54 protein-coding genes and 1 pseudogene (2 of these 55 running past the window's edge) are annotated in these 57,173 nt (G+C 67.4%); 21 read left to right on the top strand and 34 right to left on the bottom strand.

Going from position 1 to position 57,173, the window contains the following annotated elements:
- From egtB to egtD, 3 genes are all read left to right on the top strand, one after another.
- Window positions 1–1,069: the 3' portion of an ergothioneine biosynthesis protein EgtB gene (gene egtB, locus AB0H61_RS27730; RefSeq protein ID WP_357310142.1), read on the top strand. It extends 239 nt beyond the left edge of the window; only the last 1,069 of its 1,308 coding nucleotides appear in the window; its start codon lies off the left edge, out of view; its stop codon occupies window positions 1,067–1,069.
- 108 nt (window positions 1,070–1,177) lie between these two features.
- Complete coding sequence (gene egtC / locus AB0H61_RS27725; RefSeq protein WP_357310082.1) at window positions 1,178–2,008, top strand: ergothioneine biosynthesis protein EgtC; 831 nt, start codon at window positions 1,178–1,180, stop codon at window positions 2,006–2,008.
- Window positions 2,005–2,976: an L-histidine N(alpha)-methyltransferase gene (egtD, locus tag AB0H61_RS27720; protein WP_357310080.1), complete on the top strand. Its 972-nt coding sequence runs from the start codon at window positions 2,005–2,007 to the stop codon at window positions 2,974–2,976. Before egtC ends, egtD begins: the two co-directional genes overlap by 4 nt.
- Before the next feature lie 51 nt (window positions 2,977–3,027).
- Here egtD and AB0H61_RS27715 read toward each other — a convergent pair whose 3' ends face one another.
- The 3 genes from AB0H61_RS27715 to AB0H61_RS27705 form a co-directional block, all read right to left on the bottom strand.
- A complete protein-coding gene (locus AB0H61_RS27715; RefSeq protein ID WP_357310078.1) occupies window positions 3,028–3,669 on the bottom strand; it encodes a DUF2461 domain-containing protein in 642 nt (213 codons plus the stop codon).
- 63 nt (window positions 3,670–3,732) lie between these two features.
- The gene (gene pth, locus AB0H61_RS27710) at window positions 3,733–4,311 is read right to left on the bottom strand and encodes an aminoacyl-tRNA hydrolase (protein ID WP_357310074.1); all 579 of its coding nucleotides are present in this window, start codon (window positions 4,309–4,311) and stop codon (window positions 3,733–3,735) included.
- 33 nt (window positions 4,312–4,344) lie between these two features.
- Complete coding sequence (locus AB0H61_RS27705) at window positions 4,345–4,956, bottom strand: 50S ribosomal protein L25/general stress protein Ctc (protein ID WP_357310072.1); 612 nt, start codon at window positions 4,954–4,956, stop codon at window positions 4,345–4,347.
- A gap of 305 nt (window positions 4,957–5,261) precedes the next feature.
- On the opposite strand from AB0H61_RS27705, the gene AB0H61_RS27700 reads away from it, so the two are divergent.
- Entirely contained in the window at window positions 5,262–6,902 is a 1,641-nt protein-coding gene (locus tag AB0H61_RS27700; RefSeq protein ID WP_357310070.1) for a peptide chain release factor 3, read from the top strand.
- 74 nt (window positions 6,903–6,976) lie between these two features.
- On the opposite strand, the gene AB0H61_RS27695 is transcribed toward AB0H61_RS27700, so the two are convergent.
- Together AB0H61_RS27695 and AB0H61_RS27690 are read right to left on the bottom strand one after the other, a co-directional pair.
- Window positions 6,977–7,504, bottom strand: coding sequence for a nuclear transport factor 2 family protein (locus AB0H61_RS27695; RefSeq protein ID WP_357310140.1), 528 nt, complete (start codon window positions 7,502–7,504; stop codon window positions 6,977–6,979).
- Between the two features lie 268 nt (window positions 7,505–7,772).
- On the bottom strand, window positions 7,773–8,654 hold the full coding sequence (locus tag AB0H61_RS27690) for an Abi-alpha family protein (RefSeq protein WP_357310068.1): 882 nt from the start codon (window positions 8,652–8,654) through the stop codon (window positions 7,773–7,775).
- Window positions 8,655–8,991: 337 nt separating this feature from the next.
- On the opposite strand from AB0H61_RS27690, the gene AB0H61_RS27685 reads away from it, so the two are divergent.
- The gene (locus AB0H61_RS27685) at window positions 8,992–10,314 is read left to right on the top strand and encodes a hypothetical protein (RefSeq protein ID WP_357310066.1); all 1,323 of its coding nucleotides are present in this window, start codon (window positions 8,992–8,994) and stop codon (window positions 10,312–10,314) included.
- Window positions 10,311–11,195 carry an Abi-alpha family protein gene (locus AB0H61_RS27680; protein WP_357310063.1) on the top strand — a complete coding sequence of 295 codons (885 nt, stop codon included), beginning with the start codon at window positions 10,311–10,313 and terminating at the stop codon, window positions 11,193–11,195. The genes AB0H61_RS27685 and AB0H61_RS27680 overlap by 4 nt, the downstream gene beginning before the upstream one ends.
- Before the next feature lie 60 nt (window positions 11,196–11,255).
- On the opposite strand, the gene AB0H61_RS27675 is transcribed toward AB0H61_RS27680, so the two are convergent.
- Window positions 11,256–13,097 carry an ABC-F family ATP-binding cassette domain-containing protein gene (locus AB0H61_RS27675; protein ID WP_357310061.1) on the bottom strand — a complete coding sequence of 614 codons (1,842 nt, stop codon included), beginning with the start codon at window positions 13,095–13,097 and terminating at the stop codon, window positions 11,256–11,258.
- 268 nt (window positions 13,098–13,365) lie between these two features.
- On the opposite strand from AB0H61_RS27675, the gene AB0H61_RS27670 reads away from it, so the two are divergent.
- Window positions 13,366–14,214, top strand: coding sequence for an LLM class flavin-dependent oxidoreductase (locus AB0H61_RS27670; protein WP_357310059.1), 849 nt, complete (start codon window positions 13,366–13,368; stop codon window positions 14,212–14,214).
- 2 nt (window positions 14,215–14,216) lie between these two features.
- Here AB0H61_RS27670 and AB0H61_RS27665 read toward each other — a convergent pair whose 3' ends face one another.
- Complete coding sequence (locus AB0H61_RS27665; protein ID WP_357310057.1) at window positions 14,217–15,152, bottom strand: 4-(cytidine 5'-diphospho)-2-C-methyl-D-erythritol kinase; 936 nt, start codon at window positions 15,150–15,152, stop codon at window positions 14,217–14,219.
- A gap of 76 nt (window positions 15,153–15,228) precedes the next feature.
- Window positions 15,229–15,981, bottom strand: a complete 753-nt coding sequence (locus tag AB0H61_RS27660; RefSeq protein WP_357310055.1) for an SDR family oxidoreductase — start codon at window positions 15,979–15,981, stop codon at window positions 15,229–15,231.
- Between the two features lie 77 nt (window positions 15,982–16,058).
- On the opposite strand from AB0H61_RS27660, the gene AB0H61_RS27655 reads away from it, so the two are divergent.
- The 5 genes from AB0H61_RS27655 to AB0H61_RS27635 all read left to right on the top strand — a co-directional run bounded on the left by AB0H61_RS27655 (window position 16,059) and on the right by AB0H61_RS27635 (window position 20,451).
- Complete coding sequence (locus AB0H61_RS27655; protein ID WP_357310054.1) at window positions 16,059–16,661, top strand: TetR/AcrR family transcriptional regulator; 603 nt, start codon at window positions 16,059–16,061, stop codon at window positions 16,659–16,661.
- 78 nt (window positions 16,662–16,739) lie between these two features.
- Window positions 16,740–16,946, top strand: a complete 207-nt coding sequence (locus tag AB0H61_RS27650; protein WP_357310052.1) for a copper ion binding protein — start codon at window positions 16,740–16,742, stop codon at window positions 16,944–16,946.
- The gene (locus AB0H61_RS27645; protein WP_357310049.1) at window positions 16,946–17,854 is read left to right on the top strand and encodes a hypothetical protein; all 909 of its coding nucleotides are present in this window, start codon (window positions 16,946–16,948) and stop codon (window positions 17,852–17,854) included. The genes AB0H61_RS27650 and AB0H61_RS27645 overlap by 1 nt, the downstream gene beginning before the upstream one ends.
- A complete protein-coding gene (locus tag AB0H61_RS27640) occupies window positions 17,851–20,202 on the top strand; it encodes a heavy metal translocating P-type ATPase (protein ID WP_357310047.1) in 2,352 nt (783 codons plus the stop codon). The genes AB0H61_RS27645 and AB0H61_RS27640 overlap by 4 nt, the downstream gene beginning before the upstream one ends.
- Window positions 20,203–20,220: 18 nt before the next feature.
- Window positions 20,221–20,451 carry a cytochrome P450 gene (locus tag AB0H61_RS27635; protein ID WP_357310138.1) on the top strand — a complete coding sequence of 77 codons (231 nt, stop codon included), beginning with the start codon at window positions 20,221–20,223 and terminating at the stop codon, window positions 20,449–20,451.
- Window positions 20,452–20,492: 41 nt separating this feature from the next.
- Here AB0H61_RS27635 and rsmA read toward each other — a convergent pair whose 3' ends face one another.
- The 4 genes from rsmA to AB0H61_RS27615 form a co-directional block, all read right to left on the bottom strand.
- Complete coding sequence (rsmA, locus tag AB0H61_RS27630; protein ID WP_357310045.1) at window positions 20,493–21,374, bottom strand: 16S rRNA (adenine(1518)-N(6)/adenine(1519)-N(6))-dimethyltransferase RsmA; 882 nt, start codon at window positions 21,372–21,374, stop codon at window positions 20,493–20,495.
- Between the two features lie 104 nt (window positions 21,375–21,478).
- Window positions 21,479–22,645, bottom strand: coding sequence for a lipase family protein (locus tag AB0H61_RS27625; protein WP_357310043.1), 1,167 nt, complete (start codon window positions 22,643–22,645; stop codon window positions 21,479–21,481).
- Between the two features lie 94 nt (window positions 22,646–22,739).
- Complete coding sequence (locus tag AB0H61_RS27620; protein ID WP_357310041.1) at window positions 22,740–23,867, bottom strand: transglycosylase family protein; 1,128 nt, start codon at window positions 23,865–23,867, stop codon at window positions 22,740–22,742.
- A 144-nt stretch (window positions 23,868–24,011) separates the two neighbouring features.
- Entirely contained in the window at window positions 24,012–24,869 is an 858-nt protein-coding gene (locus AB0H61_RS27615) for a TatD family hydrolase (RefSeq protein WP_357310038.1), read from the bottom strand.
- A gap of 68 nt (window positions 24,870–24,937) precedes the next feature.
- Between AB0H61_RS27615 and metG the strand changes: the two are divergent.
- Window positions 24,938–26,503, top strand: a pseudogene (gene metG / locus AB0H61_RS27610) (methionine--tRNA ligase); the annotation flags it as partial.
- A 55-nt stretch (window positions 26,504–26,558) separates the two neighbouring features.
- On the opposite strand, the gene AB0H61_RS27605 reads toward metG, so the two are convergent.
- Together AB0H61_RS27605 and rsmI are read right to left on the bottom strand one after the other, a co-directional pair.
- On the bottom strand, window positions 26,559–27,311 hold the full coding sequence (locus tag AB0H61_RS27605; RefSeq protein WP_357310036.1) for an isocitrate lyase/phosphoenolpyruvate mutase family protein: 753 nt from the start codon (window positions 27,309–27,311) through the stop codon (window positions 26,559–26,561).
- A gap of 71 nt (window positions 27,312–27,382) precedes the next feature.
- Entirely contained in the window at window positions 27,383–28,231 is an 849-nt protein-coding gene (gene rsmI / locus AB0H61_RS27600; RefSeq protein ID WP_357310136.1) for a 16S rRNA (cytidine(1402)-2'-O)-methyltransferase, read from the bottom strand.
- 220 nt (window positions 28,232–28,451) lie between these two features.
- Here rsmI and AB0H61_RS27595 point away from each other — a divergent pair, with 220 nt between their 5' ends.
- Window positions 28,452–30,053, top strand: a complete 1,602-nt coding sequence (locus tag AB0H61_RS27595; RefSeq protein WP_357310034.1) for a phospholipid carrier-dependent glycosyltransferase — start codon at window positions 28,452–28,454, stop codon at window positions 30,051–30,053.
- 7 nt (window positions 30,054–30,060) lie between these two features.
- Here the strand turns inward: AB0H61_RS27595 and AB0H61_RS27590 are convergent, their stop codons facing one another.
- Both AB0H61_RS27590 and arcA read right to left on the bottom strand, forming a co-directional pair.
- Window positions 30,061–30,423, bottom strand: coding sequence for a GntR family transcriptional regulator (locus tag AB0H61_RS27590; protein ID WP_357310134.1), 363 nt, complete (start codon window positions 30,421–30,423; stop codon window positions 30,061–30,063).
- A 7-nt stretch (window positions 30,424–30,430) separates the two neighbouring features.
- Window positions 30,431–31,693: an arginine deiminase gene (gene arcA / locus AB0H61_RS27585; protein WP_357310032.1), complete on the bottom strand. Its 1,263-nt coding sequence runs from the start codon at window positions 31,691–31,693 to the stop codon at window positions 30,431–30,433.
- Window positions 31,694–31,863: 170 nt separating this feature from the next.
- Here arcA and soxR point away from each other — a divergent pair, with 170 nt between their 5' ends.
- Window positions 31,864–32,349, top strand: a complete 486-nt coding sequence (soxR, locus tag AB0H61_RS27580; RefSeq protein WP_357310029.1) for a redox-sensitive transcriptional activator SoxR — start codon at window positions 31,864–31,866, stop codon at window positions 32,347–32,349.
- On the opposite strand, the gene AB0H61_RS27575 is transcribed toward soxR, so the two are convergent.
- From AB0H61_RS27575 to AB0H61_RS27535, 9 genes are all read right to left on the bottom strand, one after another.
- Window positions 32,318–33,172, bottom strand: coding sequence for an SDR family oxidoreductase (locus AB0H61_RS27575; protein ID WP_357310027.1), 855 nt, complete (start codon window positions 33,170–33,172; stop codon window positions 32,318–32,320). The genes soxR and AB0H61_RS27575 overlap by 32 nt on opposite strands.
- A 182-nt stretch (window positions 33,173–33,354) precedes the next feature.
- Window positions 33,355–34,482, bottom strand: a complete 1,128-nt coding sequence (locus AB0H61_RS27570; protein WP_357310026.1) for a glycosyltransferase — start codon at window positions 34,480–34,482, stop codon at window positions 33,355–33,357.
- A 111-nt stretch (window positions 34,483–34,593) separates the two neighbouring features.
- A complete protein-coding gene (locus tag AB0H61_RS27565) occupies window positions 34,594–35,571 on the bottom strand; it encodes a GAF domain-containing protein (protein ID WP_357310023.1) in 978 nt (325 codons plus the stop codon).
- A 4-nt stretch (window positions 35,572–35,575) separates the two neighbouring features.
- A complete protein-coding gene (locus tag AB0H61_RS27560; RefSeq protein ID WP_357310131.1) occupies window positions 35,576–37,393 on the bottom strand; it encodes an EAL domain-containing protein in 1,818 nt (605 codons plus the stop codon).
- Between the two features lie 67 nt (window positions 37,394–37,460).
- The gene (locus AB0H61_RS27555; protein WP_357310021.1) at window positions 37,461–39,599 is read right to left on the bottom strand and encodes an Rv1355c family protein; all 2,139 of its coding nucleotides are present in this window, start codon (window positions 39,597–39,599) and stop codon (window positions 37,461–37,463) included.
- Window positions 39,589–40,362 (bottom strand): hypothetical protein, encoded by a 774-nt coding sequence (locus tag AB0H61_RS27550; protein WP_357310018.1) that lies wholly within the window; start codon window positions 40,360–40,362, stop codon window positions 39,589–39,591. The genes AB0H61_RS27555 and AB0H61_RS27550 overlap by 11 nt, the downstream gene beginning before the upstream one ends.
- A gap of 254 nt (window positions 40,363–40,616) precedes the next feature.
- A complete protein-coding gene (locus AB0H61_RS27545) occupies window positions 40,617–41,051 on the bottom strand; it encodes a GyrI-like domain-containing protein (RefSeq protein WP_357310016.1) in 435 nt (144 codons plus the stop codon).
- On the bottom strand, window positions 41,048–41,491 hold the full coding sequence (locus AB0H61_RS27540; RefSeq protein ID WP_357310014.1) for a GyrI-like domain-containing protein: 444 nt from the start codon (window positions 41,489–41,491) through the stop codon (window positions 41,048–41,050). Before AB0H61_RS27540 ends, AB0H61_RS27545 begins: the two co-directional genes overlap by 4 nt.
- Window positions 41,492–41,966: 475 nt before the next feature.
- Window positions 41,967–42,332, bottom strand: a complete 366-nt coding sequence (locus tag AB0H61_RS27535) for a DUF4345 family protein (RefSeq protein WP_357310012.1) — start codon at window positions 42,330–42,332, stop codon at window positions 41,967–41,969.
- Window positions 42,333–42,646: 314 nt separating this feature from the next.
- Between AB0H61_RS27535 and AB0H61_RS27530 the strand changes: the two genes are divergently transcribed.
- On the top strand, window positions 42,647–43,615 hold the full coding sequence (locus AB0H61_RS27530; protein ID WP_357310010.1) for a PHB depolymerase family esterase: 969 nt from the start codon (window positions 42,647–42,649) through the stop codon (window positions 43,613–43,615).
- A 3-nt stretch (window positions 43,616–43,618) separates the two neighbouring features.
- Here the strand turns inward: AB0H61_RS27530 and AB0H61_RS27525 are convergent, their stop codons facing one another.
- Window positions 43,619–44,071 carry an SRPBCC family protein gene (locus AB0H61_RS27525; RefSeq protein WP_357310008.1) on the bottom strand — a complete coding sequence of 151 codons (453 nt, stop codon included), beginning with the start codon at window positions 44,069–44,071 and terminating at the stop codon, window positions 43,619–43,621.
- A gap of 67 nt (window positions 44,072–44,138) precedes the next feature.
- A complete protein-coding gene (locus AB0H61_RS27520; RefSeq protein WP_357310006.1) occupies window positions 44,139–44,624 on the bottom strand; it encodes a MarR family transcriptional regulator in 486 nt (161 codons plus the stop codon).
- A gap of 642 nt (window positions 44,625–45,266) precedes the next feature.
- On the opposite strand from AB0H61_RS27520, the gene AB0H61_RS27515 reads away from it, so the two are divergent.
- A complete protein-coding gene (locus AB0H61_RS27515) occupies window positions 45,267–47,507 on the top strand; it encodes a hypothetical protein (RefSeq protein WP_357310004.1) in 2,241 nt (746 codons plus the stop codon).
- A 99-nt stretch (window positions 47,508–47,606) separates the two neighbouring features.
- On the opposite strand, the gene AB0H61_RS27510 is transcribed toward AB0H61_RS27515, so the two are convergent.
- The 3 genes from AB0H61_RS27510 to AB0H61_RS27500 form a co-directional block, all read right to left on the bottom strand.
- A complete protein-coding gene (locus tag AB0H61_RS27510; protein WP_357310002.1) occupies window positions 47,607–48,896 on the bottom strand; it encodes a glycosyltransferase 87 family protein in 1,290 nt (429 codons plus the stop codon).
- Between the two features lie 60 nt (window positions 48,897–48,956).
- Window positions 48,957–49,211 carry a hypothetical protein gene (locus AB0H61_RS27505; protein ID WP_357309999.1) on the bottom strand — a complete coding sequence of 85 codons (255 nt, stop codon included), beginning with the start codon at window positions 49,209–49,211 and terminating at the stop codon, window positions 48,957–48,959.
- Between the two features lie 139 nt (window positions 49,212–49,350).
- Window positions 49,351–50,253, bottom strand: a complete 903-nt coding sequence (locus tag AB0H61_RS27500) for a helix-turn-helix transcriptional regulator (protein ID WP_357309997.1) — start codon at window positions 50,251–50,253, stop codon at window positions 49,351–49,353.
- Between the two features lie 101 nt (window positions 50,254–50,354).
- On the opposite strand from AB0H61_RS27500, the gene AB0H61_RS27495 reads away from it, so the two are divergent.
- From AB0H61_RS27495 to AB0H61_RS27485, 3 genes are all read left to right on the top strand, one after another.
- A complete protein-coding gene (locus tag AB0H61_RS27495; RefSeq protein WP_357309994.1) occupies window positions 50,355–51,098 on the top strand; it encodes an SDR family oxidoreductase in 744 nt (247 codons plus the stop codon).
- A 605-nt stretch (window positions 51,099–51,703) separates the two neighbouring features.
- On the top strand, window positions 51,704–52,213 hold the full coding sequence (locus AB0H61_RS27490; RefSeq protein ID WP_357309992.1) for an RNHCP domain-containing protein: 510 nt from the start codon (window positions 51,704–51,706) through the stop codon (window positions 52,211–52,213).
- On the top strand, window positions 52,095–52,892 hold the full coding sequence (locus tag AB0H61_RS27485) for a DUF1460 domain-containing protein (RefSeq protein WP_357310129.1): 798 nt from the start codon (window positions 52,095–52,097) through the stop codon (window positions 52,890–52,892). The genes AB0H61_RS27490 and AB0H61_RS27485 overlap by 119 nt, the downstream gene beginning before the upstream one ends.
- 821 nt (window positions 52,893–53,713) lie before the next feature.
- Here AB0H61_RS27485 and AB0H61_RS27480 read toward each other — a convergent pair.
- The 4 genes from AB0H61_RS27480 to AB0H61_RS27465 all read right to left on the bottom strand — a co-directional run bounded on the left by AB0H61_RS27480 (window position 53,714) and on the right by AB0H61_RS27465 (window position 56,806).
- A complete protein-coding gene (locus AB0H61_RS27480) occupies window positions 53,714–54,136 on the bottom strand; it encodes a hypothetical protein (RefSeq protein WP_357309990.1) in 423 nt (140 codons plus the stop codon).
- Window positions 54,137–54,193: 57 nt separating this feature from the next.
- Window positions 54,194–54,811 carry a DUF2637 domain-containing protein gene (locus tag AB0H61_RS27475; RefSeq protein ID WP_357310127.1) on the bottom strand — a complete coding sequence of 206 codons (618 nt, stop codon included), beginning with the start codon at window positions 54,809–54,811 and terminating at the stop codon, window positions 54,194–54,196.
- Window positions 54,812–55,211: 400 nt separating this feature from the next.
- Window positions 55,212–55,847, bottom strand: coding sequence for a DUF3159 domain-containing protein (locus tag AB0H61_RS27470; protein WP_357309988.1), 636 nt, complete (start codon window positions 55,845–55,847; stop codon window positions 55,212–55,214).
- Window positions 55,848–55,852: 5 nt separating this feature from the next.
- Window positions 55,853–56,806 (bottom strand): TauD/TfdA family dioxygenase, encoded by a 954-nt coding sequence (locus AB0H61_RS27465; protein ID WP_357309985.1) that lies wholly within the window; start codon window positions 56,804–56,806, stop codon window positions 55,853–55,855.
- A gap of 72 nt (window positions 56,807–56,878) precedes the next feature.
- Here AB0H61_RS27465 and AB0H61_RS27460 point away from each other — a divergent pair, with 72 nt between their 5' ends.
- Window positions 56,879–57,173, top strand: partial view of a helix-turn-helix domain-containing protein gene (locus AB0H61_RS27460; protein WP_357309983.1) — the start only. Its footprint extends 305 nt past the window's final position; the window shows 295 of its 600 coding nt (coding positions 1–295); its start codon is at window positions 56,879–56,881; its stop codon lies beyond the right edge, outside the window.

Raw genomic sequence — 57,173 nt, 5'->3', positions numbered from 1 at the left:
CGCCAGGGCGAACCGCCCGACGCTGCCACTGCTGAACCCCACCCAGGCCCGTGACTATGTCGGCACCGTGCGCGACAAGGTCTGGGATGTGCTGGACCGCAATGCCTTACGTGGCGACCCGCTGGTGGACGGTGGCTTCGCCTTCGGCATGATCGCCCAGCACGAACAGCAGCACGACGAGACCATGCTCGCCACCCACCAACTGCGGACCGGGGCCGCCGTGCTGGCCGCCCCCGCCGCGCCGACGGTGACCGCACCGGTCGGCGGCGAGGTGATCATCCCCGCTGGGGAGTTCAGCATGGGCACCTCGACCGACCCGTGGGCGCTGGACAACGAGCGGCCCGCGCACCCGGTGCACCTGCCCGCCTTCGCCATCGACGTCGCGCCGATCACCAATGAGCAGTATTCGGCCTTCATCGACGACGGTGGCTACGACCGACCGGAACTGTGGTCCGAGCGCGGTTGGGCGCACCGGCAGAAGGCGGGTCTGATCGCCCCGCAATTCTGGGAACGCGATCCGGCCGGGCGCTGGTGGCGTCGGGTATTCGGTGTGATGACCCCGCTGCGACCGCATCAGCCGGTGCTGCACGTCTGCTGGTTCGAGGCCGAGGCCTACGCCGCGTGGGCGGGCAAGCGGCTACCCACCGAGGCGGAATGGGAGAAGGCCGCCCGGTTCGATCCGGAAACCGGCGCCACCCGCCGCTACCCGTGGGGCGACGCCGAACCCGATACCGCCACAGCGAATCTCGGCCAGCACCACCTGGAGCCCGCCGAGGTCGGCGCCTATCCGAAGGGTGCGTCGCCGACCGGCGTGCACCAACTCATCGGCGACGTCTGGGAGTGGACCGCCTCTGGTTTCGAGGCGTATCCCGGCTTCCGGGCCTTCCCCTACGCGGAGTATTCGGAGGTGTTCTTCGGCGGTGACTACCGGGTATTGCGCGGCGGCTCTTTCGGCACCGACCCGGTCGCTTGCCGCGGCACCTTCCGGAACTGGGACCACCCGATCCGCAGGCAGATCTTCTCCGGCTTCCGGCTGGCCCGGGATCTGCGTGAGGGTGAGGTCGCGTGAGAGGGGCGGGACCTGCCACCCGGACGGGATGCTCCGGGATATCCGCATTTTCCCACGTGCGCAACGTGATCCGGCTGCCGGAGCCGATATGCGAGTCGGTGACCGTCCATGTGTAGGCACCTCGGTTATGTCGGCCCGCAGGTGCGGGTCGGCGAGATGCTCACACTCGGCACCCATTCGCTGCGTACCCAGTCGTGGGCGCCGCGCGATATGCGCCGGGGCGGCACCATCAACGCCGACGGATTCGGCGTCGCATGGTGGCGCGATACCGGCGACGGCGCGGTGACCGTCAGCCGCTACCGAAACCCGGCCCCGATCTGGACCGATCCCGCGGTGGAAGAGGTACTGCCGCAATTGGAATCGTGGGCGGTGCTGGGCGCGGTGCGTTCGGCCACCGTCGGCATGCCGGTGGAGCAATCCGCCTGCGCACCGTTCACCCATGGCCGCTGGGCCTTCAGCCACAACGGTGTCGTCCCGGACTGGCGTCGCGCGCTGACCGCGGTCGCCGCCGAATTCGCGGGCACCGCCGACGAACTCGGCGCGACGGGGCTTTTCGATCCGGCCCGACTGCTGGAAGCCGAATCGGCCACCGACACCGCCGCGCTGTGGGTGCTGCTGCGCGGACTACTCGCCACCGATGTCCCCGATGGCGCCTGGTCCGCCGCGCCCGCGGCACTACGCCTGCTGGTCGCCGCGGTGCTCGCGCAGGCCCCCGAGGCCCGGCTCAATTTCCTACTCGGCGACGGCGCGCAGTTGTGGGCCACCACCTGGCACCACTCGCTGTCGGCGCTGGTCACCGACACCTTCGCCATCCTCTGCTCCGAACCCTTCGACGACGACCCGCGCTGGCAGTCCATCCCCGACCGCAGCCTGGTGACCGCACGCCCGGATCACCTTGCCGTCGAACCACTTTCCGATCCCGAAAGGCTCCCGCTATGACCGATGCGACGCTCGAGATCTACCTATCCGACGACGACCTCACCGCGGCACTGCGATCGGACGCCCGGCTCGGGCTCACCGCGGACCCGAAGTGGCTGCCGCCCAAGTGGTTCTACGATGCGCGCGGCAGCGAGCTGTTCGAGCGGATCACCGAACTGCCGGAGTACTACCCGACGCGCACCGAGCGGGCACTGCTGGAGCGGGTCGTCGGCGAGATCGCACGTACGGCCCAGTCCGAGGTCCTGGTCGAGCTGGGCGCGGGCTCGGCCGCCAAGACCCGGCTGCTGCTCACCGCGTTGACCACCGAGGGTCCACTGAAGACCTATGTGCCGCAGGATGTTTCATCCTCGGCGCTGCGGGCGGCGGCGGATGATATCGCCGCCGAATTCCCAGGACTCGCGGTGCACGGCGTGGTCAGCGACTTCACCGACACCCTGCACAACCTGCCGCGCGGCGGGCGGCGCATGATCGCGTTCCTCGGCGGCACCATCGGCAACCTGGTCCCGGACGAGCGCGCCGAATTCCTCGCGAGTATCCACGAGGTGCTGGAGCCGGGAGAGCAGCTGCTGCTCGGCGCCGGGCTGGTCATCGATCCCGCCGTCCTGGTCCCCGCCTACGACGATGCGGCCGGTGTGACCGCCGAGTTCAACCGAAATGTGCTGCACGTGTTGAACAACCGGCTCGACGCCGACTTCGCACCGGAGAAGTTCGAGCACATCGCGCGGTGGGACGCGGAGAACGAGTGGATCGAAATGCGACTGGAGGCGACCGAGGCGATGACGGTGCACGTCCGGGACCTGGACCTCACCGTCGAATTCGCGCGCGGCGAGCAGATGCGCACCGAGATATCGGCGAAGTTCCGGCTCGACGGTCTCACCGCCGAGCTCGCCGCCGCCGGTTTCCGCACCGAACAGACCTGGACCGACCCGGACAACCGCTTCGCCCTGGTATTGGCCGCGCGCAACTGAGCTCGGCCGACGGTGCGCGGTTCCGGTCATCACGCCCGGAACCGCGCCCGGCTAACCGGTGGTGCCGACGACGGCGGTGAGCCAATCGATGAAGGGGCGCATGGTCTCCCAGGTCTTGCGGACCTCGGTGGCGGCCCGTGCGGTGGGCAGCCACGCCGGAGCCCCGAATTCCTTGTGGCAGGTGATCGACTTGTGCCGGAGCAGGTCGATCCGCGGGTGATCGGCCTCGTACCCCTTGGGCTTGGTCTTCAGCTTCTCCCCGCCGATGTCGAATCCGGACTTGGACAGCTTCGCCAGGATCGCCTCCAGCTCCGCACCGCGCACCTCGTCATCGATGGTGGCGCGCAGCTGGGCGATCTGCGCGGGCGTGCCGGAGTAGAACCCGCCGCCGACGAACAGTCCAGCGGCGCTGATCTGCACATACCAGCCGGTGCCCGGCGCGGTGCCGACCACCGCACCCTGGGCGGTCTTGTACGGCACCTTGTCCTTGGAAAAGCGCACGTCACGATATGGCCGGAAGATTTTCGCGGTGCCGAAGTCCGGCTCCAGCTGCGCGGTCAGCGCGACCATCGGCGCGCGCACCGATTCCTCGTAGACGTTCTTGTGCGCGGTCCAGAACGTCTTCGAATTGTCGGCCTCGAGGTCTTCGTAGAAATCCAGTCCCGTCAACGGGAAGCCGCTGAACTTGGTCATATAAGCAATTTACGGCGACCGCCGCCCGCACCCCGGATCGGGACCGACAAAGCGTCGTTCGACTCAGTGCAGCTGGTTCTGCGCGGTTTCGAGGCCGACGCGCAGTAGGAGCTCGACGGCATCGGCGGCCTGTTCGACGATGACCGGGACCTCTTTGCGTTCCGGTGCCGCGAACGGCTTGAGCACGTAGTCCGCGGGGTCCTGACGGCCCGGCGGGCGGCCGATGCCGATGCGGGTACGCAGATAGTCCTTGGTGGTCAGCGCGCTGGAGATGGAGCGCAGACCGTTGTGCCCGCCTTCGCCGCCGCCGCGCTTGAGCTTGATCGCGCCGAACGGCAGGTCCAGCTCGTCGTGCACCACGATCACCTCGGTCGGCGGCACCGAAAAGAACTTGGCCAGTGCGGCGACCGCGCGGCCGGACAGGTTCATATAGGACCGCGGCTTGGCGATCAGCACCTGGCGGCCGTCCAGGCGTGCCTGCAACAGGTCCGCCCCGGACTTCTTGTGCACGGAAAAACGGCCGCCGACGCGCTCTGCGAGCACGTCGGCGACCAGAAAGCCGACATTGTGCCGGGTGCGTTCATATTCGGAGCCTGGGTTACCCAGTCCGATCACGAGCGCGGGCACCGTTGATTCGGTCATGGTGGATTCGGTCGGAACCCGATCCGGAAGTTCTTACTCGGCGCTCTCAGCCTCTGCGGCCTCGGCGGCGGCAGCGGCTTCCTCGACCTCGGCGGCGGAGGCCGGGGCGGCGATGATGTTGACGATCAGGGTCTCCGGATCGGCGGCCAGGGTGACACCGGCGGGCAACTCGACCTCACCCGCGGTGATCTGGGTGCCGGCCTCCACGCCCTCGATGGAGATCTCGATGGCCTCGGGCAGCTTCAGCGCCTCGGCCTCGATGGAGATGGTGGTGGCGTCCTGGGTGACCAGGGTGCCGGAGGCGGCATCGCCGACCAGGGTGACGTTCACATCGGCGGTGACCTTCTCGCCACGCTTGATGATGAGCAGGTCGGCGTGCTCGATGTAGCGGCGGATCGGGTGCACCACAACGGATTTGGTGAGCGCCAGCTGCTTCTCACCATCGATCACGAGGTTCAGCACCGCGTTGGTGCCGTGCTCGCGCAGGATGGCGGCGAAAGCCTGGGCATTCAGCGAAAGGTGCTGCGGGTCGGCCTGGTGGCCGTACAGTACGGCGGGGACGTTGCCGGCACGACGGGTGCGGCGGGCGGCGCCCTTACCGAACTCGGTGCGAACGGCGGCTTCGAGAAGGTTGGCGTCGGACATGACTGGATCTACTCCTACGGCTCTTCCGGGCTGGTCAACGGTTGCTTGCCAGTGGCTGTGGAAACCCTGGCCAGGTTGGTCTACTCGTCGGGCGAAAGACCGAACGAGGACGGCCGGAAGCCGAGCCGCGTCGATCACGGTGAACGCATAACGTCTGCGGTCACCCTCGCCGAGACAACCCGAACACCATACCGCAGCGCCGAAGCCCGGATTGAATCGGGTGGTCAGCGGCGCGCCGCTAGTCATTCAGCGCCATCGCGTACGCTGGAGCGGTTGCCGATCGGTCGTCTGTGAAAGGTTGTTCCGTGACCGCCCCTGAGGATGTCGTCGCTCCCACGCCGCGCGGACTGCCCGCCGAGGTCGCACGGCGACGCACGTTCGCGGTGATCTCACACCCGGACGCGGGCAAGTCGACGCTGACCGAGGCACTCGCGCTGCACGCCAGAATGATCTCCGAGGCGGGCGCCATCCACGGTAAGGCCGGGCGCAAGTCGACGGTTTCGGACTGGATGGAGATGGAGAAGGCCCGCGGCATCTCCGTCAGCTCGACCGCGTTGCAGTTCAACTACCGCGCCGCGGGCTCCGATATCGACAATGTGATCAACCTGGTCGACACCCCCGGTCACTCGGACTTCTCCGAGGACACCTACCGCGTGCTGACCGCCGTCGACGCCGCGGTGATGCTCATCGACGCGGCGAAGGGACTCGAGCCGCAGACGCTGAAGCTGTTCCAGGTCTGCCGGCACCGCGGCATCCCGGTCATCACCGTCATCAATAAATGGGACCGGCCCGGCCAGGCCCCGCTGGAACTACTCGACGAGATCAACGAGCGCATCGGACTCACCCCGACACCGCTATTCCTTCCGGTCGGCATCGCGGGCGACTTCCGTGGCCTGCTGCGCCGCGGTGAAGACGGCGCCGCCCTCGAGTACATCCACTTCACCCGCACCGCGGGCGGCGCGACCATCGCGCCGGAGGTATCGCTGACCCCCGAGCAGGCCGAGGCGCGCGAGGGCGAGGTCTGGGCCACCGCGTCGGAGGAGAGTGAACTGCTCTCCGCCACCGGACAGGACCACGATCAGGAATTGTTCCTGGCCGGCCAGACCTCCCCGGTTATCTACGCCTCCGCGATGTTGAATTTCGGCGTCCGGCAGTTGCTGGAGACGCTGGTCGCGCTGGCGCCCGCGCCCCGCGCCCGGGCCGATGTGAACGGCAATCCGCGCGAGACCACCGCGCCGTTCAGCGCCGTGGTGTTCAAGGTGCAGGCGGGCATGGATGCCGCGCACCGGGACCGGCTGGCGTTCATGCGGATCGTGTCGGGCGAGTTCGAACGCGGCATGGTGGTGACACACGCGCAGACCGGTCGGCCGTTCGCGACCAAGTACGCACTGACCGTCTTCGGCCGAGAGCGCTCCACCGTCGACACCGCATATCCCGGCGATGTGGTCGGTCTGGTGAACGCGACCGCGCTGGCGCCGGGTCACACCCTGTTCGTGGACAAGAAGGTGGAGTTCCCGCCGATCCCGTCCTTCGCACCGGAGCATTTCGCGGCGCTGCGCGCGGAGAGCGCGGGTAAGTACAAGCAGTTCCGCAAGGCCATCGACCAGCTCGACTCCGAGGGTGTGGTGCAGGTGCTGCGCAACGATCTGCGCGGCGACGCCTCCCCCGTACTCGCCGCGGTCGGCCCGATGCAGTTCGAGGTGGTCACCGCCCGGATGCTGGCCGAATTCAATGTCGAGACCAAAATGGAGTTCCTGGGCTACACCCTGGCCCGGCGCACCGACCCCGAGTCGGCCCCCGAACTGGACCGCCAACGCGGAGTCGAAGTCTTCACCCGCACCGACGGCGCCCTACTGGCGCTGTTCAGCGACAAGTGGCGGTTGCAGTACATCGAAAAAGAACACCCGACCCTAACCCTCGAACCGCTGGTCGCCGCCGCCGACTAGCGCGGCATCACAGACCTTCGGCACGCTTCACAGGGGCCACATACTCTGTGAACCGTCGAGAAACTCTGTGACGGCTACTCCCCTTCGGGTTCGGGGGGCGTCGGTGTGGTGCCGGGGTTGCGTTCGACGGGGGCGATTCCGTCTTCTCGGGCTATGAGCCCCCAGCGGCTGGAGGTCAGGCGCAGACTGGGCAGGTCGCTCAGCGAGAGCACCACCTCGTAGGTGCGTTCGTAACCGGTATGCGCGATGCGCCAGCGCCCGTCATCACAGCGGACGTACCGATCGGTGTAGAACGCCGCGCCGCGCAGCAGCATATTGTGCGCCGGGATGAGCACGGTATCGGCGAGATACCAAGTGCCGGTTGCCGTGTCGCCGTCGACATCGATTTCGGGATGGTCGCAGCGGTGCTCGGTGATGACGTGCGGGCCGAGGGTATTACGCATGAAGGCCAGGAAAGCGTCGCGCGATTCGAATTGCAGATATTCGCTATAGGTGGCGGTGGCCTCGGGAATCATGGTGTCCGCGAATTCTTCCCAGGACTTGGTGTCGAGAGCGCGGAGATAACGGAACTTCAGCCTGCTGATCGCCGACACATCGTCCAGTTCCCGCTCGTCGCGTTGCGGCGGGGCGGCTTGGGTCCTCGGGTCTTCGACACCGAGGTTGTCGGCCGGCGGCGTGTCGGCATCCGGTGCCGGATCGCCGCGTTTCTCGGCGTCGCTCACCGTCGGATCGCTACGCCCCTGCCCGTCGCTGACCTGATCCATATAATCAACAATCCCATCCGAAGCCGCCGTGCTTCATGATTTGGGAGATTTGTATCAGATTGCTATCACTATCCGGGCACTATCCGGGCCGAGTCGGCCAGGAAGATCAACTTCCGATGGTGAAGCAGGTCCGGCAGAAGTCCTCGCCGAACTCGGTGAGCCGCAGACTCTTGCGCACGATCTTCGGCGCCCGACCGGCCTTCTTCAGCGCCGCCTCCACCACCGGCTGCACCTCGAGCACCATATAGCGGCTGAGCACCACCGGGTCGTCGGAGGTCAGGGTGAGGCCGAGCCGGTTGAGATTGATCAGATACTGACGCGCCCGGTCCGGGTAGCGGACACCCGCCTGCTCCGGCACCGAGGTCAGATCACCCTGCACCAGTTCCGAGCCGATGCCGAGCGGGCGGTTGGTCCGCACGTCCACCGACGGTTGCGGACCGTTCAGCGCCATGAAGCGCAGGATGCGGGCCTCGTCCGGCGCCAGTTCATCGAGGATGCGGTCGTAGGCGGGGTGCACATCCTCGGTGAAGTAGACATCGGCCGAGCGAGCCAGCAGCGCGTCGCCGCGCCTGCGCAACTCCTCGGTGGACGCCGAGCGCAGATGCGAGCTGATGGCCAGCGCCTGCTGCTGACCGGTGCCGTTGCTGGGAGTCGGTACATAGCTGACGATTTCGCGCACCGAGCCCTCGGTGACGCCGAGCGCGCTGCGGGCGATCGAGCGCAGGGCATTACCGGTGCGTTCGGCGATATCGGCCGACGACTCGCCGTCCAGCGCGGCCTTGGTGATCTCCTTGGTCACCTCGTAGGAGGTGTTGACCGCCCACTGGCCGCCGCGCACGGCGGTACCTGCGGCCAGCCCGGCCGCGCGGAACACGCCGCGGATCAGCCTGGCCTCATTGCTGATCTGCCGCTGTTCGACATCCGAGCTGCGCTCCACGGAGCGGGAACCGGCTCGGGTGACGTCCTGTCCGGTCCTGTCGTCTGCCACGTCTACTCCGATGTATTGCCAAGGGAACGAGTCTGCCCACAGATTATTGCCCGTCAGCCTTCCAGGTATGCCGAACCTGGCGTTGCGCGGGCCACCCCTGTGCACCCCCCGGCCGCCCCTAGCCGGAATGTGGTGGTCGCCATTGTCACCGGCGGCCCGCACCGATGCGGCATTCCGGACCGGCACTGTGACCGATATCTCCGGTATGACGCCCGCCGTCCGGTGCACTCGCGGCGCGAACGGCATTACCGCTCACAATGGGGTCCCGATGCCGACGGGGTGCTAGTTTGGGGTGCCGGTGAGGCGGCGATCACCGGTGTATCGGCAGGAGGGTGTCGTGTTAGAGAGTGTTTTCGGAATCCATCCGACTATCCTTCTAGAGCTTCTGACCATTCCGCTTTTCACAGGCATCATCGGCTACATCACCAACTGGACAGGCATCCTGATGCTGTTCAAGCCGATTGCCTTCCACGGCATCCGGTTACCCGGATTGCGCGCGCTTTTCCCGTTCCTGCCCAAGCGAATTCAGGTACTGCCGCTGCTCAGCTACGACGGCCGAATCGGCTGGCAGGGCATCGTGCCGTCGCGGGCGGACAAAATGGCGAGCATCGCCGTCGACAAGGGTTTGGCCAAACTCGGCAGTGTCGCGGACTTCTATAGGGAGTTGGAGCCGGACAAACTCGCCGAGCATCTGGCGAGCATCGCCGACGCGCAGATCCAGGACATCGTCGAGGAAATCCTGCGTCGCGAACATCCACAGCTCTGGTACAACCTGCCGACCCAGGTGCGCGAGATGGTGCACGCCCGGGTCCGGCAGCAGCTGCCGGAGATTCTGCACGAACTGACGCATGAACTCGGCGCGAATATCGATCAACTAATCGACGTCAAACAAATGGTGATCCGGTACTTCCAGGCCCGGCCGCAACTGCTCAATACGCTGTTCCAGGTGCTCGGCGCCAAGGAACTGCAGTTCATGCAGAACTTCGGTTTCTACTTCGGCGCGCCGATGGGCGTTGTGCTGGTCGCGATCCTGCATCTGACCGGATGGTCGACGCTGGTGGTGCTGCCGATCGGCGGCGTGATCATCGGCTGGGTGGTCAACTGGGTCGGTCTCAATATGATCTTCGCGCCCGCCTACCCGAAATGGTGGTGCCCGTGGCGGCAGGGTCTGCTGATCAAGCGCCAGCCCGAGATCACCGCCGGCTACGCCGAACTGGTCTCCAGCCAGGTGATGACCGTCGCCAATATCGGCGACGAACTACTCAACGGCCCGCGCTCGGATCGCACCATGCAGATGCTGGAGGACACCCTGCGCCCGGCCGCGGACCGCGCGCTCGGCCCGGCCCGGCCCGCGGTCAAGTTCATGCTGGGCAGCCGCGAGTACGACTCGTTGCAGTCGACGCTGACGACCGAGGCCATGTCCATCGCCCCGATCGCCTTCGCCGACCCCGAGTTCAACGTCCGGCAGGGCAAGCAGATCAACGACTACATCGCCAAACAGATGTCGGCGCTTTCCCCCAACGACTTCGTGGATATGCTGCGTTCGGCCATCAAACAGGACGAATGGCTCCTTTTTCTGCATGGCGGCGTGTTGGGGCTGTTCGCCGGATACGCTCACATCCTGATCTTCGGAACGGGAGTGGCAACGACATGGCTATGACGGAAGCAGACGGCGACGATATCGAGGCCGTCGAGTCCTCCGAGGTTGTGCAACCCTCGACGGAGATCGCGCGACGGCCGTTGGCTCCGCTACCGGACACAGCCGAAACACCCAGCCGCAGTAGGCCTTCGGCCCGGCAGACGGTTCGGGCCGCCACCGGTGTCGCCAGGGTCGCGGTATCGGCCGCCTCGGCGGTCACGGCCTGGGGTGTCGACACCGCGCTCGGCGTCGGAGCCACCGTCGTGCGGGGCAGTATCGCGGGCGCACCGACGCGCGAGGTGCTCGCCGAGGCCGAAGCGGAGTTCAAGGATGCGGTGCGCCGCGCACTGGGTCTGCCTGTCGCAACGCCCACGGCCGATACCACCGGCGTGCCGACGCTGCGCGAGCAGGGCGCCGCACTGCTGCGGCTGTCCGCGAGCACACAAGCCGAGGCCAACGAGATCCATCCGGCCTTCGCCGGGATGTTGGCCGACCTGACTCCCGACGAGGCCCGCATCCTGCGCTTCCTGCATCTGGACGGCGCGCAGCCCGCCATCGATATCCGCACCGGACGCCCGCGCGGCTTCGGCGCCGAACGCATCGTGTCGGGGCTCAACCTGATCGGCGAACACGCCGGCCTGCGGTTCCCGAACCGGATCCAGCAGTACCTGCCCAATCTGCGCAGGCTCGGGCTCATCGAGTTCGCGCGGGAACCGGTCGGAAATCCGAACCGGTACCAGATCCTGGAGGCGCAGTCACCGGTGCGGGAGGTATTGAAGCGCTCCAGCTTCGGCACCAAGATCTACTACCGCAGCATCGTGCTCACCGGCTTCGGCGCCGACTTCGTCGAGACCTGCCTGCCGGTCGTGGTCCAGGACGGCCGAGCTTCCGGAACCAGCTGACCCGACCCGGTTCCGCCCGATCCCGCGCTGCGGCGCGAACGGGCGGTGGCGCACAACTCGTTAGGCGCCGTCGGCCAGTTCCAGCCAACGCTCCTCGGCCGCTTCCTTTTCGGCGAGCACCTGCTTCAGTTCCGCACCGAGGGTGCTGAGCTTATCGGGATCGGTGGCGGCGTCGGCCAGCGCGGTATGCAGTTTCTGCTCGCGCTCGGTGAGCTTATCGATGCTGCGCTCGAGTTTGCCCAATTCCTTGCGGGCGGCGCGGTAGGCGGCGGAATCGGTGGACGGCGCGTCGGCGGCTTTGGCGTCGGCGCGGGCCGGGGCGGCGCTCAGCGCGGCACGCTTTTTCAGGTATTCATCGATGCCGCCGGGCAGGTTGGTGAGCTTGCCGTCGCCGAACAACGCCCAGGTCGAATCGGCGATGCGTTCGATCAGGTAGCGATCGTGGCTGATGACCACCAGGGTGCCAGCCCAGTTGTCGAGCAGATCCTCCAACTGTTGCAGGGTGTCGATATCCAGGTCGTTGGTCGGCTCGTCGAGCAGCAACACATTCGGCTCGGCCATCAGGATGCGGGTCAGCTGCAGTCGGCGGCGTTCGCCACCGGACAGATCGCCGACCGGGGTGCGCTGGCGAGCCGGGGTGAATCCGAGCCGCTCGGCCAATTGACCAGCGGAAATCTCCTTGTCGCCCAGCATGATTCGTTGCGCGACCTGCTGGACCGCCTCCAGTACGCGCAGATCGGTGGGCAGATCGTCGAGTTCCTGGCGCAGCCAGCCGATCTGAACGGTCTGGCCCTGAATCCGCTTGCCCGCGGCCGGTTCCACCTCACCCGCCAATGCGCGCAGCAGGGTCGTTTTTCCGGAACCGTTCACCCCGACCAGGCCGACCCGCTCCCCCGGTGCCAGACGCCAGGTCAGATCGCGGACCAGGGCGCGGCCATCCGGGGTGGTGAGCGTGGTGTCCTCCAGCTCGATCACCACGCGGCCCAGGCGCTTTCGGGCGAATGCGGCAAGGGAGACGCTATCGCGCGGCGGCGGCACATCGGCGATCAGCGCTTCGGCCGCCTCGACCCGGTAGCGGGGCTTGGAGGTCCGGGCTCGCGCACCGCGGCGCAACCAGGCCAATTCCTTCCGTGCCAGATTGCTGCGCCGCGCCTCGGAGGCATCGGCCTGCCTGGCCCGTTCGGCCCTGGCGAAGATCCAGTCGCCGTATCCGCCCTCATAGCTTTCGACCTTGCCGCCGACCACTTCCCAGGTGTCGGTGGCGACGGTGTCGAGGAACCAGCGATCGTGGGTGACCACGACCAGCGCGCTGCGCCGGTTCAGCAGATGTTCGGCCAGCCACTGCACACCCTCGACATCGAGGTGGTTGGTCGGCTCGTCCAGCACCAGCAGATCGAGGTCGCGCACCAGCGCGGCGGCCAGCGCGACGCGGCGGCGTTCACCGCCGGACAGGTTGTCGACGCTGGTGTCCATGCCGAGGCCCTCGATGCCGATGCCCTCGATGACCGAACGGATGCGCGGATTCGATGCCCACTCGTGTTCAGCGACCCCGTCTGGCCCACCCGCCGCCCGACCGCCACCCCCCATCGAATCGCTGCGCGATGCCCATGCCATCTGATCGTCGGCCAGCCCCGCGAGCACCACGGATCCGACGGTCGCCCCCGCGGGCAGCACCCCGCGCTGGGTCACCACCGCGATGCGCAGCCCTCCGACCCTGCTCACCCGGCCGCTGTCGGGTTCCTCGATCCCGGTGAGCACCTCGAGCAGCGTGGTCTTGCCGCCGCCGTTCAGCCCGACGACGCCGATCCGCTCACCGGCATGGACACCGAGCGACACGTTGTCCAGGAGCGGTTTGATGCCGAAGCTCTTGGAGACCTGTTCGAGGTTGATCAGGTTGGACATGGATCCTTCCGAGGTTGCCGCAGGCAGGCGCAATGCTTGCCCCGGCAAAGCCTAGCTCTCGCCCCGAACGCGGCGCAGACCCGCCGGTCACGGCGCGAAGTTGCGCACCGAACGTTGTTCGTCTAACGTAGCTGACGAACAACGTTCGTTACGAACAAAGTTCTATGAGCGTTTCCGCCGAAGTTCAGCCGCGGAAGGGAACACCGCCACGCATCGACGGGGTTGACAGGGGCGGCGCCGTCAGATCCACCCCTTCACGGAGGTTCCCATGCACGTCGGTCTCGGCCTTCCGATTTCCGATCCCACCGTTCTGCTCGACTGGGCACGCCGCGCCGAGGCGGGCCCGTTCTCCACCCTCGGCCTACTCGATCGACTCGCCTACGACAACCCCGAACCACTGATCGCGCTCGGCATGATCGCCGGCGCCACCACCCGCATCAAGATCCAGACCGAGGTGCTGATCGCCCCGCTGCGCGAACCCGCACTGCTGGCCAAGCAGGCCGCGACGCTCGACCTGATGTCCGGCGGCCGGTTCGTCCTCGGCCTCGGCGTCGGCGGTCGCGCGGACGACCACGTCGCCTCCGCCACCGATATGCGCACCCGCGGCCGCCGGATGGACGAGCAGATCGCCCTGATGCGCGACCTCTGGTCCGGTAAGCCGCACAGTGCGGACTGCGGACCGATCGGACCCGCGCCGTACCGACCCGAAGGTCCCGAGACCCTGTTCGGCGGCTTCCAGCCCGCCGCCCTCGACCGCGTCGGCCGATTCGGCGGCGGATTCCTCGCCGCCGCCGCACCCTCCTGGGCCGGCGGCCTGTTCGATACCGTGCGCCGGTCTTGGACCGCGCACGGACGCGACGGCGCACCCCGCATCGTCGCCCAGGTCAACGTCGCTTTCGGCGCCGACGAGGTGGTCGCCGATGCCCGCGCCTCGATGGGCGCCTACTACGAATTCAGCGGCCGCGCCGACTACATGCTCGCCGGAATGCTCACCACGCCCGACGAAATCCGCACCGCCATTACGCAATTCGCCGATCTCGGGGCCGACGAGGTCATGCTCTACTGCTATGGCCGCGACGCCGATCAAGTGGATCGGCTCGCCGACGTGGTCGGGTGAGCTCAGCGCCTGCCGTGGGTATCCGCGTTGAGCACCCGGGCGCCCGGGACCGGGCCGGTGGCGGTGCGGACGCTACGCGCGACACCGGCGCCCGCGAGTTCGGCGGCCACCGCGACGGCGGCGTCCTCACTGTCGCAGAGGAATGCGCAGGTGGGCCCGGAGCCGGAGACCAGACCGGCGAGCGCACCCGCACCGACACCCGCGCGCAGGGTGCGGCGCAGCTCCGGCTTCAGCGAGACCGCCGCCGCCTGGAGATCATTACCCAGCAGGGGTGCAAGCTGTTTCGGGTCGCCGGAGGCCAGTGCCTGCATCAGCTGCTGCGGTTCACCGAGCCGGGGCGGGTCGCCGATCTCCCGGAGCCGGTCCAGTTCGGCGAAGACCGCCGGGGTGGACAACCCGCCCTTGGCCAGCGCGAGCACCCAGTGAAAGGTATTGCGGGACAACACCGGGAGCAGTCGCTCACCCCGGCCGGTACCGAGCGCGGTACCCCCGTGCAGCGCGAAGGGCACATCGCTGCCGAGTTCGGCTGCGACCGCGGCCAATTCGTCGCGAGAGAGCCCGATGTCCCACAATTCGTTGAGCCCGACCAACGCGGCGGCGGCGTCCGCGCTGCCGCCGGCCATGCCGCCCGCCACCGGAATCCCCTTGGTGATGGCGATCTCGACCAGCGGCGCCCGGCCCGCCAGATGCGCCAGCCGGACCGCGGCCTTCCACACCAGGTTGTTCCGGTCCGTCGGCACCTCCGCCGCACCCTCGCCGGCGACCCGGACGCTCAGCGCGGCCGACGGCGAGATCTGTAGATCGTCGCTCAGCGATAGCGCCTGGAATACGGTGGTCAGATCGTGGTAGCCGTCCGCGCGCAGGTCACCGACTCCGAGGTGGAGGTTCACCTTCGACGGCGCGCGCACGGTGACGGGGCTGGGCACTACTGACAACACGATGCTCAAGCCTAACCGGTGGGTACGACACCCGTCGCGCTCTCCATGAGCCATTCACCTCTTGGGCGCAATTCGGTTACAGCAGCACACCCCCGGTGGCATCGATCCACTGGCCGGTCACCCAACGCGAGTCCTCCGAGGCCAGGAAGGCGACGATATCCGCGACATCGGCGGGCTGCCCGACCCGGTTCAACGGGGACCACCCGGCGACCATCGCCTCGGTCTCGGGGTTACGCAGCCAGCCGGCGTTCATATCGGTGTCGATCACACCGGGCGCCACCGCGTTGACGGTGATACCGCGCGCCCCGAGCTGCTTGGCGAGGGTCTGGGTGAAGACATTGAGCGCGCCCTTGGTCATCGTGTACGCGATCAGCTGCGGCATCTTCGCGCCGTGCGTCAGCCCGGTGGAGGTGTTGACGATGCGCCCACCGTCGCGCAACCGGTCCAGACCGAGTTTGGTGACGAAGAACGGCGCCTTGGTGTTCACCGCGAAGACCCGGTCGAAGGATTCCTCGTCGGTCCCGCCGATCGGTTCCCGGATGCCGTCGATACCCGCGTTGTTGACCAGGATGTCGAGACCGTCGGCATGCGCGTCGAAGGCCTCCCACAGCGCCGCGGCATCGCCGGGCACGCCGAGTTCGGCCCGGATGGCGAAGGCGGAGCCGCCCGCTGCCTCGACGGCGGCGACGGTGCCCTTCGCCGCCTCCTCATTGCCGTTGTAATGCACCGCGACCCGCGCGCCGTCGCGTCCCAGTCGCTCGGCGACAGCGCGTCCGATCCCCCGGCTGCCACCGGAGACGAGTGCGGTCTTACCCGTGAGTGCGCCCATATCGGGCCCCTTTCTCTAGCGATCACTACAGAAGGGACGTTAGCACATTGTCTAGCGATCGCTATAAAATAAATGTCATGAACGCACCCGCCCGGGGACGACCCCGCTCGTTCGATCGAGACGCCGCCCTCGACAAGGCGCTGCGACTGTTCTGGACGCGCGGCTACGAAGCGACCTCGATCGGCGACCTGACCGCCGAACTCGGCATCGGCGCCCCGAGCCTGTACGCGGCCTTCGGCGATAAGGCCAAGCTGTTCGCCGAGGTGGTCCAGACCTTCGGCGCACGCTACGGCGGATTCGTGACGCGGGCGCTCGCCCAAGAAACGACGGCCGAGGCCGCGGTGCGGCGCATCCTGCGCGACGCGGCCACCGAATACAGCAGGCCGGACTGCCCGCACGGCTGCCTGGTGATGAGCGCCGGCGTCAACACCACCAGCCCGGAGATCGCGGATCTGTTGCGGGACATGCGCAATCGGAATATCGGAGTCTTCACCGACCGCATCCGGGCCGATATCGACGCGGGTATTCTGCCCGCGAATACCGACGCACCCACCCTGGCCCGCTATATCGGCACGGTCATGCAGGGCATGTCGCAGGCCGCCCGCGACGGCGCGAGCCGGGAGGAGTTGGAGCGGGTTGCCGAGTTGGCCATCCACGGCTGGACCGAAGGCTTGCGCTAGATACCCATGGGGGGTATCTTCGATCTCGTCGGGGATACCCCTGGACCGTATGATCGAATATGAGCGAAGGAGTCGGAGATGGCCACCACCACCTACACCGTCAAGGGCATGACCTGCGGGCACTGCGTCAGCTCGGTCAAGTCCGAGATCGGCAAGATCGACGGGGTGACCAGCGTCGACGTCGACCTCGCGACCGGCGCGGTCCGCGTGGACAGCACAGCCCCGGTCGCCGACGCCGATATCGTCGCCGCCGTGGACGAGGCAGGCTACGAGGTCGCCGTCTAATGCAGGACCGGCTGAAGTTCGCCGCGGTCGGCGTGGGGTTGATCGCCCTGTTCGGCGCCGCGCTCGGTATCGGAGCCCTGGTGGGCGATCCGGCCGGGCCCGCGTCGGACCACGGCGCCCAGCACGCCACCGAGGGCGTCGCGGCGACCGGGCTGTCGGATTCGGAGTCCGGCTACCGCCTGGTCGACCTGACCGCGCCCACCGCGCCGAACCAGGCCGGGACCCTGCAATTCCGTATCACCGGGCCGGACGGGACGCCGGTCACGCGCTTCACCACACAACACGAGAAGAAGCTGCATCTCATCGTCGTCCGGACGGATACCACCGGGTACCGGCACGTGCATCCGACCATGGATGCCGCGGGCGGCTGGTCGATCGACTGGTCATGGGCCGCGCCGGGAACCTACCGGGTGTTCGCCGATTTCATCCCCGAAACCGCCGGGAGCCCGGGCGATCTGGTGCTGAGCCGAACCGTGACCGTCGCCGGAGATCCGGCGTCACAGCCCCTGCCACCGGTCGCGGAGACCGCGAGCGTGGACGGCTACCGGGTCGCGCGCGGCGGCGAGCTGACCACCTCCGGCGGCAAGCTGCGTTTCACCATCTCTCGCGACGGCACGCCGGTCACCGATCTCGAACCGTATCTGGGCGCCAACGCGCATCTGGTCGCGTTGCGCGCCACGGACCTCGCCTACCTGCATGTCCACCCGCAAACCGACGGCACCCGTGGTCCGAATGTGGTGTTCCACGCGCAGGCGCCCGGTCCGGGGAGCTACCGGCTCTACCTCGACTTCGCACACGGCGGGACCGTGCGCACCGCCGAGTTCACCGTCGAGGCCGCGGCCGACGAAAAACTCACAGCGCCATCCACATCCGGTGGCGGCCATCACACCGGGGGCGGTCAGCGATGACCGCGCCCGCCGATCGGCGCTCGGTCGAGCTCGAGATCGGCGGGATGACCTGCGCTTCCTGCGCGACACGGATCGAGAAGAAGCTCAATCGGCTGGACGGTGTGACGGCTACCGTCAACTTCGCGACGGAAAAGGCAAAAGTCAGTTATCCACAGTCGATTTCGACGGATCGGTTGGTCGAGCTGGTCGAGGGCGCGGGGTATACGGCGCAGGTACCACCGCCGCCCGCAATGGAAACCGACCGGTTCGACACGACCCCCGGACCACTGACCGAACTCCGGCACCGGCTATGGGTCAGCATCGCCCTGGCGATTCCGGTCATCGCGATGGCGATGATCCCGGCACTGCAATTCGAGAACTGGCAATGGCTTTCGCTCACCCTCGCGGCACCGGTGGTCTGCTGGGGTGGCGCACCCTTCCACCGGGCGGCCTGGATCAACGCCCGGCACGGCACCGCGACCATGGACACACTGATCTCCGTCGGAACACTGGCCGCGTTCGGATGGTCGGTGTACGCGCTGTTCTTCGGACACGCGGGCATGCCGGGAATGAAGCACACGTTCAGCCTGGGAATCGAGCGCGCCGACGCGGCCGCCAATGTGTACTTCGAGGTCGCGGCCGGGGTGATCGTATTCATACTGGCCGGAAGGTATTTCGAGACCCTGGCCAAGGATCGGGCGGGCTCGGCGCTGCGTGCCATGTTCGAGCTCGGCGCCAAGGATGTAGCGGTACTGCGCGGCGGCGCCGAAGTCCGGATCCCCATCGGCGAACTGCGGGTGGGTGAGCTGTTCCTGGTGCGTCCCGGGGAGAAGGTGGCGACAGATGGCGTTGTCGTCGAGGGCGATTCGACCCTGGACCTGAGCCTGCTGACCGGTGAATCACGTCCCGTCGAGGTCGGCCCCGGCGACGCGGTGATCGGCGCGACGGTCAATGCGAGCGGCATGCTGACCGTGCGCGCCACCCGGATCGGCGCCGACACCCAACTCGCCCAGATGGCGGCGCTGGTCGAGGAGGCACAGAACAGCAAGGCGCCGGTGCAGCGGCTGGCCGACCGGGTAGCCGGGGTATTCGTGCCGGCCGTCTTCGTGATCGCCGCCCTGACGCTGGGCGCGTGGTTGCTCAGCGGCGCGCCCGCGGCGGTGGCGTGCGGCGCGGCCGTCGCCGTCTTGATCATCGCCTGCCCCTGCGCCCTCGGATTGGCCACGCCCACCGCGCTGCTCGTCGGCACGGGGCGCGGCGCGCAGCTGGGGATCCTGATCAAAGGGCCGCAGATACTCGAGTCCACACGACAAATCGATACCGTGGTGCTGGATAAGACGGGAACGGTCACCACCGGCCGGATGAGGCTCACCGAGGTCATCCCCGCCACGGGCCGCAATCCCCGCGGCGACGTTCCGACCGGCGTGGCCGCCGCCCACGCCGAACGGGCACCCGGCACCGCGGCATCCACCCCGACCGTCGCCGACACTCCCGAACGCGCGGTACTGGCGACCGCCGCGGCCGATCAGGTGCTGGCGATCGCGGCGGCCGTCGAGCACGGGTCCGAGCATCCGGTTGCCCGAGCCGTCGTCGCCGGTGCGCGCGAACGCGGGATCGCCGTGCCAGCGGTGCGGGAATTCGTCAGTCACGGCGGCAAAGGCGTGCGGGGCGTGGTGGACGGGCGGTCCGTCGTCATCGGACGCGATGAGCTGCTGAACGACTGCGCGATCACGGTGCCGGAATCGGTGGCGGTGGCACGGGCCACGGCCGAACGGGACGGGAGTACGGCGGTCGCGGTCGCCTGGGACGGTATCGCGCGTGGCGTGCTGGTACTCGCCGACGCGATCAAGCCGACCAGCGCCGAGGCGATCGCCGATCTGCGGCGGCTCGGCCTGACACCGGTGCTGCTGACCGGGGACAATGCCGCCACCGCGGAGTCCGTCGCGGCGCAGGCCGGCATCGACGCGGTAATCGCCGAGGTGCTGCCCGGAGCCAAACTGGCCGCGATCCGCGGACTCCAGGAGCGGGGCAAGGTGGTGGCGATGGTCGGGGACGGCGTCAACGATGCCGCCGCGCTCGCGCAAGCGGATCTCGGTCTGGCGATGGGCACCGGCACCGATGTCGCCATCGAGGCGAGCGACATCACCCTGGTCCGCGGTGATCTCCGCACTGTCGGCACCGCGATTCGGCTGTCCCGCGCCACCTTACGAACCATCAAAGGGAATCTGTTCTGGGCCTTCGGCTACAACGTGGCGGCGATTCCGCTCGCGGCGGCGGGGCTGCTGAATCCGATGCTCGCCGGCGCGGCCATGGCGCTGTCGAGCATCTTCGTCGTGAGCAACAGCCTGCGCCTACGCAGCTTCCGCTAATTCCGCAATCGCGTCGCTATCGACCGCGCCGATCTCACCGACCACCTCGCCTTCGGTTCGGGCATCCATTACTGCATCGGCAGCGCCCTTGCCCGCATGGAGGCCACCGCCGCCCTGGAACAGATCGCCCGCCGCATGCCCGATATGGCGCCCGCGGGCGCACCGACCCGCATCGCCAGCCCCGTCCTGCGCGGTCTGCGCACCCAGCCGATCACCATCAGCCCTGCCGAAGTTCCGACCGGTCGATAGCCGGGCGACGGTCGCGGGACGACAGCGTGGGCGACCGCCGATCAGATCTGGGCGGCGAGGCGTACGTAGGCGGCCGTGTCGAGGGTTTCGCCGCGAGCCGTCGGGTCGATGCCCGCCGCCACAAGGCGGCGTTCGGCCTCGGGCGCCGATCCGGCCCAGCCGGACAGGGCCGCGCGCAGGGTTTTGCGGCGCTGGGCGAAGGCGGCGTCGACGACTTCGAAGACACGGCGGCGATGGTCGGCATCCATGGACCAGGGCGGCTCGGCATAGCGCTCGACGCGCACCAGCCCGGATTCGACCCGCGGCACCGGCCAGAACACCTGGGTGCCGACCGCGCCCGCGCGGCGCACGGTGCCGAAGAATCCGGCCTTGACGCTGGGAACGCCGTAGATACGGCTACCGGGTTCGGCGGCCAGCCGGTCCGCGACCTCGGCCTGCACCATCACCAATGAGGTTGTCAGGCTGGGGAGTTCGGCGAGCAGGTGCAGTAGCACCGGGACCGCGACGTTGTACGGCAGATTCGCCACCAGGGCGGTGGGTGTGGCCGGGAGATCCGTCGCGGCGACCCGCAGCGCGTCGGCCTCGACCACCCGCAGCCGGTCGGCCAGCTCCGGCGCACGATCCGCGACGGTCACCGGAAGGTGCTGCGCGAGCACCGGATCGATTTCGACCGCCACCACCGAATCGACCACGTCGAGCAATGCCAGCGTCAGCGATCCCAGCCCCGGCCCGACCTCGAGTACGGTGTCCGCGCGCCCCACCCGCGCCGCCGCGACGATCCGCCGCACCGTATTCGCGTCGTGTACGAAGTTCTGCCCGAGCTGCTTGGTCGGCCGCACGCCGAAGCGCTCGGCCAGCGTCCGCACCTCGGCGGGCCCCAGCAGCGCGGCGCTCCCACGAGCGGAGATATCAGGTTCGGACACCCGAAGAACCTACCAAGCTGCACCCTCCGTGCCGCACCGCACCGGATCACCGCCCGCGCCGCGCACCACGGCGGCGAACGGCGTCCCCCGAACGTACGACCGGGTCAGCGCTGGGTCGGGGTGGATCGGATGCGAGCCAGGAAGGCGTCCATGGCGGCTTCCATCTGCGGGTTGAGTTCGCAGTGCCGGCCGGTGCCGGTGACCACCTGGAAGTCGACGCGGTTAGCGGCGAGCTGGGTGGCGAGGGCGGCGTGCAGCGGTGACGGGACGATCGTGTCGGTGACGTTCAGCAGCAACAGGATCGGCGCGTCGTAACCGGCGGTGGGGACGGTGAGGTAGGCGTCGAGGCCGGTGCGGATGCGGTCGTCGGCGAGCGGCTGGGCGAGGATGTCGCCGACGCCGAGGCCCGCGACGCGGGCGATGATCCGGTCCAGGCAGAGCGGGCCGATATCGTCGAGCACGGCCTTGCCCTGCGGCGTCAGGTACCGGTCCACGTCGAGGTCGGGGCGTTCCGCGCGCAGCCCGGCCAGGATGCTGACGAAGAAGCTCATCAGGCCCTGGGTATTCGCCACCGCCGGAATCAAGGGACCGGCCAGCGGCAGCACCTTCTCGACATCGGACTCCGGGTCGATCGCGATGGTGCCCCGGAAATCGAGGTCGGGGGCGTAGGTCTGCTGGAGGTGGCCGGTGCCGAGCGCCGCCTGGCCGCCCTGCGAAACGCCGATCACGCCCCAGGTGCGCGATAGTTCCGGACGCACCGACCGGACGGCGCGCACCAGGTCGATGGTCGAGGTCGCTTCGGTCCGGATCCCCAGGTACGGGTGCGGTCCGGTATCGAAGAGGCCGAGCCCGAGGTAGTCGGGGGCCACCACGGCGAAGCCCTGCTGGACCAGGTGCCGGATGATCTCGTCCTGTCTGGCCATGGCGACCGGGTACGGGTACTTCGCCGGATCGGCTTGTCCGCCACAGCCGGGGCCGAGTCCGGCGGTGCCGTGGTCGAAGGCCATGATCGGCCAGCCGTCCGGCGGCGGTGGCCCCGCGGGGACGAAGAGCGAACCGCTGGCCGGGCGAGGCGTGCCGGCCGAATCGGCCATCCAGTATTCGACCGTCGAGCCGCCGGACATCCCGTGCCAGCCGTCCGGCTGTGCCCGCACCGCGATAACCGTGCCCGCCGATTCGGCGTGCGCGGGCGCGGCATGCGCCAGCAGCACCACACTCGCCGACAGCGTGGCCGCCGCCACGGCGCGCTTGAAGCCCCGGACACTTCGCATCGAACACCTCCCAGACCCGATACCGTCACAAACCTGGACGAGTGTACTGATCTGCCGCCCCGGCCACGCCCGACACGACCGTGGCGAAAGGCTCCTAGCTCAGTCCGAGTCTGCCGGTGCAGGCGGGCCAGGCGCCCCAGCCCTGACGAGCCCGGGTCACCTCGGCGATCGCGATCTGCTCCTCGCGGGTGGCGAGGTCGGCGCGCGGCGCGTAGCGCAGGCCGCCCTGGCGTTCCCAGGTGCTCTGATCGAACTGGATGCCGCCGTAATAGCCATTACCGGTGTTGATCGACCAGTTGCCGGTCGACTCACAGCGAGCCAGCGCGTCCCAGATCGCGCCGTCACGCACCGGCGGCACCTCGGTGCCGGGCTTGGCGCCCTTGCGCACGGTCTTCGGCTGCGCGGGCACGGTGACATTGTTGGCGACCTGCTGCCTGCCGACCTCTTGGCCGTTGACCATGGTCACCGCGAAGGTGACGTCCTGAACGCCCGGCGCACCGGGGCTCTCGACCACGGTGCGGCTCATGTTCAGGCTCTCGTCTTCGATGACGTTCTCCGGCGGATCCAGCGGCAGCGTTTCGGTGCGCCGTTCGATTCGCTTGCGGGTCACCACGATCCGCAGACCCTCGGTGAGCGGGGTGGTCGCCGCGGGCTCCACGCTATCCTGCTCGATCAGCGGAATACCGGCCACGGCGAGGAATTCGCCGACGGTCGGGGCCGCCAGCCGGACGTCGACCGGATTGCCGATGCCGTCCAGCAGCGAGATATTGCGCGGGCTGGAGACCTGCAATGTCGCACCGGCCAGCGGCAGTCGCTCGTTACGCCCCGGCGAGACATGCATCTCGGCCGGAAGCTTCAACTGGTCGAGTGCTTCGCCCGCGGTCAGTCCGGTGGTCCACACCTTCTGGGCTTTGCCGTCCACCGCCAGCGTGACCTCACGGGCCCGGTTGAACACGATCGTGGCGCCGTCGACCAGCGACGTGGCCAGGTTCGGCCGCACCATGTCACGATCGGTGACATAGAAGCCGGCGGCGCGCAGCACCCCGGCGACATTGCGCGACATGGTGGACTGGGTGGACTTCTCGCCGTCCACCACGACCGTGACCGTCTTGCGGTTCACGATCGCCATCGCCGCGCCCACGATCAACGTCATCAGCAGCGCTCCGACCGCCGCGTACAGCAGCGGCGACCGGGACTCGTTGATCCGGGTGAAGGGGGACATGGTCACAGTACGATAACGAAGGGTTCTGGGGTCGACAAGCGTAGCTACGGGAACAGCAGCTTTCGATATCACGAAGCGATATAGACATCGCAGGTGAATCACGAAACGGGGTCAGCATAGTGACCTAAAACACATTTCGCGGGTTCAGTCCCCTTGCGGGTATTGCATATCGCTACGGATGCCGTAGACGCGCCGGGCATTGGCCGTAGTGATCTCCGCCAGCTCGAACGGATCCTGTTCACGCAATTCGGCCAGCGCGCGCACGGTGTACGGCAGGCAATACGGCTCGTTCGGCGCGCCACGGAACGGATGCGGCGTGAGATAGGGCGCGTCGGTTTCCACCAGGATCTGATCGTCCGGCACCACCTGGGCGGCCTCGCGCAATTCGTGGGCGTTCTTGAAACTGACCGTTCCGGAGAAGCTGAGAATGTAGCCCTCGGCCACACATGACAGCGCCATATTCGTGTCCGAGGAGAAGCAATGGAAGATCACCGTCGATGGCGCGCCCTCATCCAGCAGCACCGTGAGCAGATCGTGATCGGCCTCGCGGTTGTGGATCATCAGCGGCTTGCGCAGCCGTTTCGCCAGATCGATATGCCAGCGGAATCCCTCGACCTGCGTCTCGATATCGGCGCAGCCCTCCAACTTGCCCGGCCAGTAGTAGTCCAGTCCGGTCTCACCGACCGCCACGACGCGCGGGTCGGCGGCCAGCCGTTCCAGTTCGGCCTTGGCCGCGTCGTCCAGGGCATCGGCGCGGGTCGGATGCAGCGCGACCGCCGCGTAGACCCGCGGGTCCCACCGGGCGGCTTGTACGGCCCACCGCGCGGCGGCCAGATCGTCGGCGACGGTGACCACGGCGCCGACCCCGGCGGACGCGGCCCGGTCCACCATCACGGCAACCGAATCCGCGTCGGTGGCGCCGCACGCGTCCAGGTGCGTATGCGCATCGACCAGCGGCGCAAGCGGTTCCGGCGAATCCGGCGCGGGACGCTTACTGTTCACCGGTGGACTCCTGCGGCTACGGGGATATTCGATCGAGCGACTGAGAGCACGCGCATTACAGTAGACACACCATGAGTGCAGCCGACCGCCCCGCCTTCTACGTGACCACGGCCATCGCCTATCCCAACGGTGCGCCGCATATCGGGCATGCCTACGAGTACATCTCGGCGGATGCCATCGCCCGGTTCAAGCGGCTCGACGGATACGACGTGTTCTTCATGACCGGCACCGACGAGCACGGCCAGAAGATGCAGCAGACCGCGGTCGCCGAGGGTGTGCCCGTCGAGGAGCTGGCGGCGCGCAACTCGGACGTGTTCGAGGCATTGGACAAGGCGCTCGACATCAGCTTCGACCGCTTCATCCGCACCACCGACGCGGACCATCAGACCGCGAGCGTGGCCATCTGGGAGCGGATGCTCGCCAACGGCGACATCTACCTCGGCAACTACTCCGGCTGGTACTCGGTGCGCGACGAGGCCTTCTACACCGACGAGGAGACCACACTCCTCGAGGACGGCACCCGCATCTCCACCGACACCAGGACACCGGTCGAGTGGACCGAGGAGTCCAACTACTTCTTCAAGCTGTCGGAGTATCAGGACAAGCTGCTCGCCCTCTACGACGAGCATCCCGAATTCATCTCGCCCGCAACGCGTCGCAACGAGATCGTCAGCTACGTCAAGGCCGGGCTGAAGGATCTGTCCATCTCGCGCACCACCTTCGACTGGGGCGTGCCGGTGCCCGGCCACCCCGATCACGTGATGTACGTCTGGGTGGACGCGCTCACCAACTACATCACCGGCGTCGGCTTCCCCGATACCGGATCCGCCGCGTTCCAGCGGTTCTGGCCCGCCGATCTGCACATCATCGGCAAGGACATCACCCGATTCCACACCGTGTACTGGCCCGCGTTCCTGATGTCGGCCGGCGTGGAATTGCCGAAACGCGTATTCGTGCACGGGTTCCTGTACAACAAGGGCGAGAAGATGTCGAAGTCGGTCGGCAATGTGGTCGACCCGCTCGCACTGGTCGACGAGTACGGCTTGGACGCGGTGCGCTTCTTCCTGCTGCGCGAGATCTCCTACGGGCAGGACGGCAGCTACAGCCACGAGGCCATCGTCGGCCGGATCAACGCCGACCTCGCCAATGAGTTCGGCAATCTGGTGCAGCGCAGCCTCACCATGGTGAACAAGAACTGCGACGCCCAGGTGCCGACCCCCGGCGAGTTCACCGCCGAGGACCGCGCGCTGCTCGAGCGCGCCGATGCCCTGCTCGAGCGCTGCCGCGCCGAATTCGACACGCAGCAAATGCATCTGGCGCTGGAGGCGATCTGGCTGACGCTGGGTGAGACGAACAAGTACTTCTCCGCGCAGCAGCCGTGGGCGCTGCGCAAGGCGGGTACCGAGGCGGATCTGGCGCGCATGGCGACCGTGCTGTACGTGACCCTCGAGGTGGTGCGTATCGTCGCGATCCTGGTGCAGCCGGTGGTGCCCGGCTCGGCGGCGAAGATCCTGGATCTGCTCGCCCAGCAGAACCGCACCTTCGCCGATATCGCGACCCGCCTGGTCCCCGGCGTGCCGCTGCCCGCCCCGGAGCCGGTCTATCCACGGTATGTGGAGCCCAAGGAAGCGTAAGGACGACGAATGCTCCACCCGGGCGAACCGCACCGGGTGGAGCATTCGGCGGGCGTTACTTCCAGCGGTCGAGCAGCCGGTTGGCCTCCTCCGCGAGGGCGAACTGGAGATAGGGTCCGAAGCTGATCCGGGCCACGCCCTGGTCGGCGAGCACGGCCTTATCGGACTTGTCCGGGAGCCCGATGGCATTGACCGGCAGCGGCAGTTCGGCGGTGAGTCGGCGCATATCGGCATCCGAGTGGCGACCGACGGGGTAGAGCACATCCGCGCCCGCCTCGGCCGCCAGCCTCAGCCGCGCGATGGCTCGGTCGACGCGGTCGGCCTCGTCGCCGTCCTGGCGCAGGAACAGATCGGTGCGGGCGTTGACGACCACATGCACCCCGGCCGCGTCGGCGAATTCGCGCAGACCTCGGACGAAGTCCGCGTGCTCCTCGGCCGTGCGCAGCCGCTTACCCTCACTGTGCACCGTGTCCTCGATATTCAGCCCGACCGCGCCCGCTTCCAGCAGCCCTTCGATGAGCTGGGCGGGCTCGAGCCCGTACCCGGATTCGATATCGACCGAAACCGGCACCTCGACGGCGCCGGTGATCTGCCGGACCCGGGTCAGCAGTTCGAGGAAGGTCATCCCTTCGCCGTCCTCGCGACCCACCGAATCCGCGACCGGATGGCTGCCCAGGGTCAGGGCCGAAAACCCGGCCGCCACCGCGAGGTTCGCCGACCACGCGTCCCACACCGTGGGCAGCACGGCCGGATCTCCGGGACGGTGCAACTCGAGAAACGACTTGGCTTTGCTCTCCAAAGAGGTCATGCACCGATCATCCGCCGTGCCCGCGCCACCCGGCGGTGTGACACTCGCCACCGGGGCACAACAGCCGGAAACTAGTCGGCGGCGCGGGCGGCGAGCACGGCGTCGTACAGTTCGCGCCGGGAGACACCCGCCATACCCGCCACCTCGCCGCACGCGTCCTTGAGCCGCATACCGCTCGCGGTGAGGGTCTCGACCTCCGCGACCAGGTCGGCGGGGTCGGCGGATTCGGGCCGTGCGCCCTCGAGCACGACCGTGATCTCGCCGCGGGCCCCGTCCACCGCCCAGGCCGCGAGTTCGGCGAGGGTGCCGCGCACGACCTCCTCGTAGGTTTTGGTGAGTTCGCGGCAGACCGCGACACGCCGATCCGGTCCGAGCACCTGGACCGCGTCGGCGAGGCATTCGGCCAGTCGGTGCGGGGCCTCGAAGAAGACGCAGGCCCGCGGCTCGGTGGTCAGGGTCCGCAGCCATTCGCGGCGTGCGCCGGATTTGCGGGGCGGGAAACCGTCGAAGCAGAACCGCTCGACCGGGAGCCCGGACAGGGCCAGCGCGGTGGTCACGGCGGAAGGACCGGGCAGGCAGGTCACCGGCAACTCGCGCTCGACGCAGGCGGCGACCATGCGGTAGCCGGGGTCACTGACCGAAGGCATGCCCGCATCGGTCACCAGCAGCACGGTGCGTCCGCCCGCGATATCACCGAGCAGCGCCGGGATCCGCGCGGTCTCCACATGGTCGTAGAAGCTGACCACGCGACCGGTGATCTCCACGTCGAGCGCCTTGGCCAGCGCTCGGGTGCGCCGGGTGTCCTCGGCGGCGACGATATCGGCGGTGGCCAGCGCGTCGCGCAGCCGTTGCGAGGCGTCACCGATGTCGCCCATCGGCGTCGCCGCCAGCACCAGCCTGCCGCCCGTGCCCCGGTTCATCGCTGCCGATTCGTCCGCCACCGCACTCCCCGCCTAGACCACATCGCCCGGCAATCGCCGGATCCGACACGCAGCCTAATAGGCGCCGTCGGAAGCGGCCGTCACCGTGCCGCGATCGGCCGTGCCAGGGCGCGGCAGCCGCTCGGGAGCGAGTGTGATTCCGAGGACGGCGCGCTCACCGATGCGCGTACCGCGGCCGGGGACCGCATACGATCGGGGCGTGACCCAGGTGACCTCCCGCGCGACCGCACCGTTCGGGACCGTGCCTTCGTGGTCGAGTCCCGCGCCGGTGCGACCGTCCCCCGATTTCGGGCCGACCGATACCCTGCGGGGCTGGCTGGTCACCGCATTCCTGACCGCGATCGCGGCGGTTACGCGGTTCACCATGCTGGACTATCCGACCGACGCGCGCACCCCGGTATTCGACGAGAAGCATTACGCGCCGCAGGGCTGGCAGATGCTGACCGGCGGCGGCGTCGAAGACAATCCCGGATACGGACTGGTGGTGCATCCGCCGGTCGGCAAGCAGCTGATCGCCCTCGGCGAGGCGATATTCGGATACAACGGCTGGGGCTGGCGTTTCACCGCCGCGCTGGCGGGCACCGTGCTGGTGCTGCTGGTGATCCGGATCGTGCGGCGCATGGCGCGCTCGACGCTGATCGGCGCGATCGCGGGCATCCTGCTCATCGCTGACGGACTCACCTTCGTCTCCTCGCGCATCGGCATGCTCGATATCTTCATGGCGCTGTTCGTCACCGCGGCCTTCGGCTGTCTGATCGTCGACCGCGACGAGGTGCGATTACGAATGGCGCGGGCCGACGCCGAGGGCCGCGTCGGCGTCACCCCGTGGGGACCTCGACTAGGTGTGCGCTGGTGGCGATTCGGTGCCGGCGTGCTGCTCGGATTGACCTGCGGCACCAAATGGTCCGGCATCTACTTCATTGTCGCGTTCGGTCTGCTCAGCGTCTTTTTCGACCTCTCGGCGCGACGCGCGTACCACGTGCGCAGGCCCTGGTTCGGGACGGCGCTGCGCGATGTGGGCCCGGCGCTCTACGCACTGGTGCTGATTCCGCTCGGGGTGTATCTCGCGACCTATTGGGCCTGGTTCGCCAGCGAGACCGGGGTGTACCGGTACGCGGTCGGCAATCAGGTCGGTACCGGCGGCGTCTGGTCGTTCCTGCCCGATGCGCTGCGCTCGCTCTGGTTCTACAGCGGCGAATCGCTCAATTTCCATGAGGGACTGACCAACTCCGCGGGCAATCAACACCCGTGGGAGTCGAAGCCGTGGACCTGGCCGATGGGACTGCGGCCGATGCTCTACTACTACGCCGACACCAATGTGCAGGGCTGCGGCCAATCCCAATGCATCAAGGCCGTGATGCTGATCGGTACGCCCGCGATCTGGTGGCTGGCCCTCCCGATACTCGGCTGGGCACTGTGGCGCAGCGTGGTCAAACGCGATTGGCGCTATGCCGCGGTGCTGACCGGATACGGCGCGGGCCTACTGCCCTGGTTCCTCACCCTGGACCGGCAGATGTACTACTTCTACGCGGTCCCGCTGGCCCCGTTCCTGGTGATGGCCGTCGCGCTGGTGCTCGGCGATATTCTCGGACCGGCCCGGAATTTCGCGATGCCACGACGCGCGACGGACACTTTCCTGCCGGCGCTGCCGAGCGAGCGGCACAGCCTCGGGCTGCTCGCGGTCTGCCTCTATCTGGGCCTGGTGATCGCCAACTTCATCTGGCTGTGGCCGATCCTCACGGCGTTGCCCATCACACCGGGCAACTGGCACGACCACCTGTGGTTGCCGAGCTGGCGCTGACACGCCGTCATCCGGATTCGAGTGCGGATCTGACATAGCGCAGCGCGGTTTCGTTATCCAACCCGAGTCGCCGGATGGCCGCCACATAGTCGGTCGCCGCGCGCCCGGCCGAGTCCCGGGTCGGGTCGCCCGAGGAGGCGATGAACGAGCCCTGTCTGCCCCGGGTTTCCAGCACACCGTCGGCCTCCAGCTCGCGATAGGCCCGGGCCACCGTATTCGGTGCGAGACCGAGTTCGGCCGCCAGCGCCCGCACGGTCGGGATCTTGGTACCCGCGGTCAATTCGCCCGCCTGCACCCGCGCGATGATGCCGAGGCGCAACTGCTCGTAGGGCGGCACCGAAGCATCGTGATTGATCGTGACCAGGAACATGGCGCGCTCACACGTCATCCCGGGCGAGCGGACAGGATAGGCAGCGCGGTCCGCCGCGGCCGGATCCCAGTTCCGACCCCGGAATCGGCAGCACCTCGATGCCCGCGTCCACCAGCCGCGCATTGGTCATCTCGTTGCGTTCGTAGGCGACGACCACCCCGGGCGCCAGCGCCAGGGTGTTGTTGCCGTCGTCCCACTGTTCACGTTCGGCGGTGACGCCGTCGAGTCCGGTATCGATCACCCGCAGTTTGCCGATCCCCATCGCCTCGGCGGCGGCGGGCAGGAACGGGTCGGGTCCCCGCATGGTCACGCCACCACCGCCCCGTGTCGATCCGTTGCGTCCGCCGTAGTCGTCTTCACGTCGAATTGTAAACGCGCACAATGAGTCTCGCACAGCGGAATACATCACCACCGCATCGGTGTCGACCATCGTGCAGACCGTATCCAGATGCATGGTCGCGCGATTCTGCGCGATCGGCACCACCAGCACGGTATGCGCCAGATCGTCGTCGAAGAGGCTGCGCGCCAAGGCTTCCGCGCCGGCCGGACTGGTGCGCTCGCCGACGCCGACCGCCACCACACCGGGTCCGAGTAACAGCACATCGCCGCCCTCGATGGGCGCGGTATGCGATTCGTAGGCGCGGCGCACCCCGAGGAAGCGCGGATGGAACGCGTAGATCAGATCGGTCAGCGAGGTTTCCCGCATCCGGGCGGGCAACGCCAACGAGGTGATCGCCACCCTCGGCCCGACCCAGAACGACGAGTCCCTGGTGAACAACAGATTGGGCAGCGGATCGATGACGAAATCCGCGCCGTGGTGCATCCGGCGCACCAGCGAGGCGGCATCCGGGCCGAACGGCAGCTCGTCGAAGGTCATCCCCGCCATCAGGATGTCGGCCAGATCCCTGGCGGGTACGCCGCGCAGGAATGCGGCGAGTTCGTCGGCCAGCGCATGCCCGAGCCTGCGCGCATCCACCCCGGCCGAGATGCCCTGGATGCGCGCGGCGCCGCTGACCGCGAGGGTCTCCGCGAGCAGGTCCGCCAGCAGCAGCACCTCGACTCCGCGTTCGCGCAATACCTCCGCGAAGGTGTCGTGTTCCTGCTGGGCCCGCTCCACCCACGGGATGCCGTCGAACAGCAGTTGGTCGTTATTGCGCGGGGTCAGCCTGCGCAACTCGTCACCGGGCCGGTGTAGGAGCACCGCACGCAGGGCTCCGACCTCGGAGCTCACCCCGAGGCGCGGGTCGTCGGTACCATCCGGCCCGCTCATATGCGGATCCTGTCCACGTCCCCCGGGCACAGCATCTGCTCCCATGGTCCGACCGTAGTTCGCGAATCGCATAAGAGCACGGAATTCGGCCCTCGAATACCCGGGGTGTCCGATTCTCACCCCAGCACACCCTAACCTAAAGTATTGTTTAGGTGAATGGAGGAGCGTGCATGTCGACAGCCGATTGGCGAGCTAAGGAACTGACCCCCGGGCAGCTGTCCGAGCGTAGCGGAGTAGCAGTCTCCGCGTTGCACTTCTACGAACGCGAAGGACTCATCACGAGTCGCCGCACCAGTGGAAACCAACGCCGCTACGCGCGGGAAACGCTGCGGCGGGTCGCATTCATCCGCATCTCGCAGCGAGTCGGCATACCGCTCAGCGAGATTCGGGCCGCACTGGACAAACTGCCGGAGGGCCGCACCCCGACCCGACGCGACTGGGAGACGCTGTCCACTACCTGGCGGACCGATCTCGACGACCGCATCAATCAGTTGATTCGCTTGCGCGACAACCTCACCGGCTGCATCGGCTGCGGCTGCCTGTCACTGGGCAGCTGCAAACTGGTGAACGAGCACGATCGGCTCGGCGTCGAAGGGCCCGGTGCGCGGGTGCTCGACACCCATCTCAATTGCCCGTCGAAGCCAGCAGTCTGTTGAACCGATCGCCCATGCGGCGCACGACGAACTCGTAAGGGAACGCGAATTTGCGGGCCCACCAATGGCCGACGCGAATATCGAACGAGGTGTAGACGAGGAACCGATTGCGTTCGACGCCACGCAGAATCGCGGCCGCCACCTGTTCCGGCGCCGCCGCGTGTTTGGTGAACGCCGCGGTGAGCCTGCGCACCCGCGGATCCTCCTTGTCCACCCCGACCAGTTCGAAGCTCCGCACGAGCGGCGTGTTCACCGCACCCGGCACCACCAGATGCACCGAGATTCCGTGGCGCTCCAACTCGAACCGCAACACCTCCGAGACGCCGCGAATACCGTACTTACCCGCGCTGTAGGCCGCGTGCCAGGGCAGCGCGAGCAGCCCGGCCGCCGAGGACACATTCACCAGCGCGCCGCCGCGACCCGCCCGAATCATCGGCGGCACGAAGTTCTCGATGACATGGATGGGGCCCATCAGGTTCACGTCCACCATGCGGCGCCAGTGCCGATGCTCCAGATTCTCGACGGTGCCCCAAGTGGAGGCACCCGCGATATTCATGACGATATCGAGACTGTCGTGCTCGGCGTGCACATCGGCGGTGAAGGAGGTGACGGCGTCGTAATCGGTGATATCGAGCGCCCGCGCGGCGAGGACGGTGCCCCCCGCCTCCCGGATCATCTCCGCGGTGTCCTCGAGCCCGTCGGCATCGATATCGGTGAGTACGAGCAGCGCCCCCGCATCGGCCGCGGCCAACGCGGTCGCCCGCCCGATCCCACTGGCCGCACCCGTCATCAATACCTTTGCCCCGCGCACACTCCGTCGCCCCACGCCCCCGCGCCTCAAACCTCGCACTGCGGATCCCATCTCGAGTAGCCCAGTTCCCGCAGGGTACTCGGGACACCCGGCCGTTCGGTCAAGGTCGGACCCGGCCTGGGTTGACACTGTCGGCCACACCGAGCAGGAACCAGTCCGAATGTGGGAACAATGTCCGTACAGGCCGGTCGTGACCCCTATCTCCCCAACACCGCGAGCATCCCTTCCACCGCGCGCGGCCAGGTGAACTGTTCCGCGCGGATGCGGGCGGCCTTGCGACGGCGCGCGGCGGGGAGGGCCAGGACGTCGGTTACCGCCTGGGCGAAGGCGGAGGGGCGGTCGGCGGCGACGGCGCCGCATTCGGCGGTGACGATATCGGCGAGGGCCGAGGAACGGCTGGCGACGACGGGGGTGCCTGCGGCCAGGGCTTCCAGCGCGGCGAGGCCGAAGGTTTCGTGAGGGCCGGGTGCGAGTGAAACATCCGCGGTGGCAAGGAGTTTCGCAACCATGGCGCGTTCGGTGATGAAGCCGGTGAAGTGTACGGCGGGCATGCCGCTGGAGAGCGCGGGCAGGGTACGCGCCCGCCGCTCCAGCGCCTCGCGACGCGGCCCATCGCCCGCGACGACCAGCCGCGCCTGCACCCCGGCCTTGCGCAATTCGCCGACCGCTTCGATGCTGCGATCCACTCGCTTCTCCACCGAGAGCCGACCGCAGTGCACCAGCAGCGGGTGTCCGGGCACGCCCAGGTCCGCGCGTAGTCGCCGGTCCCGGCGGCGCGGGCTGAACAGTTCCAGGTCCACCCCCAGCGGGACCAGTTCGACATTCGGCGCACCGATGCGGAGGAATTCCGCGCGCGCGAATTCCGTTGTGCAGACCACGATGTCGTAGTCGTCGGCGGTGCGGCGGTTGGCGATGTCGGCGCAGCGGCGGGCGGCGGGGCCCGGCAGGACCTGGCCGAGCAACCGATCCAGCCGTTCATGCGAGATCATCACGCTCGCCACATCGCGCCGTCGCGCCCAGCGACCGAATCCGCGCAGGGTCAGCCGGTCGGAGACCTCTAGGACATCGGGCCGCAGACCCGCCAGTACATCGGCGACTCGCCGTGGATCCGCCGCGCGATACCCGCCAGTCCAGGGAATAGCCAAGGCGGGCAAGGTGATTCGCACCGCCCCGGTCGGCAGCAGTTCCTCGTTGCGGCGTGGTCCCGGCACGATCAGCACCACTTCGTGCCCGGCCGCCACATACCCCTCGCCCAGATGATGCAGTGCGGTGCGCAGCCCACCGGACCGCGGACCGTAGAAGTTCGCAAGCTGCACGATGCGCACCCCGCCGATCGTCCAGCGGATCGGGTTACCGCGGGGACCGTACCGCTCAACGGAGCGTGAACAGCAGTGAAAGAACGGGCCAAGCCGCAGCACGGGCGCGGCGCGGCGAACTCAGGTGGCCGGGGAAACCCGCAGGATCCCGTGCCCGCTCTCCTTGGCCATCGGCAGCAGCTCCGCGCGCACGGCGATCCAATCCGTATCCGCGAAGCGCACCCGGATACGCAAATGTCTGCTCACCACGTGGCCGTCCGAATCCGCGACGGCCGCCAGCTCGTCGCACGCGGCACGGAAGACGACCCGGTCGTCGGGATGCAACTGGGGACGTTCGACAGCCCAGCGATGCAGCGGTGGCGGCGGTACGCGTGGCCATTCGTAAATGACACCGGAGACCAGCCCGACGAATCCGACGCCCTCCACCGCATGCTGCGAGACCGCCCGCATCATCTCCATATCCACATCGGGCCGGACCAGCGCGGGATCCGGAATCAGATGCATCAAGGCCCGTATCCTGCGGTCCCGCGGATCCGCCCGCGTCACCATCTGGAAATTGCGCACCCGGCCGTCATCGCCGATCATGTCGACATCGCCCTGGTAGCGACCGTCCATGGTGCCGACCATCTCGAAGTATTCGACGCGTCCGTCGAAGCGCACCATCGCGCCGAATGCCTCCGGCGGTGTCCGGACCACCCGCACCTCCTCGGGCGCGCGTGCGAACACCAGTTCCTCCAGACCCGGTCCGTGATAGGCCAATTCGGTATCGGCTTCCCAATCCCAGGCCGCGACCGCCGGCCGGGCCGGTGGCCGCTCGGTCGGCGGCCCGGCCCACACCTGTACCCCGTGGACCTCGTCGAACGCGCAGCGCACCGGAATCCCGACCACGACAAGACCCGCATCCCGGTGACTCTCGATCACCCCTGCCTCCCGACACCGGCGGACCACCTCGGCGATGTGCCGCGGTGCGGCAGGTCCGAGTTCACGGCGCGCCCGCACCGGACTCCCCCAGTCGCGCAGGCGAATCCCATCGGCGACGAGTGTGGGTTCCTCGGAAGCGCGCAGCGTCTCGATCAATAGCCAGTCGTAGCCGGGCATGGCCTCAGTGCATGGTCTGGCTGCGACCGACCCGGGGCAGATCCAGGTCCAGCGGGATCCGGCCGAGGGCCAGATGCGCCTCCACCTCGTCGGAGGGCATCGGCCGGGCGATCAGGAAGCCCTGCGCCCGATAGCAACCCAGGCCGACCAGGGTGCGCGCGGCGACGGCGGTCTCGACGCCCTCGCCGACCACCCCGAGACCGAAGGAACCGGCCAGACTGATGATCGATTTCACGATCGCGAGATCGTCGGTGCTGGCCCCGAGGCGCTGGACGAAGCCGCGATCGATCTTCACCGCGTCGACCGGGAGGGCCTTGAGATGGGAGAGCGAACTGTAGCCGGTGCCGAAGTCATCGATGGCGATCTGCACGCCCATCCGCTTGAGCCCGCGCAGCGTGACCTGGGTCCGCGCCAGATCCTGGACGACCACATGTTCGGTGATCTCCAAACAGACCGAGCTGCCGTCGATTCCGAACAACCGCAGAATGTCCTCGATGCGTTCGACGAAGTCGAGGCTGACCAACTGAACCGGTGACACATTGATCCGCATGACCACATTGCCCGCCAGCCCGCGACGACGCCATTCCGCGAACTGGGCGCACGCCGACCGGATCACCCAGCGGCCGAGCTCACCCGCGAGGTTGGTGGCCTCGGCGACGGTGACGAAGGCGGCCGGGGGTAGCAGGCCCCGGGTCGGATGCATCCAGCGGACCAGCGCCTCCAGCGCGACGATTCGGCCGGTGCGCAGGTCGACCTCGGGCTGATAGTGCAGCAGCAGGGAGCCGTCGGAGACCGCGCCACGCAGATTCAGTTCGACATCGTCCTGTAGCTCGAACTGGGCGCGCATCGCGTCGGTGAAGACCGCGACGCCGTTTCCGCCCCCGGATTTGGCCGACAGCAGGGCGTGATCGGCGCGACGCAGCACGTCGGCGACCGTGGTGTCACCCGGAATACCCACCGCCACACCGACACTGGCGCCACGGCTCACCGATTCACCGCCGACCGTCACCCGCCGCCCGATCAGCTGCTGGATCCGGGTCGCTTCGTATTCGGCGGCGACCGCGTCCATCGGCTTGGCGGGCACGATGACGAACTCGTCCCCACCCAGGCGCGCGATCATGTCGTTCGGATCGAGGTGTTCGAGCAGTCGCGAGGACAGGGTGCGGATGAAATTGTCGCCCGCGGTATGCCCCAGAAAATCGTTGAGCGCCTTGAGCCGATCCAGATCCAGGAAGAACGCCGCCACCGGGCCCGGGGCGCCGGATCGCAGTCGTTCCTCCATGTGCTCCAGCAACGCGCGCCGGTTGGCCAGTCCGGTGAGGTCGTCGTGCAGGGCGATGTAGCGCAACCGTTCCTCGGCGACCACGCGCGCCTGTAGCTGGGCGAAAAGCGCGGCGATAGCCTTGAGCACGTTGAGTTCCCGGTTGCTCCACTCGCGATCGCCCGCCTTGACGAAACCCAGCGCACCGGTCGATTCGCCCCGCGATAGCAGCGGTACCGCGGCCGAGGTCACCTGTGGAATACCGGAGCCGCGCCGGACCGTCTCCTGATAGTCGGCGAACTCCGGCGTCGGTCGGGCCACCATGGGCTCGGTCGCGTGTTCGAGCGCGCGGAACACGGCGTCGGCGTTGTCGAAATAGATGATGCCGAGCGGGTCGGGGTCGGGCACCTGCTGGCGGTGCGGCCACTCCGCGACCAGCACCGTCGCCCGGCGCTCGCGGTCGGTATGACGGACGTAGCTGAAGTCGACGTCGAAGTATTCGACCAGTTGCGCGAGCACTCGCTCGGTTGCCGCGACCATGGTCGTGGCGTCCACACCCATCAGCTCGGAGGCGACCTGGGTCACCAGTGAGTCGAGTGTCCGCCGAGGCACCTTGTCTCCGATCGCGCTAGCTACGGGTGTCCACGCCCGGCACCGGACGCCGCCTGCTTCGCACCGTCGCGGCGGCCGTGTAGCTCAGGCGCAGAACCAATGCCATGATCTCATGCCCGGGCACTCCCAGTAGGTTCAGGAAACGGCTCTGAAGTGACGCTAGTGTATCCGTGTAGTCCGGGGAAATCGCGGCCAGTTCGCTAGAACGTTGCGCATAAAGGAAGATCGGCGAGATCGGCTGGACCGCCAAACCTAGCCGTTGGGCCTCGAGCCACACTCGCTGCACCGCCTCTCCCGCTCGGGCGTATCCGGTGAGTCCGGATTCCGTCGCGGCGAAGGTCACCGCGACGAGTGCCGAGGCGGACACCACCCGGTCCCGGGTATAGCCGCGCAGCGCCACACCGCCGTCCCACGACCGCACGTGCGCCATCACATCGGCCCGGCGCCCGATTTCCAGCCCGGCCCATTCCTGCGGCGTCAATTCCAAGCTGCGCGCATCGATGCCGACATCCGGATCGTCCTCGGGCCAGCGGACCTCCTGCATCATCTCGGCGTGCAGCCGTGGCGTCAGGTACCGCACCCGATCGGATTCACCGAGTAGATCGGCGGCCCTGGCCATGGCACCGGGATCGGTGAGTGCGTACAGCCGGGCGCCCGATGCGGCGGCCACCGCGGCCAGTGACGGCACGGCGCCGGACGCCAGCGGAGCGCCGCTGCCGAGGCCACGGTTGGTTTCCCTGGTGAGCACGGCCGGATAGTCGGCGGCAGGCCCGGGATCGGCGGCTTCGCCCAGCCGCAGCACTCCCTCCAACGGGGTGGAGCGGTCCGCGGGCTCGATGAACTCGTGGGCGCCGAGCAGGCCGGATGCGGCGGCGGCCGCCCGCGCGTTGTACAGCGCCGCACCCAGCGCGACCGCACTGCCGCGATAGCCGATATCGATCGCGGACGAGTGCTCCGGTGCGAGCTCGACCCGAATCACCTCGGCGTCGGCCCGCAGTCGCCAGGGCTGGGTGTTGCCGCCGGATGGTGCGCGCTGCGCGGCCTCCAGGATCTTGCCGATCGCGTCGGTGGCGGGGACGGGCTCCGGCTCGTCTTCCCAGATCAGCTCGCCGACCGGAGCGGGCTCGGCCAGTTCGTCGAGGTGTCGGTCCATATCGATGCGGATCCGGCCGGACGGTAGCTCGAGGCCGAGCCCGATCCGCCGCGCGGCCGCGACAACGCTTGCCGCGCCGTGCATTACGTCGCTACCGAGCTGCGGCCAGCTCGTCACCGTCTCGCCGACCTCGACCATACTGGCGGCCAACCGCGCCGACAGCGCCTTCGCGCCGAACAATCGCACCACGAACGGCGCCTTCTCCTGCGGCGACAGGCCGCGCAGATCCGCCGCGCGCAGTGCGCCGAGCAGACCGTGGAACGGCGGCCGGTCCGGCTCCAGGTCGAAGCGCTCCACATCGAGCAGACCGCGGTCGCTGGTCTCCATCAGCAGCGGTATCGCATGCCTGCCCGCGGCCTCGCGGATCTCGAGTTTGATATCGAGCGAATCACATTCCTCGACAACAATCGATAGTCCGGCGAGGAACTCGTCGACCGAATCGGCGTCGACACCCGTTTCGAAGATTTCCACCGGCAGATAGGGATCGAGTTCGGCAATCTTGCGTGCCGTGACGACCGCCTTGTTCACGCCGATATCGAAGACCGTGCCCGGCACCCGATTCAGATTCGACAGCTCGATGTCGTCCAGGTCTGCCAGTCGAAGCCTGCCCCCGATGCCCTCCAGCGCAAGCAGATAGGCGACGGCGTGTCCCGCGCTCTGTCCGACGACACCGATCGTCAACTCACGCAAACGATCCTGTTCCGCCCGCGTCAGCTTGTTGCGATTACGGTCCAGCCGGACGCTGCGGAAAATATGCGGCCCCGGCAGCCCGACCAGGGCGCGACGCCATGGGTAGTAGATCCACCGATCCGATTCCGCCGCCTGCGCGGAAATCTCGCCTGCCTTTATCCGGTCGAACTCGGTACGCAGCAGCCCTCGGAGATCGGAGCATTCGGTGTGCGGCCGCGCGCGCAATTCGGCGAGAGTTCGGGCGTCTTCCGGATCGGCCTCGTCGAGGATCAGCGGCCGATATTCCGCCACCCGGCGCTGGTCACCGCCCATGTTTGAGCCGACCCTCCGGTTCCGGCCCGGCGGCGCCGCGCACATCCGCGGTGGGGAGGTCCGCCAGCCCGAGTTCGTGCTGTTCGGCACGAATCCGGCGATATTGCAATGGGTCGGCAATTGCCTGATATGCCCGAATATCCCACCAGATCGGGACAGTGCGGTAGCGCTCGTCCGGATACGGCGCCGCCGGGATGTGTTCGGCGATCACGGCTCCGCTGGCCCGGTGCCGCGCGACCGTGAAGGTGGCGACGGTGGCGAAACCGTAGCGGGCGTCGAGTAGCCGCGCGGCGTGCAGCACGGTGCGGGATATCGCGGCGCTCAACTCCGAGCGATGCTCCGAATCGCGCGCAACCCAGGCGCCTTTGGCCTCGATCACACCGTCGGGAACGCGGTCGGCGACCATTCGTCGCAGATCGTCGGCGCCCGGATGCCCGGCCCAATCGGTCACCCCGTGCACCTGATCGACGTCGGCGTATCTGCCCTGCATGCGCACGCCGGCCACGGCCGCGCCGGAGGGGTCGAAACCGAGAAAGAACAGTGCGGTCGAACGGCCGTCCCTGATCCGGTCGAACTCCAGTGCGGATTCCACCTCGAAGTGGCGATAAACATCCAGCGCACCATGCAGATACCGCTCCCACAGTGCCGGCTGAGCAGCGGGGGCGGCCACAAAGAATGTGCACCCGGATTGCCGGTCCCGGTATCGCAGGATCCCCCCGACGAGGGAATCATCCGGAACGACTGCAATCGCTTCGACAGTCATTGGTATTCCTACTCCGTAGCTCCGCACCCACGCACGGTTGTCAAGCCCCATCCAGCGAACCCACCCCACCACCCGCATGCGGAGCAAGATTGCCTAGGGCAGTATCCGCCATCCGACAGGAATTGACCAGACGTCCGGCTAATCTCCCGGAAACAAAGTGACGGACCGGAAATTCCTGCAGGTCAGACCGATCACATCAAGCCCCCACAACAGCGTGGAGACCAGTTGGTTCCTTCGCAGCTATTTGCTGGCAATTAGACCAGGATGGAGATGAAGAGTTCGACGGACTCCGGCCCCCGCCAGATCTCGATTTCTTCACGGTACGCACGGGTTATCTCGGCCGAGGCGGTCGCATCGTCGACCTGCGCCCAGACATCCTCGACCGGGTCGTGATAGTCGCCGTTCGGCGCGAACCTGGCGTAGACCCCCTTGGGCACCCGAACCAGGATGTCGCCGACCGGAACCGCCTCGGCGGCCGCGTACTCGAAGCAGACCATCGCGTTGTAGTTCCCGGCCGGATCCGGCACATACACCGTGTACATGGGCTGGTTGACTTCCGCCCGATCGCGCAGTCGATCCTTGAGGAACTCGATCAGATCGCTATTGCTGACCTTGAAGCTCGGACGCACCCGCGGGACAACCAGCCCGCCGTAGATCGCTTCGTTGCGGACGACGATCGCATAGGTCATCGCGGATCGACCGCCAGGTAGAGATCGATCTTGTAGGCGTGCGGATAACACTCGAAATCGCCCGTGTAGGTGCGCTTGATCTGGTTGTGCTCCTCGGCATACGCGATCTGCGTCCACAGGTCGGTCATCACCTGCGGAAAGTTACCGACCGAAGAGAACCGGGCATAGGTGCCACCCCGCAGTCGCGCGACCAGATGGCCGCGGGTGACATCCCCGAAGGAGGCGCACTGATATCCGACGATCTGAGTGTTATAGGTGCCGAGTTCACCGCTGTAGTCGGTATACGCACTGGCCAGCGGACCGCCGAGCTCCTGATGTAGCACCGCGGCCCAAGCCGCCTCGAGGTCGCGGTCACGCAGCTCCCCGAGCGCACGTTTCGGGCTGCGCACCGGTAGCCCGGCCACCCACGTTTCGTCCCGCTCGACGATTTCAAACTGCATGAAGAGACTCTTTCGAGGTGCATCCGGGGGCGGCGCCCGCATCCGGTCGGCTAGAAAGGCCATGCTACCAACACGGTCCGGGTGTAAACGATCACATGTCCGCGTCGCGGTTCGGGTCGATACCGGCGCTGAACTGGACAGATGTCCGTAAAGGGGGGTTACGCAGCCGTGGCGGGTGTGATCGATATCCGCCGGAGCGCCGTCTCGACCGTATGGCGGCGTCAACGACGTTGACATTCGCGCAAATTCACGGCTATCGATGGCGCGCGGCGATCCAGCTCTCCGCCCGGCCACGCGAGCTGGTCATACGGAACCGTGAGGTCGCGACGACACCGGCGCTCCACCAACGCACAGCACGATCGGCCCCGCGTGTCAGCGCACGGCTATTCGATCGGCCCCGGCGGCGTCGCGGCGAGGACAGGCCGGATGAGGCAGGTCGGGAACCGGGGCAGACCGTGCGCGCGCTGTACCCGAATCAGGCGGCGGCCCAAAGCAATCCGGCGGCCACGAGTTCGATGCCGAAGTAGAACCAGATGGGATAGAACGGCACGGCCCGATCGACCATCCGCGACACCACCCGGCCGAATGCCATCCCGGCCAACGCCGCCGCGACCGCGATCACCGCCCCCGTCCGGATCCCGCCGACATCGAATGCGGCCGCCGCGAGCAGCCCGGCGATTGCGACACCGAAACCGCCATAGACCGCCCGGATCTCCGACCGGCTCTCCGGCGTCTCGATCGGGATGCCGAACGGCCGGGCCAGCGCCGCCGGGGCCACGAGCCCGTACAGCCCCATCACCAGAAAACACACACCCACCACACCGATCACCGCAGTTGCCACGGTCCGTCCTTATCCGCCGTCGTGAGTCGCGGGCTGCGACTATTGCGATCCTTGCCGAGGCGACCTCCGCACGGCTTCCGGAATCGTGCGGTCACCCCACACCAGTGAGCTTCTGGAATGTACCCGTGTGACCGCACGCCCCTCGTCGGGTTCGGCGTGTCGATGACCTGCGCCGGGTGCGCGGCAGCAGCGGATGGGACGGCACGCCGCTGCGGATCGAACTCGCAGATTCCAGCAGCCCGCGATGGCGGTCACCGAATCGGCTATAGCCGGGGTTAGCCTCTGAGGTGCAAGTCGCGAGTTTCGTGTGGGGAGTGCAGTTGATCGAGCGCGTCATCTCTCGGAATCGGCTGGCGGCCATGGTCGCCGTATTGCTGATGGCCTCGGGCCTGACCGCGCTCGGCGGTCCGCGCGCGCACGCGGCCGATATCACCCAGCGCGGCTACACCAATGCGGCGGGCACCCGCAGCTACTACCTGCACGTACCGCCGGGTGACACGGCGGGTAAACCCCTGATGATCTACCTGCACGGCTGCACCGACCCCGAGGCGCAACTGGCCGATAACCGCTTCTCGCTGACCAGGATCGCCGACGAGCTGGGTTTCGTCCTCGCGTATCCGATCCAGACCGGGGAAGCCAACGAGCGCTGGTGCTGGAACTGGTTCGACCCCGCCGACCAGGAGCGCGAAGCCGGTGAGCCCTCGATCATCGCGGGCATCACCGAAACCCTGATCGAGGAGTTCGGGATCGACCGCGCCCGCGTCTACGTCGGCGGCTACTCGGCGGGCGGCGGTATGAGCACCGTCATGGCGGCCACGTATCCGGATCTGTACGCCGCCATCGCCCCGATGGCGGGCGGACCGCACGGCATGAGCCTGCGGCCGCTCGGCGTGGATCTCACCGGCGCCACCATCGTCGCGTCGATGGGCTCGCGGGCCCGCCCGGTCCCGGCCTTCTTCCTCCAGGACCTCGCCGATCAGACCAGCCTCTACCCGATCGGCCGCGCCAATATACTGCAATGGCTCGGCGCCGATCGGCGGGCGGGCAACCTCATCCTCGCCGACACCCCGACGACGGTCACCACCACCGCGGATCCGGTTCCCTCGACAATCGAGCACTACACCGGAAGCGGCTGTGAGCTGGCGCAATTCGTCACGCCCATCGGACCGGACCACATCGGCGGCGGGCAGCTCATGCAGTCACCGTCGGGACTCGCATTGCAGCGCCGGATGATGGATTTCCTTCTGACGCACCGACTCACCGACCCGCGTCAGGCCTGCTGAGGGCTATTCGACGAATGCCTTGATGCGGTGCAGGGTTTCGCGCATACCCTCGCGATTCGTCTTGCCACGCATCCGTCCGGCCATCATCCAGTACAGCCGCAGGGGCAGGATCCTGGCCAGCTCGAACGACTCGGTGACATCGGTGCCGCCCTCGACGGGCTCCAGGCGGTAGCGCCACGTATTGACGTCGATCCCGCCGGGACCGAGCACGGTGAAGGCGAATTCGCGGCCCGGCTCACTGGCGACGACCCGACAGACCGTCCAATACTTCAGGCCCCAGCCGTTGCGGTTGACGTGCCCGCGGAACTTCGCGCCGACCGCGGGTCCGGTTGCCCCGCCGATCCATTCGGCATCGAAGGTTTCGGGACTGAACCGCCCGGTATTGGTGATATCGCTGACGAGTTCCCAGATCTTCTGGGCGGGCGCGGCCATCCGAACTGTCACACTGTCCTGCATACTCGCACGCTAGCAGGCGGACATCGCCGAGCCACGACTGTCTCAGTCGGGCGCGAGCATCGCGGCTTCAGTGACAGAGCGGGGAGTCGTCCAGGGTCAACTGCGCATCCTCGATGACGGCGGTCACCGCACGCAGCTGCACCCGGAACTCCTCGAGATCGGCTGGTTCCAACCCGATCGCGCAGGCGAGCTGTCGCGGGATGCCGCGGGCGCGCTCGCGCAGTGCCGTCCCGGCGGCGGTGAGCTGCACCTGCACCGAACGCTCGTCCTCGATCGATCGGCTGCGGGTCAGCAGGCCGTTCGCCTCGAGCCGCTTGAGCAATGGCGACAGGGTGCCCGAATCCAATTCCAAGGCCGCGCCGAGATCCTTCACCGCCACCGCCCCCCGATCCCACAGCACCAGCATCACCAGGTACTGCGGATAGGTCAGGCCGAGTTCGTCGAGCAGCGGTCGGTAGAGCCGGGTCACCGCGCGGGAGGCGGCGTACAGCGCAAAGCACACCTGCTTGTCGAGCTGGAGCTCCTCGCCCTGCGCCATCTCACGCTGCGTCATGTGTCGCACCTCCACCTAAAACGGTAGCGAGCAACTCAGTTGTACACAATAACCGCTGGTGTGACGCTTATCGCCCAGTTGCCAATCGGTTGCGCGCATGGGGACTCGGCGTGGCGGCGAATGCGCCGGATTCCAGGCTTCCGGCAATACCCGCGGCCCCGCGGTCGGGTCATCGATGGACGACGCCCGGGGCCGCACTGCCCTCGAGTGGGTGACGTATGACGGCGATCGGTGACCCGGTCGGTCGCATTCCGAATCCGCCGCCACCGAGCACGACATGAGAACGTCCGCTGCATGCGGCACGACTCGGCGTCGACATCCCATCGGCATCGATGACCGCGCTCGGCACCGACGCCCCGGTGTGTGGTGCGAACCCACATGCCGAACGCGACGGCCGTACCGACACCCACGATAGATCCGAACAATAATGCCGCGCAGCGCTTTTCCCATATCGGCGCGAGCCGAGCCGGTGTCAGTGGCAGTCGGGACCGCGGGCCTGCGCGCCCTCCGCGAATACGGTGATCAGCGGCACACTGTCCACCCATGCCTGTTCCGGCGCACCGGGCCGCAGCGCAGTGTTTCACCATCGTGCAATCATCCGGTCTTGTCCTGATTACCCGATTCGCCTACGCTCCCGGCTTCGTGAGCACAAGCGTGGCAATCGAATCGCGACGAGACAGATATATCTGGGGGGCGGTCACCGCATTCGGAGTGGTCGCCGGATATCTGGCAGTCCTGCTGGCCGATGCTCGCCACTATTACACCGACGACACCGAGGCCCAGTACGCCCCCATGTGGGTGATGCTCGGAAACGAGATGCGGGCAGGCCGCTTCCCCGCGCTGGTGCCCTGGGAATGGATGGCGGGAAATTACTCCCTGGAAGAGGCCGGGCTGTACAACCCGCCCCAACTGCTGATCCATCTGCTCGCGCCGTCGATGGACAACCTCGCGGTGTACGCGACGGTGGTAAAGCTGATCTTCTCGATCATCGCCGGGCTCGGGGTCTACCGGATCTGCCTGGCCTACGGCGCACGCGCCCGATGGGCCGCGGTAGCCGGCGTCGGATTCCCACTGAGCGGGTGGTTCCTGTTCTTCGACCAGGCCAGCTGGATGACCTCGCACACCGCCACCGCGTGGCTGGTGAACGCCTGGGCCTCGGCGGTGCTCTACGCGCGCGGACGCAGCGGCCCGATTCCGGTCTTCGTATTCCTCTATCTGGCGCTGACCGTCCAATACGCTTTCCCCGCAGTCGAATCCGGGTTGATGATCGCCGCGGTCGCCGCGGGTGAATTCGTCTATCAGCGCCGGTGGGCTCCAACGCTGCGACTACTGCTCGCCTCCGGTTGCGCCGTGCTCGCGGCATTGATCGCCAACCTGCCCGGCATCCTGTCCTCCCAGGTGACCTGGCGCGGCAATGCCCGGATCCACAACGATCCGTTCCTGACGGTACCGTGGTCGGAGTCGCTCAACGCCAGCCTGCCGAGCACCACGCCCGCGTTCACGGCCTGGTGGGGGCACGTCCAGCCGCTGCCGATGGTCTATATCGCGTGGTTCCTCATTCCGGCGCTAGCGTTCATCGACTGGCGGGCGGCCGGGCGTTCGGTGCGTGAATTCAGCGGTGTGGGAATCTTCGCGGGGGCGATGCTGATGTGGACCGCGGGGCCCGGCGCGATCGGTCCGCTGCGCTGGCCGGCCCGGGTGTTGCCGATGCTGGCCATCGCCCTGCTCGTCCTGGTATGTCTGCTGCTCAGCCGATACGGGATGTTCGCATCCGCGCGGCGGCGCGCCATCGCCGCGGCGGTATTGATCGGATTGCTGTTCATACGCTCGTTCTCGGCGGCGCCCGAACTCGTCGTCCGGCATCTGATCGCGGTCGCGGTGGTCGGCGCACTCGGGGCCGCGGTGGTGTGGCTGGCCCGCCACCGGGGTACCGCGGTGGCCTGCGCGCTGATCATCGTGGCGATGTTCCCGATCGCCTTCACCCAGGTCCAGGCCGCGCCGACGACCCCGATGTCCTATAACTTCCCGGAGCGTCGTTCGGCGATGACGGCGGCCTTCCCCGACTTCAACGGCCGCACACTGCAACTCGCGGATCGCGCGCTGTTGCTGCCGGAGGACAAGAACCTAGCCGGCGCCTACGGATCATTGGCGATCGGCAACTACGCCAAGAACCTCGGGCTCGAATACGTCAACGGCTACACCCCCATCGGGCATGCCGCCTTCGCGGGCCTGCTCTGCATGGCTTGGGACGGCAGCACCTGCCCGGATGCCTTCCGCCGCGCCTTCGCCCCCGAATCATCCACCGGCCGGACGATTGTCGACCTCATGAAGGTCGATCGGGTGGTGCTGCACCGGGCCCAATACCCCGATGTGCGCGACCATCCCGCGCCCGCGGGCTGGCACTGGGTGGATTACCCGGGCCATGAACGCTACATCCGGGTGCTGGAGCGCGTCGACGGTCTGCTCTCCACCCGCAACGGAATCATCGCCGACACCGAGGGAGTAGCGGCGACAGCGACGTTGCAGAACAGTTTTACGAGCAACGCCCGCGTCACCTCGCCCAACGGCGGCCGCGTCGTACTGTCCCGGCTCAGCTGGCCGGGTCATCGAATCACCCTGAACGGCAATGAGATCCCATTCACCACGGTCGCGAAAACCTTCATCGCGGTCGATATCCCGGCAGGCACCGACAACGCCGAACTGATCCTCACCTGGCGTCCACCCGGCTGGGAGATCAGCATCGCGGGCGCCTCGGCGGGCCTGGCCGGAATCGGCCTACTGCACTGGGCATATCAGCGCCAGCGCAGGCGCGGTCCGGACCCGGCCTCCGGCGAGCCGACCGCGGGCGCACCCGAACAATCGCTGGTGGCCACCACCGTCTGACCGCGATCGCGGCAGCACCAGCTCGCCTGCGGGCGGCAGACGGTCCGACCGGTGCCGCCTGGCGTGGCACCCACACCTCGCCCCCGAGTCGCCCCAGCCTCATTCCACCGGCTGATGGGGGCTGCGCTCCGGTGCGGGCAGCGACGGCGATTCGCAGACCCGATCCGGGAGCGCACCCGAATCGGCGTGACCGCGACGCGCGAGCAGGACGCCCGAGCCGACAAGTACGGCGAAGTAGGCGATGATGTAGATATTCATCAGGATCGGGGCGATCGGCCACGACGGCGGCAAGAGGAATACCCCGATGGACACCCAGGTGTCGCTCCAGTGATAGGCCCAGGCGCAACTCGCGACATAGAGCGCGACCGCGCCGGCCCACCAGCGCGGCCGCGACTGCGCCCGGTGCACCAGATAGACCAGCAGCGGCACGAACCACACCCAGTGATGCCCCCACGAATACGGCGAGATCACACAGGCGGTGAGTCCGGCGAGGGTCACCGCGAGCAGCCGTTCCCCACACCGGTACAGACCCACCGTGATCATCAGGCTCGCGCCCGCGACCGCGCAGGCCAGCACCAGCCACAACCACACCGGCGCCGGATGCCCGATCAGATGCGCCATCGCGCCGCGCAGGGATTGGTTGGCCGGATGGGTATCCACCGCAATCCGATTGGATTGGAAGAATATCGACGTCCAGTACTGCCGGGAATCCGCGGGCAGCACGACCGCGCTGACGACCACCGTCGAGAGGAACACCGCCGAGGCGGTGACCGCGGAACGCCACTGGCGCAGTGCGAGGAATTGCACGATGAAATAGCTGGGGACCAGCTTGATCCCCGCTGCCAGGCCGACGCCGAGCCCCCGCATCCGACCGCTGTCGGCACGCGACCAGTCCCAGAGCGCCAGCAACATCAGCACCAGATTGATCTGCCCGTAGTACAGGGTGGTCCGCACCGGTTCGAGGAAGACGCAGGTGAGGGCGAGCAGCACGCTGATACCCAGCAGCCGGGGTCCGAGCCGGTAGCCGAGTATCCGCCAGCTCATGAGCACGCAGCCGACGAGTACGCAGATATTGACTGCCAACCAGGTATTGGTGACGGCCGACCAGGGCACCCAGTCGATCGGGATGAAAGCCAAGGCGGAGAACGGGGTATAGGTGTACAGCAGCCCGTAGAAGGTCGGCTCGGCATAGAGCGGGCGTCCGTGCAGAATCCGCCACGCCCCGTCCCGGTAGACGTGTACGTCCAGACCGCCGACCAGGATGCCCGACTTGTCCAGCCACGGATCGACCGTGACGAACAGCAGGGTCAGCGAGACAACGGCACCGACTGCAAGAACGAAAAACGTTGGCCCCGTGCGTGAAAAATTCTGCGGCCGCGAACTACGCACAAGCAGTCAACTTACCGAAAGCCCGAAGTTCGAACATGACAACAGGTTCCGTGGCGGGATTCAGCCCATCCCGCGACCGGCGCCCGGGGAGTCGGCCGCGCCGCGCTCGAGTTCGGGGAAGCTCTCGCGAAGGTTGTCCAGGCAGCGGCGCACCTCCCGCAGTTCGCGTTGCAACAGCAGCGATTCGGTGCTGGCCCGGGGAGTTCCGCGGCTGGTCATGCCGTTGGCGCGGATACCGGCCGCGAGTGTTTCGGCCTCCGCCATGAGCAGGTCGTAGAACACCCGCGCCTGTTCTACGTCGGATCGGTCCCGCACTCGTCCCTCGTTGTCATCCGAACGGAGAGTCCCACCGGGTGGGCGGGGCTCGTCGTTGTCGATGATTCATGGTTACGCGCAAGTGAACGGACGTCAAACGGAATCGGTCGCGAGTGTCCGCGGACTCGGCCGGGGACGACTACATCGACGTCGGCGCGGATCCGGGCGCCACCGTCGGTTCGGCCGTGGCGCGGCCGTCGAGATCTCTTCTGCCCGTTTCCGATCCGGCGACCATACTGCCCAGGAGGCCGAGTGCGTGTTCCGAGCTGGAACCGGGTTCGGCGTGGTAGGCGACGAGGATCTGGCCCTGGGCATCGTTGACGGTGAAGATTTCATACGACAGCGTCAACGCACCGACCATCGGGTTGATGAAGCGCTTGACCCCCGCGGTTTTGACGCGCACATCGTGCCTGGCCCACAGGCGGCGGAATTCCGCACTCTTCAAAGACAATTCGCCGACGAGTTCCGTCAGGCGCGGGTCGTCGAGATCGTCACCCGCGGTCGCGCGCAAGCTGGCCACGGTCTCCGCCGCGACCGTCGGCCAATCCGCGTAGATATTGCACGCCTCCGGATCGAGGAACATCATCCGCAGCTGGTTGACACCCGGCACCGAGCAGGAATTGACCGCCGCTGCCAGGGGGTTCGCCGCCAGCACGTCCAGATACCGACCCATGACCAGGACCGGCGTGGTGGTCCACGTGTCCATCAGCCGCAGCAAGCCGGGGCTGACCCGCTCGGGTCGGCGCGGCGCGCGCTTGCGCCGCAGGACCGGCCGCGCCAACTCCCGCAGATGCGCGGTGCCCTCCGCATCGAGGTCGAACACCCGGGCCAAGGCCGCGATCACCTGTTCCGACGGATGCTTGTCGCGTCCCTGCTCGAGCCGCACATAGTAGTCGGCGCTCACCCCCGCCAGCAGCGCCACCTCCTCGCGGCGCAGCCCGGCCACGCGGCGCTGGCCACCGGCGGGTATGCCGAAATCCTCCGGGCGGGCGAGTTCACGCCGCGCCCGCAGGAAGGAACCCAGTCGATTATCGGAGTCCATCAATCGAGCGTAAGCCAGCGCCGCCGGGCCTGGGTGGCCCTCGCACTACCAGGAAGTCCGCGACCTGGCAGCCGGGCGCGCCGGGCAACAACGTGGTGGTCATGACACAGAACCTCGAAGGCCGCATCGCGGTCGTCACCGGAGCAACCAGTGGAATCGGCGCGGCCACCGCGCGCAAGTTCGCCGCCGACGGCGCGCGGGTGGCCGTACTCGGCCGCCGCAAGGACCGGCTCGACGAGCTCGCCGTTGAAATCGGCGCAATAGCCGTCCCGACCGATGTGACCGATCGCCAGTCGGTCCGCGATGCCGCGGCGGCCGTCCGGGCCGAGCTCGGCCCTGTCGATCTCGTCGTCGCCAACGCGGGCGTCATGCTCGCGGCGCCCTTCGAATCGGCGGAAGCCGATGAGTGGGATCAGATGGTGCACACCAATATCAACGGATTGCTCTACACCGGACGCGCTTTCATCGACGACCTGCTCGCCGCCGCCGACGCGCATCGACCTGCCGACCTGGTGCACGTCGGCTCCATCGGTGGCCACACGGTATTCCCCAACTACGCCGTCTACACCGCCACCAAGGCCGCGGTCGCCCACCTCACCCGCAATATGCGGGCCGAATTCGGCCCGCGCGGTGTCCGGGTGAAGAACATCGAACCCGGATTCGTCGGTACCGAACTGGGGGATGGCATGCGCGATCAGCAACAACGGGCCGGACTCGCCGAGTGGCGCACCCAGATGGAAATCCTCACCCCCGAGGATATCGCCGACGCTGTCGCCTACGCCGTCGCGGCACCGCGGCGGGTGAACGTGGCGGAGCTGATTGTGGTACCCACTGCCCAGGGCTGAGAGCTCGCTCGGCGCAGCTCATTTCGCAGACGGGTAGGTTCGTATCGCATCGGAGTCGAGGACACCCCACGACGATCCGCCACGTTGGCGTAGATGCTCCGCCGACCTGACCGGCGGATATAACCGCAGGCACACAACGGAAATGGGGAAGTGATGGGCTCGAACGATATGGCCGCTCAGGTTGGCAATTGGCTGCGCGACGGAATGCTCCGCGGCGATCCGGTCGCGCTTGTCGCAGCCCTCGTACTCGGCGCCTTCGGGGGACTCCTGGGTCAGGGTCTGTAATCGGACGACGTCCGCCGACGCGGTCGCGCGGACCGAATAGGCGCCGCTGGATCCCTCTTCCGGGTCCGGCGGCACCGTCGTATCCGGCACCGCGCGGACATTCGGTGGAGATCGGGCGGTGGCGCTGTTGGCGTTGCCGCCGCGCGATCACGCGCGGCGAGAGGTCGGCCTGGCGGTCGCACCGGCGGCAAGGATGTCTATGACCCGGGCCCGCGCCGAGGGCGCCTCAGACTTGTAAAGCCACACGCCACTAGAACTTTCGAGGCGCGCTCGGCCTGTTCCCGCTGCTCTGGTACACGGCTCAGGAGTGAGGAACCCGGGTGTCCGACAACATCGCTACCCAGCACGGTGCCAGCCCGGCACTGCGCACCGATACTTTCCGCTGCGGCTCGGCCGTGAGCAGGCTCGCGCCCGATCACGGCAGGCGCAACCACTGCCCGAGTTGCCTGATCAGCCGTCACGTGGACCGGCGGGTCCCCGGCGATCGGGCCGAAACCTGTCGGGGCCGCATGGTCGTGGCCGTTCCACCGGTCTGCGCGGACATTATTCGACTCGGATCGCCGGAATCCTGCGAAAAGTCACGAAGAATGTCCGCTCACACCATGTCGCTCCTGGCACCCTATAGCCTGGGCCAGGCAGATCCGGACTGTTGCGGCAGTCGGCGAAACCGCTGGAGGTACCTTGCGCACCATCGCTCAACTCGTGTCCGTTGTGCTCGCGGTGGTCGGTTGCCTCACGCTGGCGTTGCCCGCCGCGGTTGCCGAACCGAGTGGCACGGATTGGGCAACCGCAGCGAGTATCGACGATGTCACCGGGCGGAAGATCGATGAGTTGCTTGCGGTACGGGCGGGGTCCGGCGGCCAGCGCAAGGCCGACCTCGTCGAGTTGCTCTCCCGACAGTTCCTCGGCACACCGTATGGCGCGAATATGCTGGTCGGCTCGGCCACCCAACCCGAGCAACTGGTCATCGACTTCCGGCGGGTGGACTGCTTCACCTACCTCGACTACGTGGCTGCACTGAGCGAATCCGCCGATCGCGCGCAGTTCGTGCGGAACCTGATCCGGACGCGATATGTCGACGGCCGCGTCGATTTCCTCCAGCGCAGGCACTTCTTCACCGATTGGGCGAATACCTCGCCGATCAGCGCCCGTGACGTCACCGCCGCCGTGAGCCCCCGGGCGGTCACGGTGACGAAGGATCTGAACGCCAAGGGCGACGGCGGAAACTACCTGCCGGGCCTGCCGGTGGTTCAGCGCGGCATCACCTACATCCCCAGCGGGTACGTGGACGAGGCCGTCATCGGTCGACTCCGCAACGGAGACTACGTCGCCGCGTACGCCGACCTCCCCGGCCTGGACGTCACCCACGTCGGAATCTTCGCGACAACCCCGTCGGGTCCGGTATTCCGCAATGCCTCCTCCCTCACCGCCAACAACAAGGTGGTCGACTCCCCCTTCCGCGACTACGTGCGCACGGTCCCCGGAATTGTCGTGCTCCGCACGGAATGACCGCCGCCCGGCGAGTGCTTAGCACCCGCCGTCAAGCTTCCGCGCCATACCGACAACGCGACCGGTCAGGTGTACTCGATCGGGCTCGATTCCGGGCCGCGTCGAAGATCCAAGAGGGTGACCCACCCCGGTCCCGGCGGAACCGCACAATCTCGGCCGTGCAGATCCAGGTCGGTCAAGTCACGCGAGATAGCCGCCGCCTCGCCGAAGTAACTCGGGCACAGATGAAATGTCACCTTCGTCCCGCGTCCGGGAGGGGCATCGAACACTTCCCGCGGCCCACTCGGACGAAGCGCAGCGAGAGTTCGACGAAACCCTCGCCCCTCCCGCCACACCTCGACTACGGCACATGAACTCACCGCGGCCGCGGCGGCCCACAACCACCGATCGGTTCCCAGGAGCGAACCGAACACCCCCGGCTGCGGAGTCCCACCGTCGAAAGGACTCGCTTGATCGTCCGTCACCGAGAAGGCGAGATCATCGAAGACCTCGGCGTACACGGAGGGCGAGTGCGTAGGAGCAAGTTTGGTTGCAGGATGAAGCGCATGGGCCAGCACTGCGGCCAGGACCCGAGTCGGAAGATCAGGATTCCCTCGCCCCAATCCGAAGTACATCCCAGGTCGCGAGCGAACGGCCTCATCGAGTTCGAGCACTCGGATATGCGCCGAACTGTACTCGGGGTCGGACATCTCCCGATACTACGTACTCCCGCAGAGCCCGGCGGCCACACTGCGGGTGGCTGATGCTGGTTCTTTGCCGGGCCCCGCCCGGAAATATTCCGTCGACGGAACATCGCCGGGTGGGCCGAGTTCGGCGGCGGGTCAGCCTATTCCATTGACCAATGAATGCTCTGCAATACCCTCGGGCAGCCATTGGCTCTGGGCGAGCGCTTCGAAAACACAGATCAACAACAATTTGCGGCCGCGCTGTCCGGCACTGATGTCGGATTCGGAAGTTGATTCATGGCCACGCATTCCGGACAAGGCGGCGCGACGCGGTCCGGGCTCGGACAGCATCCAGAACAGTTCCGGTCCCATCAGGGTCGAGCGACCGCCGGTCTCGCTGAACCAGCGTCCGGAGTATTCGATCATCAGATCGGTGAATGCGTCGGCATTGCCGATCGCGTCGGTGAACTGTGTCATCGCCCCCGAGCGATCCAGACTGCTCTGGATGATCGAAGCCAATCGGCCCGCGATTTCCCGAAACTGGTCTACGCCTTGGTCTTGCCACACGGTCGTCGCCATTATGTGCTCCATAGAGAGGTTCGAGGGTGACTGAGGTTGGTCGAGCAGCGTGCGTCGTTAGATGTGTACGGCGGTCGTAGCGATCTTGGGTCGTTCGATAGCGTCCAGCGAAGTGGGCCGGTCCTGCGATCCGACCCCGATGGTCTGCCGTCCGGTGAGCCCGGACGGAATGGTCTCGAGCGGGTAGAGCTTAGGCTGTCCCACTTCGAGGGGTTCGGTGACCCGCTCCAACTCCTCGGCTTCGGAGGCCGCGGCGGCACATTCGGCCGCGATCTGCCTGCCGCGTTCCCAGATCATCAAGGTGAGATGCACCGCGAACAACATCGTCAGCGGCATACCAGCGTAAATCGCCATCGCCACAACGCCGCCACCGATCTCGTGGGCGTACTGAATATTCCCGGAAACCGAGACCAGCGTCGAGAGAGCGAACAACACGGTCGCATACCACCAGCCCATGCTCCATTTCCGGAACGAAGCGGTGGCGATGATGGAACCGATCACCAAGCCGTCGATGGCGATCGGCACATTCGAGGCGAGTTCGGGCGCGACCAGATTCCGTATCGAGAGATCGTGCAGGGCATCGAAAGACATTTGAAAAGACTTGACGGCCACGACTCCCGTCACGACTAGCGACGCATGTGCTGGACGCGGTCTGAACGAAATCAACCGCCTCATGATGTGCCGCGCCCCGCGCGACGGGGCCGGCCGCACATCGTCATCCGCAAACATCGCAGGTGTGATCGTCGTCATGGCGGCGAGCGTATCGTGCAGCGACCGCGATTCCGTTGAGGACAGCAGCCAAGAACTATCGAGTCGCCCGATATTTGCCCCACTCGATTCGGATGAAGCGGCCTCTGGTAGGCGAGCCACGTCCCGGGGCCCGGGGCGAACCCTCTCCGGGCCCCGCGTGGGACGCGACAGCGGCGAGACTCCCCAGGCGAGAACAAGTTACGGCTGCGGAGCAGCGGCCGAGATCGGGGTGCGGGGGTGGGCTCAGCAATGGGTTCGGGCCGGGCTGTGACTACCAGGTGGTCGCGAACGGCAGCACTGGCGCGGGCATGCATGCTGCCGTCGGTTATCGCTTGCGGACCCACAACCATGAAGCGGCAACGGCGATGAGTACCGAGGGTTTGCCGAGCAGCATGGTTACCACCGCCAGGGCCGTGATCTGATCGGCGGCATACAGCGGCAGAAGTATCAGCACATGGAGCGCCCACATCACGGCCCAGGCCGCGGTCAGGCGTCTGTGCTGCCGGATCCGGGACTGATCGACATCCGCAGGTTCGATCCGGATGCGTTGGCACACAAGCAGACTCAACGGACGACCCCGGATGAGGGTGGCACCGAATGCGACCGCCGAGACCGCACAGCCGACGATCTCGGGTAGGAAGAAGGCACGACCTTCACCGGTGAACAGCACCAGCGCCGAATAGGCGGTGACAGCAATCAGAGCGGCCGTAACGACTTTCGGTGAATCACCGCGCCGCCACCGCCATCCGGCGAGCAGGGACGCCGTGATCACCGTGGCCGCGACCGCCGGACCGGTCCCGAACAGTTGATATCCGAACAGGAATACCGCGACCGGCGTGACGGCGTCGACGAGGTGCCGAACGCCGCCACGCGCGATAACGGCCTGCCCGAGCACCCCGGCGGCTGACCGTACTCGCGCGGAGTCGTGCGGTGTCCCGGACCGGCTGTGGTCGACTGCCATTTCGGTCAACGTGTGGGACGGGGGCCGACGATGGAGGCGCGTTCCATGATGCGCACCTGGGGCCAGTAGTCGCTGGCGGCATAGTGCTGGACGGCGCGGTTGTCCCAGAACGCGACGGTGTCGGGCTCCCACCGCAGCCGAACCTGATGCTCGGGAGCGTCGGCCGTCCGGCACAACCGGTCGATCAGCGCCCGGCCCTCCCCGAGATCCAAGCCGTGGATGCGGTCGGCGAAGATCCGGTTGACGTAGAGGTGCTTGCGGCCGGTGACGGCGTGCGTGCACACCAGCGGGTGGGCCACCGCCGGATGCTCGGCGCGCATCTTCTCCCGCTGCTCGTCGTTGAGCATATGCCCGAACGCGCGAGTGAAATCATGGACGGCGTCGAGGTTTTCGATTCGCGTCCGGGTGTCGTCGTCGAGGGCGTCGTAGGCGGCGTACATATCGGCGAACAGCGTGTCCCCGCCGATCGGGGGCACCGAAATCGCATGTAGGACAGCGCCCATCGATGGCTGCTCGCGCCAGGTGACGTCGTGGTGCCAGGAGTTCTCGAAACCGCCGACCTGGGCGCTCTTTTCGAATCGCACGAGTTCCGGCTGGTCGGTGTTGGCGGGGATGAACGGGTGGACCTCGAGCGTGCCGAACCGTCGCGCGAAGGCCACGTGCCGTTCCGGGGTGAGCGACTGATCGCGGAAGAACAGCACCTTGTACTCGTGCAGCGCCTGCCGCAGTTCGACGATCACCGCGTTCGGCAACTCGGTGGTCAGGTCCACCCCGGAGATCTCCGCGCCGAGGGTTGCGCCGACCTGGCGGGCGTCGAAATACTGCCAGCTCAGCCGGCCGAGCCGGTCACGCTCGGCGGCGACATGTGTGAAAGGGCCGGACCAGACCGGGTATCCGGGGAGCTGAACGGTACGGGGCGCGTAGCCGGCGGCCGGGTCCTTATCGGCGATCACGGACATGGCGACCTTCTTTCTAGGAGGAAGCGAGGCTGTAGTCAATCGACTACAGCTGATATGAGCTACTGTAGTCACATGACTACAGAGGGTGCAAGGACGTCTCCCGACGACAGCAACCCACTCGGTCGCGACGCCGTCGTGTCCGCGGTACTCACCCACGCCGCGGATCTGTTCGCCGAACGTGGCCCGGCCGCGACGTCGATCCGAGACATCGCCGAGCGGGCCGGAGTGAACCACGGACTGGTATTCCGGCACCTCGGCGCCAAGGACAAGCTGGTGACGGCCGTACTCGACCACCTGTCCGCCGAAACCGCCGAGTTCGCCGATACCGGCACGTTGTCGCCGGACGATCCCCGACTACGCCGGCACT

Source organism: Nocardia sp. NPDC050710 (assembly GCF_040654375.1).
Lineage (GTDB): Bacteria > Actinomycetota > Actinomycetes > Mycobacteriales > Mycobacteriaceae > Nocardia.
Note: the sequence above shows the minus strand (reverse complement) of the source record. Positions and strands in the feature narration are given on the sequence as shown.

What these genes read in the sequence shown, in the direction of transcription:
- egtD (WP_357310080.1), top strand. Translation starts at nt 2,005, where the DNA reads ATGACCGATGCGACGCTCGAGATCTACCTATCCGACGACGACCTCACC.
- AB0H61_RS27540 (WP_357310014.1), bottom strand. Translation starts at nt 41,491, where the DNA reads ATGCAGTTTGAAATCGTCGAGCGGGACGAAACGTGGGTGGCCGGGCTA.
- AB0H61_RS27715 (WP_357310078.1), bottom strand. Translation starts at nt 3,669, where the DNA reads ATGACCAAGTTCAGCGGCTTCCCGTTGACGGGACTGGATTTCTACGAA.
- AB0H61_RS27465 (WP_357309985.1), bottom strand. Translation starts at nt 56,806, where the DNA reads ATGTCCGTGATCGCCGATAAGGACCCGGCCGCCGGCTACGCGCCCCGT.
- AB0H61_RS27470 (WP_357309988.1), bottom strand. Translation starts at nt 55,847, where the DNA reads ATGGCAGTCGACCACAGCCGGTCCGGGACACCGCACGACTCCGCGCGA.
- AB0H61_RS27655 (WP_357310054.1), top strand. Translation starts at nt 16,059, where the DNA reads ATGAACGCACCCGCCCGGGGACGACCCCGCTCGTTCGATCGAGACGCC.
- AB0H61_RS27675 (WP_357310061.1), bottom strand. Translation starts at nt 13,097, where the DNA reads ATGTCCAACCTGATCAACCTCGAACAGGTCTCCAAGAGCTTCGGCATC.
- pth (WP_357310074.1), bottom strand. Translation starts at nt 4,311, where the DNA reads ATGACCGAATCAACGGTGCCCGCGCTCGTGATCGGACTGGGTAACCCA.
- AB0H61_RS27525 (WP_357310008.1), bottom strand. Translation starts at nt 44,071, where the DNA reads ATGCAGGACAGTGTGACAGTTCGGATGGCCGCGCCCGCCCAGAAGATC.
- AB0H61_RS27545 (WP_357310016.1), bottom strand. Translation starts at nt 41,051, where the DNA reads ATGACCTATGCGATCGTCGTCCGCAACGAAGCGATCTACGGCGGGCTG.
- AB0H61_RS27645 (WP_357310049.1), top strand. Translation starts at nt 16,946, where the DNA reads ATGCAGGACCGGCTGAAGTTCGCCGCGGTCGGCGTGGGGTTGATCGCC.
- AB0H61_RS27640 (WP_357310047.1), top strand. Translation starts at nt 17,851, where the DNA reads ATGACCGCGCCCGCCGATCGGCGCTCGGTCGAGCTCGAGATCGGCGGG.
- AB0H61_RS27560 (WP_357310131.1), bottom strand. Translation starts at nt 37,393, where the DNA reads ATGGGTGTGGACGCCACGACCATGGTCGCGGCAACCGAGCGAGTGCTC.
- AB0H61_RS27550 (WP_357310018.1), bottom strand. Translation starts at nt 40,362, where the DNA reads ATGACTGTCGAAGCGATTGCAGTCGTTCCGGATGATTCCCTCGTCGGG.
- AB0H61_RS27620 (WP_357310041.1), bottom strand. Translation starts at nt 23,867, where the DNA reads ATGTCCCCCTTCACCCGGATCAACGAGTCCCGGTCGCCGCTGCTGTAC.
- AB0H61_RS27495 (WP_357309994.1), top strand. Translation starts at nt 50,355, where the DNA reads ATGACACAGAACCTCGAAGGCCGCATCGCGGTCGTCACCGGAGCAACC.
- AB0H61_RS27660 (WP_357310055.1), bottom strand. Translation starts at nt 15,981, where the DNA reads ATGGGCGCACTCACGGGTAAGACCGCACTCGTCTCCGGTGGCAGCCGG.
- soxR (WP_357310029.1), top strand. Translation starts at nt 31,864, where the DNA reads ATGTCGACAGCCGATTGGCGAGCTAAGGAACTGACCCCCGGGCAGCTG.
- AB0H61_RS27650 (WP_357310052.1), top strand. Translation starts at nt 16,740, where the DNA reads ATGGCCACCACCACCTACACCGTCAAGGGCATGACCTGCGGGCACTGC.
- AB0H61_RS27475 (WP_357310127.1), bottom strand. Translation starts at nt 54,811, where the DNA reads ATGAGGCGGTTGATTTCGTTCAGACCGCGTCCAGCACATGCGTCGCTA.
- AB0H61_RS27680 (WP_357310063.1), top strand. Translation starts at nt 10,311, where the DNA reads ATGACGGAAGCAGACGGCGACGATATCGAGGCCGTCGAGTCCTCCGAG.
- AB0H61_RS27670 (WP_357310059.1), top strand. Translation starts at nt 13,366, where the DNA reads ATGCACGTCGGTCTCGGCCTTCCGATTTCCGATCCCACCGTTCTGCTC.
- AB0H61_RS27565 (WP_357310023.1), bottom strand. Translation starts at nt 35,571, where the DNA reads ATGCCCGGCTACGACTGGCTATTGATCGAGACGCTGCGCGCTTCCGAG.
- AB0H61_RS27555 (WP_357310021.1), bottom strand. Translation starts at nt 39,599, where the DNA reads ATGGGCGGTGACCAGCGCCGGGTGGCGGAATATCGGCCGCTGATCCTC.
- AB0H61_RS27480 (WP_357309990.1), bottom strand. Translation starts at nt 54,136, where the DNA reads ATGGCGACGACCGTGTGGCAAGACCAAGGCGTAGACCAGTTTCGGGAA.
- egtC (WP_357310082.1), top strand. Translation starts at nt 1,178, where the DNA reads ATGTGTAGGCACCTCGGTTATGTCGGCCCGCAGGTGCGGGTCGGCGAG.
- AB0H61_RS27520 (WP_357310006.1), bottom strand. Translation starts at nt 44,624, where the DNA reads ATGACGCAGCGTGAGATGGCGCAGGGCGAGGAGCTCCAGCTCGACAAG.
- AB0H61_RS27500 (WP_357309997.1), bottom strand. Translation starts at nt 50,253, where the DNA reads ATGGACTCCGATAATCGACTGGGTTCCTTCCTGCGGGCGCGGCGTGAA.
- AB0H61_RS27705 (WP_357310072.1), bottom strand. Translation starts at nt 4,956, where the DNA reads ATGTCCGACGCCAACCTTCTCGAAGCCGCCGTTCGCACCGAGTTCGGT.
- AB0H61_RS27590 (WP_357310134.1), bottom strand. Translation starts at nt 30,423, where the DNA reads ATGTTCCTGGTCACGATCAATCACGATGCTTCGGTGCCGCCCTACGAG.
- AB0H61_RS27625 (WP_357310043.1), bottom strand. Translation starts at nt 22,645, where the DNA reads ATGCGAAGTGTCCGGGGCTTCAAGCGCGCCGTGGCGGCGGCCACGCTG.
- arcA (WP_357310032.1), bottom strand. Translation starts at nt 31,693, where the DNA reads ATGAGCGGGCCGGATGGTACCGACGACCCGCGCCTCGGGGTGAGCTCC.
- AB0H61_RS27605 (WP_357310036.1), bottom strand. Translation starts at nt 27,311, where the DNA reads ATGACCTCTTTGGAGAGCAAAGCCAAGTCGTTTCTCGAGTTGCACCGT.
- rsmI (WP_357310136.1), bottom strand. Translation starts at nt 28,231, where the DNA reads ATGAACCGGGGCACGGGCGGCAGGCTGGTGCTGGCGGCGACGCCGATG.